We start from the raw sequence: 57,671 nt of genomic DNA on the forward strand, positions 1-57,671 counted from the left end.
TAAAGTTGCCTTACATCTGGATAATTGCCCTGAATTTTTCTTTTGCTGGTTTGGTTTAGCGAAAATCGGCGCAATTATGGTGCCCATCAATGCACGCTTTAAATATCTTGAAAGCGCGTGGATTATGCAGAATTGCCAGCCTCGTATGGTGGTAACTTGCACGCCGTTTGTCGACATTTATCAGCGTGTTTTAGCCGATGAGAGCACTCGCCTCGAACATATTTTTTTAATTGCAGATACGCCCGTTCCACAACAAGACGGTATTTCGGACTTTTTATCGGAACATGCACATCAACCAACTGAACTCACACAAATTAGAGAACTTAGTGTGAGCGATACAGCGGAAATCTTGTTTACATCAGGGACAACCTCAAAACCAAAAGGGGTGATTATCACCCACTATAATTTGCGTTTTGCGGGCTATTACTCTTCATGGCAAAACGCATTGCGCGCCGATGATGTGTACTTAACCGTGATGCCTGCCTTTCACATTGATTGCCAGTGTACGGCAGCGATGGCGGCTTTCTCCGTAGGGGCAACATTTGTTTTAATCGAAAAATACAGCGCGCGACGTTTTTGGCAGCAGGTTGTGAAGCACCGCGCTACTGTGATAGAGCTGATCCCAATGATGATCCGGACGTTGTTAAGCCAGCCGCTGGCGGATAACGAAAAAGATCATTGCCTGCGAGAAGCCATGTTCTATCTCAATTTAAGTGATGAAGAAAAAGAGCAGTTTATGGCTCGTTTTGGTGTAAAACGCTTTTTGACCTCTTATGGTATGACGGAAACGATTGTGGGGGTAATTGGTGACAGACCCGGTGATATACGCCGCTGGCCGTCAATTGGTCGCCCTGGTTTTTGTTATCAAGCGCAAATTCGAGATAAAAACAATCAGCCGGTTAAAACTGGGGTGATAGGTGAACTGTGCTTGAAAGGCGAACGCGGTAAAACGCTTTTCAAAGAGTATTACAACAATCCCGAAGCGACAGCGAAAACCTTTGATGACACAGGCTGGATGCACACTGGGGATTTTGCCTACCAAGATGAGGACGGCTTTTTCTATTTTGTCGATAGAAGCTGCAACATGATCAAACGCGGCGGTGAGAATGTCTCTTGTAGTGAAATCGAAAATATTATTGCCTCACATCCTGCGATTGTGGATGTGGCAGTGATTGGCGTAGCGGATGATATCCGCGACGAAGCGATTAAAGCGTTTATCGTGTTGGAGGAAGGTGAAACCTTAACACAGGAAGAGTTTTTTGCTTTTTGTGAAAAACAAATGGCGAAGTTCAAAGTACCGACATGTGTTGAAGTGCGTAAAGATTTACCGCGCAATTGTTCAGGGAAAGTGCTGAAAAAACATCTGCAATAACCGGATTATTCTACTAATTCTAAGGGCACCTTTGTTTTATCACGTAAAACACAGTGCCACCCGATGATGACTAAAGGATTGCACTATGAGCGAATCATTAAAAATTACCCGCAATGGCTCCATTTTAGAAATCGTACTCGATAGACCTAAAGCGAATGCGATAGATGCAAAAACCAGTTTCAAAATGGGCGAAGTATTTCTTAACTTTCGGGATGATCCATCTTTGAGAGTTGCCATCATTACAGGAGCAGGGGAGCGCTTCTTTTCTGCGGGGTGGGATTTAAAATCCGCGGCGGAAGGTGAAGCTCCCGATGCGGATTTTGGGCCCGGTGGCTTTGCTGGGTTAACCGAAATTTTTAATCTCAATAAACCCGTTATTGCGGCAGTGAACGGTTATGCGTTTGGTGGCGGTTTTGAACTCGCATTGGCAGCAGATATGATTATTTGCTCTGAAAATGCCAGTTTTGCATTGCCAGAAGCTCAACTTGGCATTGTTCCCGATAGCGGCGGTGTTTTACGTTTACCAAAAATTCTCCCTGCACCAATTGTGAATGAAATGGTAATGACAGGTAGACGAATGGATGCGCAGGAAGCATTACGTTGGGGAATTGCGAATGATGTGGTGCCGAGTGAAAAGCTGATGGATAGAGCCCGTGAGTTGGCGGAACAAATTACCCAAAGCGCACCATTGGCCGTGGCGGCACTCAAAGAGATTTTCCGTGCAACAGGGGAACTCACTGTTGAAGAGGGGTATAAACTTATGCGTAGTGGTGTGCTGGCAAACTACCCTGCGGTTTTACACTCCGAAGATGCATTAGAAGGTCCACTGGCGTTTGCCGAAAAACGTTCACCCAGTTGGAAAGGGCGCTAGTCGCGAGGTGAATTTTGAGTTTTTACGCTTTTGAAGGGGTGATCCCAGTTGTTCACCCTACCGCATATGTACATCCAACCGCGGTAGTGATCGGTGATGTTATTATCGGTGAAGGAGTGTTTGTTGGGCCTAACGCCTCTTTACGTGGGGACTATGGTCGTTTGATCATAGAAAAAGGCGCGAATATTCAGGATTGCTGCATTATGCATGGCTATAGTGATATAGAAACTATTGTCCATGAATGTGGACACATAGGGCACGGTGCTATCTTACACGGATGCATTATTGGTCGTGATGCTTTAGTCGGCATGAATAGTGTGATCATGGATGGTGCTATCATTGGTGAAGAAAGTATTGTTGCGGCGATGAGCTTTGTTAAAGCTGGCTTTCAAGGCGAACCACGGCAAATGTTGGTGGGGAGCCCTGCAAGGCTTCTTCGTCAAGTCAGGGATGAAGAATTACATTGGAAGCAATTAAATACAAAAGAGTATCAAGACCTTGCAGCACGTTATCTTGTTGGATTGCAAGAGACACAACCTTTGACCGAAATTGAAATTAATCGGCCTAAGCTGTTTGGTACCACAGATGTGAAGCCAAAAGGGCAATAGGTCATCAAAGAAAATAAAAAACGCAGATCTAAAAACCTGCGTTTTTTTATTTATAACATAAATGCATTAACGGCGTTGTGCTTTGGATAACATCCATTGCCATTTTTGCTCTCTATTTAGCTCGCTCGGTGGCATTGAGGTCGCTTTAACAGGGGCATCAAGGGTTACTTTTTCCGATTGGTGGTTTCTTAAACGAGCGTAAAGTTGGTTATCAATTTTATTGACTTTAATTAAGCGTTGGCATTGGCATCCGCGTCCCGATAATTTATTAGGGATCATTTTAACTTCACACTGGATCTCAGCCACATCCGATAGAATATAAGAAACAATATTGACAGCATTAGGATGCGGAATATCAAAATTATTGGATATTTCTCTGGCGGTTGTCCAACGACCTTGCTTCATTACCCAATGTGCAATGGATAAATACAATGGTTCGTTAGTATATTTTCCACACATAAGCGCTCCCAAATCTAATTATTAAAATTGAATAAATAAAGAGAAACTATATGTAAATTGTAGTTGGAATAATTCAATTTTCTTTAGTTAAAAGAAAATAAGCAATTATTAAAGCCTGGTTAAAATTGTTAAAATAATATAATCGTTATTAATTTGTTTATTATTAATTAAAATATTTAAGCATTTTATAAAACGAATATAAGTCAGAGCTTAAATTGCGCAGTCATACAGTGACAAAGTTCATAATAATAGATTTAAATATAATTTGCATGTATTTATTTTGAAAATTTACATTCAAAATAATAATTTTCCTTATATTCTATTAAGGAGTAAAGAGATAAACAGAGTTGTTTATAAGCTGATTATATTTGGTTTTTTTATTGAAACGGATGTTCTTAAATTAAGAAAAACATGTAAAAATGTTAAGTAAAAACGCTATTTTTATAACACCATAATCTAATTGTAATACTCAAATCAGGCGTATTTAAAAAAATGAGAGTGATTACGTAACGCAATGACTCTCATTAGATAACAAATTATTTGTTCAGATAGCTTGTGATTGAGTTTACAATCCCTTTTGCATCTAACCCAAGGTCAGCAATCAACTCTTCTTGGCTACCTTGGGGGATAAATTCATCAGGTAAACCGAGGTTTAAAATAGGAATGATTTTCTTCTCATGCATGAGAAACTCATTTACACCACTTCCTGCTCCCCCCATAACGGCATTTTCTTCAAGGGTCACTAGCACATCATGGTGATTTGCCATTTCAAGGATTAACGCCTCATCCAACGGTTTTACAAAGCGCATATCAACAACGGTTGCATTTAGCTGCTCAGCCGCTTCAAGGGCGTGGCTGAGTAAAGTACCGAAGCACAGGATTGCCACTTTTTCCCCTTGGCGACGGATCACACCTTTACCAATGGGTAATGGTGCCAAAGGTTGTAATACTGCGCCTATTCCTGTACCACGAGGGTAGCGAATGGCGCTTGGGCCATCATTGTAATGGTAGCCAGTATGTAGCATTTGACGGCATTCATTTTCATCACTTGGTGCCATAATAACCATGGTTGGAATACAGCGTAAGAATGAAATATCAAATGAACCTTGGTGGGTTTGCCCATCAGCACCCACTATCCCTGCGCGATCAATAGCAAACATCACGGGGAGCTTTTGGATCGCGATATCATGAATAACCTGATCATAACCACGCTGTAAAAACGTTGAGTAAATAGCCACAATCGGTTTATAACCGCCAATCGCTAAACCTGCTGCAAAGGTGACAGCATGCTGTTCAGCAATTGCCACGTCAAAGTATTGGTCGGGAAACTCTTTTGAAAAACGCACCATCCCAGAGCCTTCGCGCATCGCAGGGGTGATAGCCATTAACTTGCCATCATTTTTTGCTTCTTCGCATAACCAGTCACCAAAAATTTTGGAGAATGTTGGGCCCGTTTCTTTGCTCTTTGGTAGTGTAAAAGTGCTTGGGTCAAATTTAGGGACTGCGTGCCAGCTAATGGGATCTTTTTCCGCAGGTTCATAACCACGACCTTTTTTGGTCATAACGTGCAGGAATTGCGGTCCCTTTAAGTCGCGCATATTTTTCAACGTTTGGGTGAGTGCCACAACATCGTGCCCATCAACAGGTCCAATATAGTTGAAGCCAAGTTCTTCAAACATGGTGCCAGGAACCACCATGCCCTTGATGTGTTCTTCGGTTTTTTTCAGTAATTCTTTAATGGGTGGCATGTTAGAGAATACTTTTTTGCCACCTTCACGTAATGTGGTGTATAGCTTGCCAGAAAGTAAGTGAGCTAAGTGGTTATTTAGCGCCCCAACATTTTCTGAAATCGACATCTCATTATCGTTGAGGATCACTAACATATCGGGTGCTGCATCTCCCGCGTGGTTCATGGCTTCAAATGCCATCCCCGCAGTGATTGCCCCATCACCAATGACACAAACGGTTTTACGATTTCTTTTCTCTTTTTCTGCCGCAATAGCCATACCTAAACCGGCACTGATGGAGGTAGAAGAATGGCCAACGCTTAAAATGTCATATTCACTCTCATCGCGCCAAGGGAATGGATGCAATCCATTTTTTTGGCGAATAGTATCAATTCGGTCACGGCGACCAGTTAAAATTTTGTGGGGATACGCTTGGTGACCGACATCCCACACTAAATTATCGAACGGTGTTTTATAGACATAATGCAAGGCAACAGTTAATTCAACTGCGCCGAGACCAGAGGCAAAGTGACCGCTAGAACGACTCACGCTACTCAGCAGAAATTGTCTGAGTTCATCACAAAGCTTAGGCAAGCTTTCTTTGGGCAGCAGACGAAGCTCATCGGGCGTTTCTGCCAATGCTAGCGTTGGATATTTAGCGATATCAATACTCATTAGGTGCTCACTTATAATTAATCAAAAATACCCGGCATATTTCAAGTTGTAGGAAGGGGCTGTATTTTCTTACGCTAGCGATATACAAAGAGATATTTCTTGCGATTTGTTCTAATGCCGCCTACTCGTTACATGAAATATTTAGGGTAAAGCCCGTTTCACAGCTTAAACTACATCGGGTAATCAATGCCGTAATTATCAGTCTTATTAATACTGAAAGGCAAAGCATATTGTCAGCTTTTACGCTCAATAATAAAATTAGCTAAAGCACTTAGCATATCTATATTATACCCGTGGGATTGGATCGTCTCTAAAGCGTCTATCGCAGCATGATATAGCTCACGCGCTTTTTGTTGTGCAGCCTCAAGGCCAAGTAGAGATGGATAAGTGCTTTTTTCGTGTTCTGCATCTGCGCCTTGGCGTTTGCCCGTGATAGCACTGTCCCCAATGACGTCTAGGATATCGTCTTGAACTTGAAAGGCAAGCCCAATAGATTCGGCGTATTTATCCAATGCTGGCAATAACTGATGCCCTTTATTACCCGCAGCATATGCTCCAAGGCGGATCGCCGCACGAATGAGCGCCCCGGTTTTGTGTTGATGAATACGTTCTAATGAAGCGAGGTCAACACACTTACCTTCTGCATCTAAATCAAGAGCTTGCCCACCACACATACCAGCGAGACCACTGGCGTAGGCCAATTCGGCTATCATCGCAATACGGTCTTTATCAGAAACCCCTGGCATTTTCGCTGAAGCAAGTAACTGAAATGCGAGGGTTTGTAAGGCGTCACCAGCTAAAATAGCATTTCCTTCACCATACTTAATATGGCAAGTGGGTTGACCGCGACGTAAATCATCATCATCCATGGCCGGTAAATCGTCATGGATCAGTGAATAGGCATGGATACATTCCACTGCGGATGCAGGAGCATCAAGGCTTTCTTCACTAACACCTAGCATAGAACCAACAGCATAGGTTAAAAAGGGACGTAAACGTTTTCCACCTAATAATGCACCGTAACGCATGGCATTGGCTAACGGAAGATCCGCAAAGGGCAGCGCATTAAGCGTGTCTAATAGGTATTGGTTAACTCTGTTGTAGGCGTGTTTTTGTTGCAGCGCGAAGCTATCTGGAAGTTGTTCAGACATAATTTATTCAGTATCAGGTGAAAAATCAGCAAGGGGGGTATTTTCATCATCACTAAGCAAGATTTGTACACGCTGCTCGGCTTGTTGCAGCACTTTTTGACCTTGTTTGGCGATTTGAACACCACGTTCGAATTCATTGAGTGCATCTTCTAATGGGAGATCGCCGGATTCGAGACGAGCGACAATCTGCTCCAGCTCTTTAAGTGAATTTTCGAAACTAACGGTTGGAACTTGCTGAGATTTTTCTTTAGCCATGTTGTTTAGCCACTAATGTTAAATCAATATATTCGGGGTATTTTAAATATTTAGCAGACTAGCGCAGTCTTGCTACGGTTACAATTTATTATTGGTGTTTTTAGATTCAGTCCGCAAGATAGTGTTATAATACGCTTCTTTATTGACAATTGGTAACGTGTATATGCGTCATTGTTAGATATATTCGTTTGCCCCAACACTCATGAACATGCAGCTATTATGAAGTTTATCATTAAGTTATTCCCAGAAATTACCATTAAAAGCCAAACTGTTAGGCTACGTTTCATTAAAATTTTGACCAGCAATATTCGTAACGTGCTTAAGCCGCTTGGCGAAGAAATTTCGGTTGTCCGTAATTGGGATAACATAGAAGTGCGTGTGAAAGGGGAGACGAAGCATGATGAAATTTGTGACATGCTGGGTCGTATTCCTGGTATTCACCACATTCTTGAAGTGGAAGAAAAACCGTTTACCAGTTTGCACCATATTTTTGAAATGACGCTCGAAGCTTATGGTGCGTCATTGGAAAACAAAACGTTCTGTGTACGCGTAAAACGTCGCGGAAAACATGAGTTTTCATCTATTGAAGCCGAGCGCTATATCGGCGGTGGATTAAATCAACATATTGCTTCTGCAAAAGTTAAGCTTAAAGATCCTGATACCACCGTACATTTAGAAATTGAAGATGACAAACTGATCTTAGTTAAACGGCGCATTGAAGGGATTGGTGGTTTTCCTATTGGTACGCAAGAAGATGTTTTATCCTTAATTTCAGGTGGTTTTGACTCGGGTGTTTCCAGCTATATGCTAATGCGTCGTGGCTGTCGTGTGCATTATTGCTTTTTCAATTTAGGGGGTGCTGCCCATGAAATAGGTGTGAAGCAAGTTGCACACTATTTATGGAACCGTTTTGGTAGCTCCCATAAAGTTCGCTTTATTGCCGTTAATTTTGAGCCAGTGGTCGCTGAAATCTTAGAAAAAGTCGACGATGGTCAAATGGGCGTTGTATTAAAACGTATGATGGTACGTGCGGCATCTAAAGTCGCCGAGCGTTATGGCGTGCAAGCGATTGTTACAGGGGAAGCCCTTGGGCAAGTTTCCAGCCAAACTTTAACAAACTTACGTTTGATTGATAATGCGTCTGATACCTTAATATTAAGACCGCTAATTTCTCATGATAAAGAGCATATCATTAAATTAGCTCGCCAAATTGGTACTGAAGACTTCGCGAAAACCATGCCTGAATATTGTGGTGTGATTTCAAAAAGCCCAACAGTGAAAGCTGTCAAAGCACGTATCGAAGAGGAAGAGGCTAACTTTGATTTCAGTATCTTAGAGTCGGTGGTTGAGCAAGCACAAAACATTGATATTCGCCAAATCGCCCAAGAAAGCCTTGAGAAAGTGCCTGAGATTGAAATGGTCAGTGAGCTTTCAATAGAAAACCAAGTCATTGTGGATATTCGCTCTATTGATGAGTTCGAAGATAAGCCTTTAAAAGTTGAAGGTATGGAAATTAAACATATTCCATTTTATAAACTCAGTACACAGTTTGGTGACTTACCAAAAGATAAAACCTACTTATTATATTGTGACCGTGGGGTAATGAGTCGCTTACAAGCGCTATATCTAAAAGAACAAGGTTATGACAATATTAAGGTTTACCGCCCATAAACAAAAGTAGGGTACTTGTACCACAAACCCACAAAAGAAATGGGGGAGAGACCTCCCCCACAAAGCGATTTATCCATGATAAGGTCGTTTGGACCAAGGTATTTTCACGGCTGATGTTGAAAAGCGTACAACCTTTCACGTATCCCCTCTGAAAAACACCGTGCCGTTAAACACAGGGTAACTAACCTCATCAGGGTAAATTGGCATTTCTCGACCCCTTTTCTAAAAAGGATACAGAATCAAATTGTGAGAGTTTGAGACTGCCTCGGCTTAAGATTAACATCTAAAATCGGGGCTTTTGTCATTTGGGCTCTGGCAAAGGCTTGAAGCAAAATGATCCAAGCTCCCGCCGCTGTTAATAGCAAAAAATGGGGAAACAAAGGTTTTTTGTTGTTATTTATTGGTTATAACCCATTGTTATTCAGTGAGTTGATGTTTTTATTGTATCCTTTTTTGTTGGTTATGCTTTTTGAGTTAATCCTCTAAATAATCGTTGATCCCATTCGGTAAAACTAACTGCGCAGCGACACGACTGGCGATCTCCCGACCGACTAATAATTCAATTAGCTTTAATGCAAAATCGAAGGATGTAGCAGGCCCTTGGCTGGTTAACAAATTGACTCGCTCATCAAAATAAACTCGGCGATCAACCCATTTACTCGCAGGAATTTTATCTTTCATCGACGGATAGCAGGTCATATTACCAAGAGGAAATAGTTGGTGGTGCTCTAATACAATGGCAGGCGCAGCACAGATTGCCGCGACAATTTTACCGTCCAGATGCATACGGCGAACTTTTTCGACAACCAGAGGGCTATCACGAAACGTTTCTGCCCCTGTGACGCCACCAGGTAATACAATCGCGTCAAAAGGCTCATCAGCCACTTTAATCAATGGGACATCTGCGGTTATTTTTAGCCCTCTCGAGGCTATAATTTGCAATGAGCCGTCATCAGTTACGCTGGCTAAAGTGACATCAATACCTGCTCTAACCAGTAAATCGGCGGTAGTTGCGGTCTCAATTTCTTCACTACCATGTGCGATGCAAATTAGAACGGAAGTCGTCATACTGTTGCTCTCTATTTTTGACTAAATGATAAAGCCGATCATTTTCAGGTGTACTGATCCCATGAGCTCTGGCTTGCTTGATTAAAAAGCCTGTAATGTAATCAATCTCTGTGCGGCGATGATTGCGGATATCTTGCAACATAGAGGAGTAATTATTGGCCGTACTTTCGATTATGCCATTAATATACTCCGTCAGTTCTATTTTATCGGTGTGTAACCCTTCCGCAGCCATAACTTGGCAGATTTCATCAATAATGCGCGAAACTTGCTCTGAATGGTCGGCAAGTTCACCATTTTGACAATCATGTTCTACCGTGAGTGGGTTGATGGCGCAATTAGCGACCAATTTTCGCCAACAGGTGGTTAAAATGTGGTTGTGCCAAGCAACGTCAGGAAGTGCTTCATGTAGGATATCAGCAATAAAATAGTAGGATTGCGCGAGAGAATTCACTGCACCAATATGTGTCATCCCGTGAGCAACATGAAAAACTTGGTTATTTTCTTGCCAAGCCGCATGGGTCGTGACACCCGCTAAAATTGGGTGACGTAAAGGTGCCAATTCTTCTATTGTCCCCATTCCATTATGGAGTAGCAAAATCGGTGTTTTTTCAGCAATATTGCTGAGTAAAGGTAATAATGCATCGGAAACTTGCCACGCTTTTAAGCAGACAATGACCAGTTCACTGGTTTGTAGGTGATTCATATTGTTGCAGGGAATAAGTTCTCGAAAGGTGCGACCATCAGGCTCATTCACATCGACAAATAAATCAGGCTGAGCGACACGCAGCCAGCCTTGAGTTTCATGGCCTTGTGAGGTGAGTGCAGCAAGCCAAAGCTTACCGATAGCACCACAACCAATCAGGGTTATTTTCATAGTGTCCCTCTGAAATATGTGCTCTAACACCTTGTCATCTCAGACATTGGTGGTTTGGTCAGTATATACCTTAGCGCGAGTTAATTATAGCGCAGGGAATGGGCACTGCCCCGATAACTTGATGTGAAGTGACGAAAAACGTTATCATGGATATAACAAAAAATATCCGTAGAGGTCTGAACAATGCCATCATTTGATATTGTGTCTGAAGTTGAAATGAATGAAGTGCGTAACGCGGTTGAGAACGCACAGCGTGAACTGACGAGCCGTTGGGACTTTAAAAACGTTGAAGCCAGTTTTGAGCTCAATGATAAAAGTGAGTCAGTAAAAATAACGAGTGAATCTGATTTCCAAGTGCTTCAATTAGTCGATATTTTAAGGGAAAAAATGGCCAAGCGTGGTATTGATGGCGCAGTGCTTAATGTCCCCAATGATATCGTTCATAGTGGGAAAACTTACAGTGTCGAAGTGACTTTTAAGCAGGGTATTGATGCTGCAACCGCCAAGAAAATCGTTAAGCTGATCAAAGACAGCAAACTCAAAGTTCAGGCACAAGTTCAGGGTGATCAAGTGCGTGTGACAGGTAAAGCACGTGACGATTTACAATCGGTTATCGCGTTAGTTCGCGGTGGTAATTTAGGCCAGCCTTTCCAATTTAATAACTTTCGCGATTAATTAATAGACTGAGAAAGAAGTTTGTTAGCATAGCATGCAAAACCTCAGTGGTTATCAGACTTTTTATCAGTTGCGCCGTAAAACCCCGTCCTTCTGAAATGCCCCCTAAAGGAGTCCAACTTTTAGGGGGCAGTCCACTCATGGGCGGGGAGGATGTCAAAGGTCTCAAAGTAACTCGTTAGGCATCACGTTCAAACGTCCAGGTTGTTTCAATCACAAGTGGAGAGTCTACGCTAACAAACTGTGGCGTTAGGTTAATTGCATTCGGTGCCTGAGTAAGAGGGTTCACACAAGTTGCATCTGGCTGTTTGTCAAACACAACGAGGCTTTGCGCCGTTGATGTCATTGTCATACTGAGTTTATTTACAGCATCTGCTGCTGTCTCTATTGGTAATGCACGTAAAGTAAGCGCCTTTTTTACGGATACTCAACCGCCAAACTCATTTAAGAGTTTACTGAATGAAGAAAATATTGAATTGATTATTGCGAATAAAAATGGCAATGGTCAGTAATATTTATGATTGTTATAACTCTATAAAGTTATAGGTTAAATTAATCGGTCGAAAGTTTAACATCAATCTAGATTCTTCTTTGCGTTGAAAAGGTCGTGAATGTCTTGTTTATAATGCCCAATATGATCAAGTTTTATCAGATTTGGGCATATTTACCTATGGGATATTACGGATCATGGCTTCAAGTTGTTCTCGGTTAATCACTTTCCGATCCACTTTAACGTAAGCACTTAATTCTTCGTCAACAACTAACGCTTCCATCACCCCGTTTTGCGCACGCAGCATTTGTTCTAAAGCGCGCATATTTTGCATGTGTGCAGGTAACTCGATGCGGATGCTGCTGACATATGGCGGTTGTTTCATGGTTAAGCTAACGACAAACCACAGAATTGTCAGGATCAAGCCCCCAATAAAAACGGTATTTGCCCCTTCAAAGTTATATAACCATCCACCGACAATTCCTCCTAGTGCAACACCAAGAAATTGACTAGTGGAATACACCCCCATCGCCGTCCCTTTGTAGCCTGCGGGGGCCTCTTTGCTGATTAACGATGGCAAAATAGCTTCCATTATATTGAAGCCAATAAAAAAGAGCTGTAGCCCAAGGATGATGACCCACAATTGATTACCTGATAACCATAACGTGATCTCTGCGATAGCTAACAGTGCGATGCAAAATAGGAAGACCTGCTTCATTTTGCGGTATTTTTCGGCATAAATAATAAAAGGCAAAACAGCGACAAAGGAAATTAACATAGTCACTAAATAGGCTTTCCAGTGATCTTGCGCGAGAAAACCGGCTTTTGTCATGATAAGGGGTAAGGCAACAAAGCTCGACATCAGCAAAGTATGCAAGCATAAGATACCGATATTTAATTTGAGTAATTGAGGCTGAGTTAAAACGGTTTTTAAATTGCTTTGTACAAAAGCGGACTCACGGTTTAATACGTGAGTGTTGGCGTTTGGCACAACCAAAATAGTTAATGCAATAGCACCTGCCGCAAGTAGAGCTATCCCCCAAAATAAACCATTTAGACCAATAAGATGAGTAATAATTGGGCCTAAAACGAGCGCAATCGCAAAAGTTAATCCAAAGCTGATCCCAAGAAATGCCATCGCCTTAGTACGGTTTTGTTCACGCGTTAAATCGGATAGCAATGCCATCACCGCAGCTGATATTGCCCCAGCCCCTTGCAGTGCTCGACCAATAATAATTCCCCAAATGGAGTCACTGAGCGCGGCAACGATACTACCGATAATAAAAATGATTAAACCGATAACAATGAGAGGCTTACGACCGATTTTGTCAGACATCAGACCAAAAGGAACTTGAAAAAGCGCTTGGCTAAGCCCATAAATGCCAATGGCAACACCCACTAAAAATTCATTTGCGCCCTGTAAGTGCATTCCGTAGCTGGTTAAAATAGGTAAAACCATAAACATTCCAAGCATTCGCAAGGAGAATACAGAACCTAGCCCCCAAGTGGATCTGAGCTCTGAGGATGTCATTTTATTATCATTCATCTTTATTCTTCATATTTCGAGCTGTAGCGGTGTTGGCTACACTTACTAACCCTAATCACATGCTCCATTAGTCTCACTTGCCGCCTTGCTACAACTCGAACTATTTTGAATAAATCCGTTATATGTTGCAGCAAAACTATTTTGCATCTTTATGGGTAGAGTTTTACTTTTAATATTTAAATTCAATAGGTTGTGCTTTTCAATGATGCATTTTATATCTAGCTTATAGATAGTAAGCGGCTATTTAACCATAAAATAGATTCATAAGGATAGGTAGAAAAAACAAAAGTGAGTTATAAAAGCAACCAAAGATAAAATAAAAACGGCGGGAAAGCCCGCCGTATAGACATTGTTATCATCAGTAAACAGAAACGCTATCTGACGAGCGCTATAACAGTATCGCTTGAAACTGTTGGGTCAACTGACATCATTACACTCAATGACGTAATTGCGACGATTGAGAAAATGAACAGTTTTCTTGCCCAAACTCGGTCGTCGTTTTCAGTTTTAAAACCTGAAATCGCCATACCCAGCCACCACAAACTAACTGCTGCGCCCACGACCAAATACTTATAGCCTGCGTATCCGCTGATAGCCAACATTAACGTTGCAACCATAAACGCAAGGATGTACAGGAAAATATGTGTCTTAGCGACAGAGATCCCTTTAATCACCGGCAACACAGGAATGTTGGCGGCTTTGTAATCCTTAAAGCGAAAAATGGCAATGGCATACGAGTGAGGCATCTGCCACAAACTGAAAATCAATAGCAGGATCAGCGCCCCGGTATCGAATTCGTTGGTGACAGCACAGTAGCCGATAACCGGTGGCGCTGCGCCAGATAGGCTGCCAATTAGCGTGCCATAGACTGACTTACGTTTCATATACAGGCTATAAACACCCACATAAACAATGAAACCGATAACTGCAAGTAGCATTGCCAAGGCATTGGCTGCTACGAGTAGCAGCACCATACCAGCAATACCTAATGCAGCGGCGTAAATCAGGCTAACTTTCGGGTCAATCAGCCCTTTCACTAAAGGGCGATTCTTAGTTCTTTCCATGATACGGTCGATATCACGGTCGATGTAGTTGTTAAAAACACAACCAGAAGCCACGACCAGTGATACACCCAGCAAAGTCGCAACGAACAGCGGGTAATCAATTGACCCTTTTGAAGCCAAAAGAAAACCGCCGATCACAGAAATCAAGTTTCCGAATATAATTCCTGGTTTGGTCACTTGCAGGTATTGCTTAAACATATCGGCAACTCTTTAGTCGAGCATCATATTGATGTTCAGGTTGTACATAATCCACAGCGAGCCGACAACGACGATGCCGACAATAAGCATAGTGAACAGGAATGCAACCAAGTTCCAACGCTCATCAGATGAGGTATTCATATGTAAGAAACATACTAAGTGAACCAAGATTTGCACGACTGCCATGCCAACAACAGTCCAAAGAATGGTTGAAGTTGACGCTGTGCCTTCCATCACCATCCAAAACGGAATAACCGTAAGGATGACTGACAGAATAAAGCCAATCAGGTATGTCTTAACGCTACCGTGGCTTGCTCCAGTGTGAGCATCTTTTGCATGACTCATTTAAATAGCCCCCAGAAGATAAACAACGGTAAATACACAGATCCAAACTACGTCTAAGAAGTGCCAGAACAGGCTCAGGCAGCTTAAACGTGTTTTATTCACGTCAGTCAGACCACGACGAGAGACTTGGATCATCATGATAACAATCCAAATTAGACCCGCCGTTACGTGCAGACCGTGCGTTGCAACCAGTGTAAAGAAGCCAGATAAGAAACCACTACGGTCAGGACCAAAGCCTTCAGCAATCAATTCGTGGAATTCATAAACTTCCATGATAACGAAGCCAAGACCTAACAGGAATGTCGCGAACAGCCATAAGTTAACTGCACCGATTTTCCCTTTATGCATCGCAATCATTGCGAAGCCGTAAGTAATACTACTTACTAACAGTAAGAAGGTTTCGCCTAATACGAACTTCAGACTGAAGATATCTTTACCAGCAGGACCGCCAGCAGTTCCATCGGCCAAAACAACATAGGTTGCAAACAAACAAGCAAACAGGATCAAGTCGCTCATGATATAGAGCCAGAAACCGAATACCTTTGTGCCACCTGCATCGTGGTGCCCATGCTCTGCATGGGCGATATTTGGGTTAGTCATTGTATTAGTTGACATCGTTCACACCTGCCTTACGTAATTCTTCAAAGTGCTTATTCTCGATTTGTTCGATTTCAGCCACAGGTACGTAGTAATCAACATCTTCGTCGAAGCTTTTTGCAATCCAAGTTACGATCATTCCACCGAAACCAATGATTGCCATCCACCAGATGTGCCAGATCATTGCGAAACCTAAAACCAAGCTAAATGCGGCGATAATAAAGCCAGCGCCGGTATTTTTCGGCATATGAATCTCTTCATATGAAGCAGGTTTTTTATGAGCAAGACCTTTTTCTTTCAGATCCCACCATGCATCACGAGTTTGAACGTGTGGTTCAATCGCAAAGTTATAGAATGGTGGTGGTGAAGAAGTTGCCCACTCAAGTGTACGACCACCCCATGGATCCCCAGTTAAATCACGGTTTTCATGACGGTCACGAATACTCACAATGATTTGGATAACTTGGCATGCAATACCGATAGCGATTAACGCAGCACCGCCGGCAGCAACCACTAACATTGTGTGGTAAGTAGGGTCAATATTCTGGCTTAAACGACGAGTCATACCCATAAAGCCCAGAATGTATAATGGCATGAAGGCTAAGAAGAAACCGATGATCCAGAACCAGAATGCACGGACACCCCATTTCTCATTTAGCGTAAAGCCATAAGCTTTCGGGAACCAGTAAGTCATACCCGCGAAACACCCGAATACCACACCACCAATGATAACGTTATGGAAGTGAGCAATCAGGAATAAGCTGTTGTGCAGAACAAAGTTCGCACCCGGTACGGCTAACAGAACACCAGTCATACCACCGACAGAGAAAGTGATGATGAAGCCGACAGTCCACAACATCGGTGTTTTAAACTCGATGCGACCTTGGTACATAGTAAACAGCCAGTTGAAGATCTTAACCCCTGTTGGGATTGCAATAATCATAGTGGCGATACCGAAGAAAGCATTCACGTTCGCGCCTGAACCCATCGTAAAGAAGTGGTGCAGCCATACGATGAAGGACATGACGGTGATAACGATTGTCGCCCAAACTAATGAGGTATAACCGAATAAACGTTTTTTCGAGAAAGTCGCTGCCACTTCAGAGAAGACACCGAACACTGGCAGAACAAGGATATACACCTCTGGGTGACCCCATGCCCAAATCAGGTTGATGTACATCATCATGTTGCCACCCATATCGTTAGTGAAGAAATGGGTACCTAAATAACGATCTAACGTCAGAAGTGTCAGAGTCACAGTTAAGATAGGGAAAGCAGCAACAATCAATACGTTAGTACATAACGCAGCCCAGCTGAATACAGGCATTTTCATCATCGACATACCCGGCGTACGCATACGGATAATAGTAGCGATGAAGTTAACCCCTGTTAATAACGTACCAATACCGGATATCTGGAGACTCCAGAGCCAATAATCGACCCCGACTCCCGGATTATATTCCAAGCCCGATAGTGGCGGATATGCTAACCAACCTGTTTGCGCGAATTCACCGACCCCTAAAGAGATGTTGATTAAGACAACACCAACGACAAAGAACCAGAAGCTCAATGAGTTAAGGAATGGGAAGGCAACATCGCGTGCACCAATTTGCAGAGGTACAACGAGGTTCATCAGACCAACAACAAACGGAGTTGCCATGAAGAAAATCATGATAACGCCATGAGCAGTAAAGATTTGGTCATAGTGATGAGGGTTTAAGAAGCCCTCTTGGCCAGCAGAAGCAAGTACTTGCTGACCACGCATCATGATTGCATCTGCGAAGCCACGGAATAACATGACCATCGCAACAATGATGTACATGACACCAATTTTTTTATGGTCAACCGAGGTTAACCACTCTTTCCACAGCCATTTCCATTTACCGAAATAGGTGATAGCACCGAGCAAAGCTAGTCCACCAAGGACAATAGCAATCAGTGTGACAACAATGATCGGCTCATGGAGTGGAATTGCATCTAGTGTTAATTTTCCGAACATGCCCTTATTCCTCAGCGCCTGCTGCATGAGCGTTATGGCTCATATGCATAGAATGACCTGTAGATGCTTCTTGGGTATCTACAGGAGCGTGACCTTTATGGTGCTCATGACCAAACTTCAGAACGATATCGTTGTAAAGGTTAGGTTTCACGCTAGAGAAGTAGGTAACAGGAACGTTCATGCTTGGCTTAGCGACTTCGTCAAATGCCTGCATGGTATCCATTGTTTTAGGAGACGCTTTTACCTTTTGTACCCACTCATCAAAGCCTTGGCGGTCAGGGGTCGCAATCGCATTGAACTTCATATCAGAGAAGCCATGGCCACTGTAGCTTGCAGAGAAGCCTTTGTATGTACCTGGTTCATTCGCGATTAAGTGAAGTTTAGTTTGCATACCCGCCATCGCGTAGATTTGGCCACCCAAAGATGGAATGAAGAACGAGTTCATCACCGAATCAGACGTGATTTTGAAGTTAACTGGCACCCCGGTAGGGAATGCGATTTCGTTAACTGTCGCAATGCCTTGCTCTGGATAGATAAAGATCCATTTCCAGTCAGCCGAAATAACTTCGATAGTGACAGGTTCCTGATCACTGACTAATGGCTGATAGGGATCCAGCTCATGTGTCGTCTTCCAAGTAATAGCACCCAGAATGATGATAATGATGATAGGAACAGTCCAGCAGACTAACTCAATTTTATTTGAGTGAGCCCAGTTTGGACGGTAAGTAGCAGACGTGTTGGATTCACGATATTTTCTGGCAAAGATAATCGCCATAAAAATAACAGGAATAACAACAAGTAGCATTAAGCCAATTGCAATAAGAATTAGCTCTTTTTGTTTTACGCCGACGGCGCCTTTTGGATCCATCAACACCATATCGCAACCGCCTAATAATAAGGCTGCTACAACCAGTGAGATTGCTCCGATACTTTTTTTGTAGTTCATAAGTCTCATCCACGACCCCAAATGACAAGATTCTAATTGTCGTTTCATCAGTGCGGGCATTTTACGGTAAGGTTATGCGAGTGTAAATGATTGTAAGGCAAAGAAGCAGAATTGTTAGCTCTTTATGTTAATATGATCACATGTAAAGAGGTTATAAACAAAAAGTTAAAATTGATACTGATTATAAGTATATATTGATAAAACTCCTTTAATACTAGATTATCTTAGTAATTTTTCAAAGAAAAATATATACAAAATAAGTGGAAAAAAGACAAAACTGATATGATTGGTAAGTAATGTGGTAGGTGAAACTACGTTTTTTCTACCGATAAAGCCATTTGAGTGGCTTTACCGGTAAAATTGTTAAGAAAAATTATTATTAATTTGATTTAAAAAGAAAATTAATAAATTGCTCAACAATTTTTAATCATGCATTAGAAGGTATACTTTAATGTATAAATGATTGCGTCTTGATAAAAAGTATCGCCTAATTTATTGTCAGCATAGCGATATTGTACCCCCGCAGCGAAATGAGGTGTTGCATTCCACCAAAAAGCCAAAGCGCCATTAATACCATCTCGCTTACCACCGTTGTAACGTTTATTACGTGCAAACTCCATTTCATGCCAGTTAGTGATCATGAAGTTTTCTTCAAATGCGCTGAAATTGTAACCTGCAACCCATCCTGCAACATAACCATTGTTGCCAGAATAGAATGTTTGGTCAGTGTAGTTTAAAGCAACAAAAGGCTTAAACCACAGATCACCAAAGGCAGTGTTATAACCGATACCATATAATGTATTTACATCATGGAAATTACCGCCATATTTTGTTCCTGGCAATGACCAAGTACCGTAAACATGACCGTACAGATTAAAACCAGTATCACCTAAATAAAAACGACCCGTCGTTTTGATGGTATAGCGTTTATTTCGTCCAGAATCGGTATGTTGTGTATGGAGCGGGTTTTCTATATCAAAGAAACCGTATAGTTCACCCCAATTAAAATTAGCCCCACCTTCTAATTCAACATAGGCAAAATCTTTCTTACGAGTTGTTTTCTCCGTTTTGGTCTCAGTGCGATGTGACCAATCTAAATAGTTAATATTGATATCAGCAAAACCATTTTGATAGCCTAAAAGATCATCAGAATATGCCGTACCTGCCACAGAAGCTAAGGCGGCAATACAAAGGAGTTTTTTCATAATAGATTATTTTCGTTAATTAATTAATGGAATTGAGTAGTGCACTATTCGTTAACGTGTTATCTAACCAGTCTTTAACTCGTGATATATTAGACTTTAAAATTGCAATTAAGAAATATTTTTCATTGAATGAGTGATCGCAATCACGATCAAAAAGAAGTTTGAGGGGGTTGTATGTTAAGAGATGATTTTATTCAAATGATCAGATTCCCTAAAGTAATAAGTTAACCTTAGGGAATCAATTAAATAGAAAAGTTAAAAAGGAACGTTTGTTATTGTTTGACGGTTTGACGAACAGCGAGGAAATCTAAACTACCACCGATAATTAAGCTGATGGCGCCAATGCTGATCCCTGTATTAAACAAAATATTTAGATAACTTGGGATAGCTAGCCAGAATTCAATTTGCGTGGTGAATAAGTATATTTTCATACCACTAAATGAAAGTGCCAATAGTGAAAATAACCAAATTGCTAGGCAAATCACTGCAGCAAGCAGCGCATAAACGGCAAAGCGGTAGCCATTTTTGTATAATTCACGGCGCTCGAACAGCCCAGTGGCTTGCGTGTAGAGCAAAGAGCTTCGACAGGCTAATAACAGCAAGATCCCAGGAGCTGCAACACCAATAGAGATTAAGTAAAACATTGGCCAGCCATAATGACTAACAAAAATGCTGGCAACGGGGCCAATATATACTCGTCCAACTGCTGAAAGCGCAGAAAGCAGGGCAAATTGAGTGGCAGATAGTGACTTATTACATAGTGTCATTAAGAGTGCGACAAACGCGGCAGTACCCATTCCAGAAAAAATATTTTCCAGAAAAATAATAGAGCCCATGGTAATAATATGTGGTGGTGTTACGGCAAGAAACCAGTAACCAATATTGGAAACGCCTTGTAAAATGCCAAATGTTAGCAGCGCTTTAAATAGACTCATGTTTTTCATGAGATAACCACCAAACAGCGCCCCAATAATAGTTGCCGCCATACCGACGGTTTTGTTGACTGTGCCGACTTCGCTAAGACTAAAGCCCAGAGCATTAAGTAAAAAGTTGGTATTGAGCGCCATAACAAAGGCATCACCCAATTTATAAAACACTAATAATAATAGGACGAGCCATGCGTTGTTGCGGCTAAAAAACTCAGCTAAGGGTTCATAGATAGCTTGTTTTAATGAGGCGGGTGGGGTGCTGTTTTCTTCAGGCTCTTTAGCAAGTAAAGTGGCGATAACGCCGATGATCATTAACCCTGCCATAAGAAGATAAAGCTGTTTCCATGTCAGGAACTTATCGGCAAGCCAAAGCGCTAAGCCACCAGAGACTAACATACTGATCCGGTAACCCATCACTGAGGTTGCCGCCCCTATTCCTCGCTCTTTTGCACTTAATAAGTCAGTTTTATAGGCATCAAATACAATATCTTGAGATGCAGAGCAAAATGCGACGGTGACGGCTAATGCGGCGAGATACCATAAATGTTCAGAAGGGCTCATAAACCCCATTGCCGCAATACTGATAATCAGAAGAATTTGCGTGGTTAAAAGCCATCCTCTACGACGCCCTAGGAAAGGGGGCGTGTAGCGATCCATCATGGGTGACCATAAAAACTTCAAAACATAAGCTTGGCCGACCAAGGAAAAGAAACCGATTGTTTTGATATCAACGTTTTCAACTGTTAGCCAAGCCTGTAAAGTCCCAGCAGTCAACGCTAAAGGTAACCCTGAAACGAAGCCTAAAAGGATTAAGGTAATATTATTCGGTAGTGTGAAACGAGGCATTATTCCCTCTAAGCCTAAGGTGATTTTACTGCAACATAGCGCCGCAAAAGGATTGGCTGCATAACGCTATCCAAGTATTAACTTGGATAGCTTAATACGAAATGATGGTATTCGCTCGCTTAATAGCGTGAATTTTGTCTGATAAAATCGGTGATTTCTTGGTCGGACGCCATGTCAGCAATTAAATCGGATAATGCACTGTTAATTGCAGCCTGAATTTTTTCATTATTCGCTGCTAACAATTCTTGTGTATTGAAATTGCGGGTGAATGAACGCGTTTTTGTTGAGCCATTTGGCGCAGTTGCAGTAATACTCACACTAGAATTAACAGTAATGTTATGGCGTAAACTGCCTTCAGCTACTTTCGTGTCTAATTTGTTCAATTGCACAACAAGATTAACGTTGGCGGGAGACGTGACCATAAAGCCGCGTGCTGCCATCTGTTTTTCTACAGCTTCTTGCATTAAATAGCGGGGATCACGAGATGGATTTAATACTACGAGTTTACCATTGCGATTGACTTCTGCGAGTGATTTGTTCGCGCGGTTATCTACGCTACTAACACTAATTGAGGTTGCATTCAGTGTTGGATTTTTGGCTGGCAAAGCAATTTTTGGCTCAAGTGAGAGTGTGTTGCTGCTAGTTGCACAACCGGCAAGTAAAAACAACGCAAAAAGTGGAAAACACAGTTTTCTTAACATAATTTTTTCCAGTTCATCTTTCCTAATTGAAAATGTTTCGTTATGGTGCGGGTAGCCGCCACACGATAAAAAATCCAGTGGCTAAATTATCCTGAACTATTAGACAACAATTTTTGAAAAAATTCGCACTAACGTGTCGATATCATAACATTGCTAAGTCATTATCGGATATTCCTATAATAAAGAAGATAGCAATAATCGAGACGTGCAATATAGTTTACTGAACTTATCAATACTAGGGGCTGTTTTTTATCTTTTTGAGTTGTAAAAATCAGCAGCAAAGATAAACCGCCCCTAGAGCGATTCGCTAATTTAAGGAGTATTTTATGGTCACTAATGCATCGAAAAGTATGCAGTCTCGTGTGAGCCAAAAATTGCAAGATGCTTTTGAACCTGATCACTTGGATGTCATTAATGAAAGCTATCAACACAATGTGTTACCGGGTTCAGAAAGTCATTTCAAAGTCATTTTAGTCACTGACAGATTTGAAAATAAACGAATGCTTGCTCGTCACCGTGAAATTTATGCTATTTTAGCGGATGAATTAGCGGGGGGCATTCATGCGCTGGCACTGCATACCTATACACCGAAAGAGTGGAATGAGCTGGCGGATACAACCTTAAAATCACCCGCTTGTCGTGGCGTTGGTGGTGCTAACCGCTAATTTATACCGCCAATTGACCTTTATTGGTGATTATTGGCATTATCTGTCGAGCTCAAAACGAGCTTGCTGGATATTTTTTCTTCAATTTAGCGGAAGAAATACAAATTTTAGTCAGAAAAGTCACAAATAAAGAGGAAAAATCGCTTCTTTTCTCAGCTTTTCTCGACTCAGGGCGTTGGCATCGGTATAATGCTGCGTCTAATTTTCAGTAAGGTTTCGGGACGCTTCTGATATCAGGGATTGACCGTTGCGAAAGTAACGCCCCCGGTTCTGGAAGGGAGAACGCCATTAATTGTTTGATGGCATAACTCTGGAGTAGACCGATCACTAAGATTTATTTTGAGGTAAGAAGATGCAAGTTTCTGTTGAAACGACTCAAGGCCTTGGGCGTCGTGTAACAATCACCGTTCCTGCCACTGATATTGAAAAAGCAGTAAATAGCGAGCTGGTTAGCGTTGCTAAGAAAGTACGTGTTGATGGTTTCCGTAAAGGGAAAGTACCAATGAACATCGTTAAACAACGTTATGGTGCGTCTGTAATGCAAGACGTTCTGGGCGATGTGATGCAACGTAACTTCATCAATGCAATCATTGAAAACAAAATCAACCCAGCTGGCGCACCTAGCTATAAGCCAGAGCAACTGGAAGAGGGTAAAGATTTCGTTTACGCGGTTGAGTTTGAAGTTTACCCAGAAATCGAATTAACCGGTTTGGACACTATCGAAGTTGAAAAACCTGTGGTTTCGGTGAAAGACGAAGACCTGGAAAACATGTTAGAAACTCTGCGTAAACAACAAGCTGAGTGGAAAGAAGTTGACGCGGCAGCAGCAGCTGATTCACGCATCACTATCAACTTCACAGGGTCTATCGACGGTGAAGAGTTTGAAGGTGGTAAAGCAGAAGATTTCGCATTAGTGATGGGCGAAGGCCGTATGATCCCAGGCTTTGAAGAAGGCGTTGTTGGTCATAAAGCGGGTGAAGAATTCGATATCGAAGTTAACTTCCCGGAAGATTACCACGCGGAAAACCTGAAAGGTAAAGCGGCGAAATTCGCTATCGTTCTGAAGAAAGTAGAACAACGTGAACTGCCAGAATTCACTGAAGAATTTATCAAGCGTTTCGGTATCGCTGATGGTACTTTAGACGGTCTGCGTGCTGAAGTGCGTAAAAACATGGAACGTGAGCTGAAAAATGCAGTTCGTAACCGTGTTAAAGCACAAGTTCTTGATGGTCTGATCAAAGCGAACGACATCGAAGTTCCAACGGCGGTTGTTGATGGTGAAATCGATGTTCTGCGTCGTCAAGCGGCACAGCGTTTTGGTGGCAACGAACAGCAAGCGATGGAATTACCACGTGAACTGTTTGAAGAACAAGCAAAACGTCGTGTTGTTATCGGCCTGCTGTTAGGTGAAGTGATCAACAAAAACGAACTGAAAGCGGACGAAGATCGCGTTAAAGCGCTGATCGAAGAAATGGCATCTGCGTATGAAGATCCTGCTGAAGTTATCGAATACTACAGTAAAAATGAAGAGTTGATGAACAGCGTCCGTAACTTAGCGTTAGAAGAACAAGCTGTTGAAACTATTCTGGCTGTTGCTAAAGTGACTGAAAAAGAAACTAATTTCACCGAGCTAATGAACCAAGTTCAAGCTGGTTAATTTATTTCTTGCTGTACAAAATAAAAAACCCGTGGTGTTTTACTGCGGGTTTTTTTGCAATTAACGCTTTTAAATAATGGTTTTATGTATGAATTAAGATGGGAGACCTTGAAATTCACATTTAAACCCTAATGATATCTGTAGATTTCAACTAGCATGTATTGAGTTTTGCTTGTAATTTGAACTAGTTTAGAAAGCAAGCATCATAGAGAAACGAATTTAGTCAAAAGAGTTATTTCGTCACCTTTGAAAATCAGTTATGGTTTTCTCATGGGATATACCGTGTAAGTAAACAGACTTGTGTTAAACTTATTCAAAGAGCGCTTCGTTGACTTTAGCACAATTTGTTGCATTTTCTTCTTATTTCATCAGTAATCAGTCCAAAATAGGCTAAAATAGAGGAATAAGAGGGGCGCGAAATTGTGTAAATGCAGGTCTTTTTAAATAGGTTATTTTGTAGCATACCCTTTGCTCAATATGCTAGTTAGCAGATAGCAATTTAGGCGCAAGCACCAGAAAGTTTTTAATAGGAGATTTCGATGTCATATTTTGGCGGTCAGGAACAGTTAGCATCCCAAATGGCTCTTGTGCCAATGGTCATTGAGCAAACCTCTCGAGGTGAGCGCTCATATGATATTTATTCACGTTTATTAAAAGAGCGTATTATCTTCCTGACGGGTCAAGTGGAAGACCACATGGCGAATTTAATTGTCGCTCAAATGTTATTCCTCGAAGCGGAAAACCCTGAAAAAGATATCCAATTGTACATTAATTCACCTGGTGGTGTGATTACGGCGGGTATGTCTATCTATGATACCATGCAATTTATTAAGCCTGACGTTAGCACTATTTGTATGGGGCAAGCCTGTTCTATGGGGGCTTTTTTATTGGCAGCGGGTACGAAAGGTAAACGCTTCTGCTTACCAAATTCCCGTGTCATGATCCACCAACCTTTAGGTGGATATCAAGGTCAAGCGACGGATATTGAAATCCATGCGCAAGAAATTTTAAAAGTGAAAACACGCATGAATGAACTCATGGCTCACCATACTGGCAAGTCCATTGAAGAAATTAGCCGTGACACTGAGCGCGACCGTTTCTTGTCTGCAAATGAAGCACAAGAGTACGGTTTAGTCGACCAAATTTATAGTAGCCGTTAGTGGGTTAACTTTTGGTATAATTAATTCATACCATAAATTATTTTAAGAAAACCGTTGGTTTGTTTTTGGTGTTAATCAAACAAAACAAAGCAATATGAATAATAGTGAGGTCAACTGATGACAGAAAAACGCAAAGAGGGGACAGGTAAACTGCTTTACTGTTCTTTCTGCGGAAAAAGTCAGCACGAAGTACGTAAGCTGATTGCCGGTCCGTCAGTCTATATCTGTGATGAATGCGTAGACTTATGTCTCGATATCATCCGTGAAGAAATTAAAGAACTTGCGCCACATCGTGAGCGCAGTGAACTGCCTACACCACACGAAATTAGGCAACATCTTGATGATTATGTCATTGGCCAAGAAAAAGCGAAGAAAGTCTTGGCAGTGGCCGTTTATAACCATTACAAGCGGTTGCGTAATGGCGACAAAACCAATGATGGTGTTGAATTAGGTAAAAGTAATATCCTGTTAATCGGGCCTACTGGTAGTGGTAAAACCCTACTGGCTGAGACCTTAGCACGCTATTTGGATGTGCCATTTACCATGGCGGATGCCACTACGCTCACCGAAGCCGGTTACGTAGGGGAAGACGTTGAAAATATCATCCAAAAATTACTGCAAAAATGTGATTATGATGTAGAAAAAGCGCAGCGCGGTATCGTGTATATCGATGAAATTGATAAAATTTCACGTAAGTCCGATAACCCATCTATTACTCGTGACGTTTCGGGTGAAGGTGTGCAGCAAGCACTTTTGAAGCTTATCGAAGGTACGGTTGCAGCGGTTCCCCCACAAGGTGGACGTAAGCATCCACAGCAAGAATTTTTACAGGTTGATACCTCGAAAATTCTGTTTATTTGTGGCGGTGCATTTGCAGGCTTAGATAAAGTAATCGGTCAGCGTTTAAATACCCGCTCAGGTATCGGTTTTGCTGCTGAAGTGAAAGGCGAGTCAGACAAAGCAACTGAAGGTGAGTTATTAACTCAAGCTGAGCCAGAAGATCTAATTAAGTTCGGGTTAATTCCAGAATTTATTGGTCGTTTGCCCGTCGTTGCTACGTTAACTGAGTTGAGCGAAGAAGCGCTGATCCAAATTTTACAAGAGCCAAAAAACGCATTAACTAAACAATACCAAGCGCTGTTTAGTCTCGAAGGTACTGAACTTGAGTTCCGGGAAGAAGCGTTAAAGGCGATTGCCAAAAAAGCAATGGCACGTAAAACGGGGGCGCGTGGTTTACGTTCAATTGTTGAAGCTGCGTTATTAAATACTATGTATGATCTCCCTTCAATGACGGATGTGGAAAAAGTTGTCGTTGATGAAAATGTGATTAATGAACAATCAGAGCCTTTATTGATCTACAGCAAGCCAGATGCTCAAGCTTCAGGCGATAACTAATCTTCAAGAACGCGTTCAATAAATAATCAAACGAAATGAGGGATATCCCTCATTTTGTTTTTTATGTTCAACTAACCATTGAATGCTAAAATCTTGTCCCCATATAGTTTATATTCTGAGGTGTGGTTTCCTTATTTTGAGAAAAATTTCAAGAGAGACTGAAACCCTTAAACTAGCGTGAGCTAAACTAAGAGAGAGCTTTATGAATCCAGAGCGTTCCGAACGCATTGAAATACCAGTATTGCCTCTGCGTGATGTAGTGGTATACCCACATATGGTGATCCCACTGTTTGTTGGACGTGAAAAATCCATTCACAGTCTGGAAGCAGCGATGGATCATGACAAGCAAGTAATGCTGGTTGCGCAAAAAGAAGCCTCGACTGATGAGCCAGGGGTAAATGATTTATTTGCTGTTGGTACGGTTGCGTCGGTTATTCAGATGCTGAAACTACCCGATGGTACTGTAAAAGTCTTAGTTGAAGGTTTAAGACGTGCGCGTATTACTAGCCTGACTGACAATGGCGAGTTTTTCCTCGCACAAGCTGAATATTTAGTTGCAGAACAAGACAAGCACGCTGAAGGTGCCGTTTATGACGAAACTACAGCGGGGGCTCCATCATCACTCCTTGATGAGAAAGAAAATGAAGTGCTATATCGCACAATTGTGAGCCAGTTTGAAAGCTATATTAAGCTCAATAAAAAAATTCCACCGGAAGTGCTGACTGCATTGCACTCCATAGAGCAAGACCAGCTCGATAAACTTGCTGATACCATTGCATCACATATGCCGCTGAAATTAGCGGATAAACAGCGCGTTCTTGAAATGGCAAATATTGCTGAGCGTGTTGAGTTCCTGATGGCGATGATGGAAGCAGAAACTGAACTGCTGCAAGTCGAAAAACGCATCCGTAATCGTGTTAAAAAACAGATGGAAAAAAGCCAGCGTGAATACTATTTGAATGAGCAAATGAAAGCCATTCAGAAAGAGCTGGGTGAAATGGATGATGCGCCAGATGAATATGAATCGCTGAAACGTAAAATCGAAGAAGCGAAAATGCCTAAAGAGGCACAAGAAAAAGCAGAAGCAGAGTTGCAGAAGCTGAAAATGATGTCTCCGATGTCGGCAGAAGCCACAGTTGTCCGTAGCTATATCGACTGGATGGTACAAGTACCATGGCGTGCGCGTAGCAAAGTCAAAAAAGATTTAGTGAAAGCACAAGAAGTGTTAGATACCGACCATTATGGTCTTGAGCGTGTAAAAGACCGTATTCTTGAGTATCTAGCCGTGCAAAGTCGGGTAAGCAAAATTAAAGGGCCAATTCTGTGTTTAGTCGGGCCTCCAGGGGTTGGTAAAACGTCACTGGGTCAATCTATTGCAAAGGCAACAGGTCGTCAATATACCCGAATGGCGTTAGGTGGCGTGCGTGACGAAGCGGAAATCCGTGGTCACCGTCGTACCTATATTGGGTCAATGCCGGGCAAACTTATTCAGAAAATGGCAAAGGTTGGCGTGAAAAACCCGCTATTCCTGCTCGATGAGATAGACAAAATGTCTTCGGATATGCGTGGTGACCCTGCATCAGCGTTATTAGAAGTGCTTGACCCAGAACAAAACATCGCGTTTAACGACCACTATTTAGAAGTGGATTACGACTTGTCTGATGTTATGTTTGTTGCTACGTCAAACTCGATGAATATCCCTGCGCCATTATTAGATCGTATGGAGGTCATCCGTTTATCAGGCTATACCGAAGACGAAAAACTGAATATTGCTAAAAAACACTTATTATCGAAACAAATTGAACGTAATGCCTTGAAAAAAGGTGAGTTAACTATCGATGATAGCGCATTAATGAGCATTATTCGCTACTACACTCGTGAAGCGGGTGTACGTGGCTTAGAGCGTGAAATTTCGAAATTGTGCCGTAAAGCCGTTAAGGCGTTGTTACTGGATAAGAAACTCAAGCACATCGAAATCAATGCAGATAACTTAAAAGATTATCTCGGCGTTCGTCGTTTTGACTACGGCCAAGCAGATACAGAAAACCGTGTAGGCCAAGTGACGGGCTTAGCATGGACTGAAGTTGGTGGAGATTTATTGACCATCGAAACTGCGTGTGTACCGGGTAAAGGTAAGCTTACTTACACGGGGTCTTTAGGCGAAGTGATGCAAGAGTCAATCCAAACGGCATTAACCGTGGTGAGAGCGCGTGCTGAAAAACTGGGTATTAACAGCGATTTTTATGAAAAACGCGATATCCACGTTCACGTACCGGAAGGTGCTACACCGAAAGATGGCCCAAGTGCAGGTATTGCGATGTCAACAGCGCTGGTTTCTTGCTTAACGGGTAATCCAGTTCGTGCAGACGTGGCAATGACAGGTGAAATCACATTAAGAGGGTTGGTTTTCCCAATTGGTGGATTAAAGGAAAAATTATTAGCGGCGCATCGCGGCGGAATAAAAACCGTTTTAATCCCTAAAGAAAACGAACGTGATTTAGAAGAAATTCCTCAAAATGTGATCGCTGATTTAGAAATTCACCCAGTGAAAACCATTGAAGAAGTACTCTCTTTAGCTTTAGTTAATCCGCCTTTTGGGGCTGAGATTGTTAAAAAGAAAGCCAAAAGAGTGAGCTGAATCAAGAAGTTTGTATAAAACTAAGGCTGACACCTAATTTAGGGCTTGTCAGCCTTTTTTTTCATCGCTAATTTAGCGATGATTCTGATAATTGTTTGTATGCAATCTGTTCTCTTGCCATTGGTAATCAGGATTGATATAACGGCTGAATCATTAATTAACTGTACGAATAAAAGCTAGCTGCTATAGTTAATTTGGTGATTTATAGTCCAACTAATATGGGGATGATAAGAGTGAATAAAGCTCAACTGATTGATCAAATCGCTTCTGATGCGAATATTTCTAAAGCTGCTGCAGGTCGTGTTGTTGACGCGTTCGTTGCTACTGTAACAAGTTCTTTAAGTAAAGGAGACGATGTTGCTCTAGTTGGCTTTGGTAATTTTACTGTTCGTGAGCGTGCAGCACGTACAGGCCGTAACCCACAAACGGGTAAAGAGATTAAAATTGCTGCGGCGAAAGTTCCAGCTTTCCGTCCAGGTAAGGGTCTTAAAGACGCTGTTAATAGCTAATTAAGTATTTTAGTTTGTCTTTCTTGCATTTTTGCGAAAACTCAAACTGACGGAATGTCTTTAATCAGCTAATATATGAGCGCGCCATGGAAATGGTGCGCTTTTTTTTCTTTCTGGGTTAAGATTAGCGTATTATCAGGAAATTGAATTCAACAAAGCGGAGTTAAGCCTTTTTATGATGGAAAATCTACGCACGAAGGCGAACAGTCCTTTTATTAAAATTTTGCTAGCGGTCATTATGCTGTCATTCGTGCTGACAGGCGTTATGATGGGCGGCTTAGGTGGTAATAGTGCCAACAAAGCAGCAGAAGTTAATGGACAGCCAATTAGTAGGGAGCAGTTACAGCAGGCTTTTCAGCAGGAACGCCAATCATTGCAAGAATACTTGGGCGATAAATTCTCTGAAGTTGCAAGCAATGAAGAAAGCATGAATTTGCTGCGTCGCCAAGCGCTTGATAACTTGATTAACAACGAATTGATTAATCAATATGCTAATGAATTAAATCTCTCAGCGAGCGATAAACAGATTGAACAAGCTATTTTTGCTATGCCAATCTTTCAAACTGATGGCCGCTTTGATGGCGATAAATATCGTGAAATCTTAAGCCGCTACAACATTAATGCGGATAGTTTTGCGGCACAGATCCGCCAAGATTTAACACGTGCTCAGTTAGGGAAATCCTTTACGGGTACGGACTTTGCGTTACCATCAGAAGTCAAAGCTTACGCCGAGTTGTTTATGCAAGAGCGCGCAATTCGTACCGCAACCTTATCTTTAGCTGATGTTCAAGCAAAACAGACTGTGTCGGAAGAAGAGCTGAAAGCGTATTACGATGCCAACCAAAATAGCTTTATTTCACCGGAAAAAGTGCAAGTTAGCTATGTTGAAATGGATGCGGCATCCATGCCAGAAGCCACAGTTTCTGATGAAGAAGTGAAAACCTTTTACGAGCAAAACCTGAAAAACTACACTCAGGCAGAGCAAAAACAGTACAGTATGATCCAAGTGGCTTCTGAAAAAGAAGCAAACGACATCATTAATGAAATCAAAGCAGGTGCTGACTTTGCAACGCTAGCGACTGAAAAATCGACGGATAAATTCAGTGCAGGTAATAAAGGTCTAATTGGTTGGATGGAAGCGGCTTCAACGCCGAGTGAAATCATCACGGCTAACTTAACTGAAAAAGGTCAACTTTCAGCGCCAGTTAAAGCACAGGGTAACTATGTTATTTTTCGTTTAGATGACATTAAACCTGAATCAACAAAACCGTTTGAACAAGTGTCTGAAAGCATTAAACAGAGTTTGCTTCAAGATAAAAATATCAAGCAGTTCTATGACTTACAACAGAAAGTCAGTGAAGCAGCAACGAGTGATATGGAATCACTGGTTTCAGTTGAGTCAGTTTCAGGTTTAAAATCAGTCACAACGGATTGGTTTGACCGTAATAATCCGCCAGCAGCACTGAACTTCCCTAAAGTTATCAATGAAATCTTTAGTGACCGTTTAGTTGATAAAAATGGGTCTAAAGGGATTAACTCTGACGTGATTAACGTTGAGGGGGATCGTGCATTTGTTGTTCGTGTAACGGAATATAAACCTGAAAGCACTGAACCATTTGAAACAGTTAAACCCGAGATTGAAAAGTTAGTTAAACGCCAAAAAGCAGACGCAGAGCTAAAAGCAACAGCAGATAAGCTACTTGCTGAGCTAAAAGCAGGCAAAGGCGAAGCAGCACTCAATGCAGCGGGTATTAAATTTGCGGATGTACAAACAGTTTCTCGCTTAATGCCACAAACTGCGACGATCAATGCAGCAATGGAAATGGCTCAGCCTGTTGATGGAAAGCCAACATATTCTATTGCCCGTGATGAGTCTGATAACTATGTGGTTATTCAGTTGGATAAAGTCACTTTAGGTCAGCCAACTGAAGATGAACTGAAGCAGTTATCTCGCGAATACCAAGGTGTAATGAGCTCAGCCGTGAATGAAGCGCTGATGCTTAACTTACGTGAAAACGCTAAAATTGAAGTCATGAACCTTGAGTAATTGCGAGCAGCTTCGTAATTTAAGTTGCAAATATGTTATCGAAAGGCCACCGCTGGGTGGCCTTTCGCATTTTTATTTTTCGTTAAATGTTTCGATGATTTTTCTCTGGCACTGTAGTGTTTCTACATACAAAGGAGAAATTTTATGTCATGGAAATCAATTGGTAAACGCGTTCTAGCCACAATGGTATGTTTATCGCTAGTGGGGGGATTTTCCCCTTTAATATGGGCGAAAAAAAATACAGCAGAAAAGCCGACGACTATCAATCAATCTACCGCGTCCACGGAAAACTCAAAAGTTATCGATCATAATCAATCAGATAAAATCAATATTAATCAAGCTTCTGCTGAAGAATTGGCTCAAAAACTCAATGGGATTGGTAAACAAAAAGCAAAAGCAATTGTTGAGTATCGGGAAAAATATGGTGCGTTTAATTCCATTGAAAATATTTTGGAAGTGCAGGGAATAGGTCCCGCGTTTTTAGAAAAAAATAAACATAAACTCATGCTTTAATGTCAGGGCTCCTCATTTAACACATTGGGGAGCCGCTATTACTGCGGTTGTTTATTGAGCGAATTTACGACTTTAGAGTAAATAATTTGAGAGCTAAGTCTTATTCGTGATATTTATTCAGCATATTTTCCGTACATTTGTTATTTTTATGTTATCAAGAAGCAAACTGGTCGGAGTAGTTATGGCAACAAAGATTAAAGTTCATGGTTATCATATTGACGTATTTCAGCACGTGAATAATGCTCGCTACTTGGAGTTCTACGAAGCAGACCGCTGGGAGTGGATGAATAAACGTAATTTTATTAGCTGGGCGATACAAAGTAATTTAACCATGGCCGCAGTAAATATCAATGTTAACTATATTCAAGGGGTATTACTGGGAGATGAGCTAACTGTTGTAACACGTATGGATAAAATTGGTTCTAAGAGCGCCGTATGTTATCAACAAATTATCCGTAATAAAGCAGGGCAAGCAGAAGTAGTATCTGATGCTTATGTCACATTCGTATTCATTGATAATCTCACCAATAAAGCGATTGTGATTGATGAAGAACTGCGTGAAAAACTGGAGTCATTTAATTCGGTGGTTGATGATTTTATCCGTTAGCTAAATCGAGCCTACCTTATTTTGATTATTAGGTAGGCAAATATTGTGGTGATATTAGTTAGCTTGTCGCTGTTTTAGTGAATGCATAATGGCCTCTTTTTGGCTTAGGTATTCGTTTAACCCTTTGCTTCTTAAATGGCAAGCCGCGCATTCGCCGCAGCCATCTCCTTGAATGCCATTATAGCAAGTCAGTGTTTGTTCTCTGATGGTATTTAAGTGACCATAACTGTCAGCAAGTGCCCATGTTTGGGCTTTGTTGAGCCACATAAGGGGCGTTTCAAAACGAATAGTTTTGGCTATGCCAAGGTTGATGGCGTGATTAAGTGCTTTAATAAACTCATCTCGGCAATCAGGGTAACCGGAGAAATCGGTTTCGCATACGCCAGTGATCACGGCTTCTGCTTGGACTTGGTAGGCATATATTGCAGCTAAAGTGAGAAATAGGATATTACGCCCAGGTACAAAGGTACTCGGCAAGCCGCTTGCTTCGCTTTCTTCGAAATCAGGGACCGGGATGTTGTCCCGCGTTAAACTACTCACAGCTAACTCATTGAGTAATGTGACATCTAAAATTTTATGAGCTGCCGCACCTAGTGATGTACTTAATTTTTTTGCAACTTCAATTTCTTGACGATGCCGTTGTCCATAATCGAAAGTGACACAATGCACTTCATCATAATTTGCTAAGGCTTGGATCAAGCAAGTTGTTGAGTCTTGTCCGCCACTAAAGACGACAACAGCGCGTTTCATAGTCACTCCTTGGTGAAAATTCAGGTCATTCAAGAAAATACAGTTTTAGCTTCCTATGTTAGCGAGGTGATAACACGATTAACAGTCCTATCTTTATAAATTTGATCCAGTTAGTGTGCTATTTTGCTTATTATTTTTTTATTTGTATAAAATTATTCTATAATAAAGCGAATTGGTGACATTATTATTGTTTTTAAATGATGATTTTTTGCATAATAGCGTTTTCAACATAAAAATATAACAAAAAGCATTTACACCTAAGCCAAGAGAGCCTTCATGTTAGATAAAATAGACAAAAAGCTGCTTTGTTTATTGCAAAATGATAGTAGCTTATCACTGAACACACTCGCTGAAGCAGTCAATTTAACCTCTACACCTTGTTGGAAGCGGCTGAAACGTCTCGAAGATGAAGGGTATATTCGCGGGCGAGTCACGCTACTTGATGGCGAAAAGCTTGGGTTAGGGCTTACCGTTATTGTGACAATAAAAACACAGCACCATAATAGTGAATGGTATGAGCAGTTTGTGTCCTTTGTCAGTCAATTGCCTGAAGTACTCATGTTTTACCGTATGGCGGGGGAATATGATTATCTGATGCAAGTCGAAGTGCATGATATGAAATCTTATGATCTTTTCTATAAAAAACTGGTTAATGGGGTTCATGGTTTAATTGATGTCACTTCAAGTTTTGCGATGGAAAAAATCAAATATACAACGGAACTACCGATCCCTGACTAGTCCATTGCTAGAGACGGCAATCTAAGGCAGCCAAAAGCATACAAATTCATTAACATTATTTAAGGCAGTAATACGTGCGATTATTTTCACAACTCAAGTGGTATTTTTTAAGTGAATGGCGGCGCTATCTCGGCGCTGTTTGCTTTTTAATTGTTATTGCTATCCTACAACTTATTCCGCCGCGCATTGTTGGAGTGGTCGTTGATGGGATCAGTAAAGAAACCATGCCGAGAAGCCAACTGATCCACTATGTTCTGCTGATGTTATTCATCGCGTTAATTGTTTATGGTTTGCGATATATTTGGCGAATTTGGTTGTTTGGCGCTTCTTACAAATTAGCGGTTCAATTACGGCAAAAATTTTACCGTCAGTTAAGCCTACAAAACCAAGCCTTTTACCTAAAATACCGCACAGGGGATCTTATCGCACGTACAACAAATGATGTGGATCGCGTGGTGTTTGCTGCGGGGGAAGGGGTCTTAACCTTGGTGGATTCCCTTGTTATGGGCTGTGCCGTTTTAATTATGATGAGCGTTGAAATTAGTTGGCAGCTCACCTTATTGGCGTTGATCCCGATGCCGATTATGGCAATTGTTATCAAACGCTACGGGGATCAACTTCACCATCGTTTTAAGCATGCACAAGGCGCATTCTCATCATTAAATAACCATGCACAAGAAAGTTTAACCAGTATTCGCATGATCAAAGCATTTGGTCTTGAAGATCACCAATCTAACCAATTTGAGCAAGTCGCGACAGAAGCTGGCCGACGCAATATGCATGTCGCCAAAATTGATGCGCGTTTTGATCCAACAATATTTATGGCAATAGGCATGGCTAACTTATTTGCCATCGCAGGGGGCAGTTGGATGGTTCTAGATGGAACGCTCTCGTTAGGTGAGTTGACCAGTTTTGTGATGTATTTAGGGCTAATGATTTGGCCGATGTTAGCACTGGCTTGGATGTTTAACATTGTTGAGCGCGGCAGTGCCGCTTATAGTCGAATTGTCAGTTTGTTAGATGAACCGCTGGTGATTAAAGATGGCTCCCATTCATTGTCCCCCGAAAAAGGGGAACTGCATGTGAACATTGTCGCTTTTAACTACCCGGAAACGACTCGGCTCTCGTTGCACGATGTGCAATTCAACTTAAAGCCAGGGCAATTTTTAGGCCTGTGTGGGCCGACGGGATCAGGTAAGTCCACGTTGCTAACCTTGCTACAGCGTCAGTTTGATATCACGGAAGGAAGTATAAGCTATCAAGGCTTACCATTATCTGACATTAGATTAGATGAATGGCGAGCAAGGCTGTCGATTGTCAACCAATCACCTTTCTTATTCTCTGATACGGTGGCAGGAAACATCGCTCTTGGCAGGCCTAATGCCACACAAGCAGAAATTGAAGAGGCGGCGCGCATTGCGTGTGTGCATGAGGATATTTTGCGTTTGCCAGAAGGTTACGAAACGCAAGTTGGTGAGCGAGGCGTCATGCTTTCCGGCGGGCAAAAGCAACGCATTTCTATTGCACGGGCAATTTTACAAAATGCAGAAATATTGGTGTTGGATGACTCCCTTTCTGCGGTGGATGGGCAAACAGAATTTACTATCTTGCAGAACTTAAGCCAGTGGCGACAAGGGAGAACGTTAATTATTAGTGCACACCGTTTGTCTGCTTTAGTAGAAGCTGACAACATTTTAGTGTTATCCCAAGGAACAATAGCAGCGCAAGGTCAGCATGGGGCTCTGATAAGCCAATCAGGCTGGTATAAAGATATGTACCATTATCAACAAATAGAAGCGGCTTTGGATGGTGAACTATGAGCCAGAAAAAACCACTTTGGCCTGCACTGAAACGGCTTTTATCCTACGGAAAAGTCTATCGTGGCACGATGGGGATTGCCATTGGCATGTTATGGCTAGCAGCGATTGCGGAAGTTAGCGGACCTCTGCTTATTAGCTACTTTATTGATAATATGGTCGCTAAAAAACAGATTATTATGCCATTGACCCTGTACATGGTTATTGGCTTTATACTATTGCAGATAATTGCTGCGTTACTCCATTATTATCAAGTCATTCTATTTAACAAAGCCGCGGTTGGCGTGGTGCAAAACTTGCGAACCGATGTGATGAATGCTGCGCTCAGGCAGCCATTAAGTGCATTTGATAAACAGCCAGTTGGGCAGCTAATCTCTCGAGTCACTAATGATACTGAGGTAATCAAAGACTTGTTTGTCATGGTTGTTCCGACGGTATTTCGTAGTTTAGCGCTGATTTGTGCCATGTTAGTGGCCATGTTTTCTCTTGAATGGCGAATGGCGTCAGTTGCGGTAATGATTTTTCCTGCTGTATTTGTTGTGATGATCGTTTATCAACGTTTAAGCACCCCCATTGTTCGTCGTGTCCGCGCGTATCTTGCAGATATTAATAACGGCTTTAATGAAGTTATTAATGGTATGACGGTGATCCAACAATTTTTGCAGCAAGCTCGGTTTGGCGTAAAAATGCAGGATGTAAGCCAAGATCATTATCGTGCAAGAATGAAGGCCTTAAAACTGGATGGTTTGTTGTTACGCCCATTACTCAGTTTATTTTCAGCGTCTATTTTATGTGGTTTGTTGTTCCTTTTTGGTGTTGAAGGTACAACAACAATTGGAGTAGGGGTGTTATATGCCTTTATCAATTATTTAGGTCGATTAAATGAGCCGTTGATTGAGTTAACCTCTCAGCAATCTATGTTGCAGCAAGCTGTGGTATCGGGTGAGCGCGTTTTTGAGTTAATGGATAGTCCACAGCAAGGGTATGGTGACAATATTGCACCGTTACAAGGAGGTTCAATTACCATCAATCACCTTTCTTTCGCCTACCATGACGACAAACTGGTCTTGAATGATATTAACTTGCATGTGCCTAATAATCATTTTGTTGCACTAGTGGGGCATACAGGCAGCGGTAAAAGTACGATTGCTAACTTGATCATGGGCTATTACCCGTGGGTAAAAGGCGAAATATTACTGGATGGTCGTGATTTACACTCGTTGTCCCACCAAGTGCTGCGTAACGGTATTGCTATGGTACAACAAGATCCGGTTGTATTGGCTGCTTCATTTTTTGATAACGTAGCGTTAGGGCGTGATGTAAGCCAAGAAAAGGTATGGGAAGTGCTCGAAACCGTCCAACTTGCAGGATTGGTTCGTCAGCTTCCTGAAGGCTTAGATACTGTGCTTGGTGAGCAAGGTAACACACTGTCGGTTGGGCAGCGGCAGTTATTGGCGATGGCGAGGGTACTGGTGGTTACGCCGAAGATCCTTATTTTGGATGAAGCCACTGCAAATATTGATTCAGGTACTGAACAGGCGATTCAAAAGGCGCTACGTGTTATTCGTGAAAACACGACGCTGGTCGTGATTGCTCATCGTTTATCAACGATTGTTGATGCTGATGAGGTGATTGTGCTGCATCGTGGTGCAATTGTTGAGAAAGGAACTCACTCGCATCTTTTACAACAAAAAGGGCGTTATTACCAAATGTACCAGTTACAACAGGTTGGTGAATCCCTAAATGCCCGCTGTGATGCTGAGATCGAGGCTATTCCTAGTTAATAATTCTGCACTATTATAATGCATTCCCTAAAACCACTCATTTGAGTGGTTTTTTATTTGGTTGTTTCTTATTGAATTTTAACGATAAATAATTTTGGCACAGGATTTGCTCCTATGTGAATGCGGCTTACAACTGGTGAGCGTGTTATTGGTATGACTTATAGGAGTGAGAATGAAATACATCATCGTAATCATTAAGCCATTTAAGTTAGATGAGGTTCGTGAGGCGCTGTCTGAAATTGGTATTCAAGGGATGACCATTACAGAGGTGCGCGGTTTTGGACGGCAAAAAGGGCACGCTGAATTATACCGAGGAGCAGAGTATACCGTTGATTTTTTACCTAAAGTGAGAATGGAAATTGCTGTTCCTGATGAGTTAGTTGAGTTAGTCATTGAAACTGTAGAGAAGAAAGCGCATACCGGCCAGGTTGGTGATGGGAAAATATTTATTTTGCCATTAGAACAAGCAGTACGCATTCGTACTGGCGAAAAACAAGACGAAGCACTCTAGGAGAACGACGATGCGTAAATGGTTTCAATATATATTGATAGCAGTGGGTGGTTTTCCAATGACAGTTTTGGCGTCACAAGGGGGATTAGATAAAGCAGATAATGCTTTTATGATGATAGCCACCGCATTGGTGATTTTCATGATTGTACCCGGTATTGCTTTGTTTTATGGCGGATTATTAAGAAGTAAAAACGTACTTTCGCTTATGGCTCAGACAACAGTGATTTTGGCACTGGTTTCTGTTATTTGGATTATTTATGGATACAGTTTAGCGTTCAGTGAAGGGAATGGATTTTTGGGGGGTTTTAGCCTTGTAATGTTAAAGGGGATCACAGTAGAAAGTTTATCCGCCACGATCCCTCAGTTTGTCCATGTAGCCTTCCAAGGGGCATTTGCCTGCTTAACAGTGGCATTAGTCGTCGGCGCTTTAGGCGAACGGATTAAATTTTCCGCTGTTTTAATTTTTACTGTGATTTGGACCACTTTTGCTTATTTGCCAATGGCGCATATGGTGTGGGGGGGCGGTATTCTTTCGCAAGATGGTGCATTGGATTTTGCCGGGGGAACTGTTGTCCATATTAATGCCGCAGTCGCGGGTTTAGTTGGTGCTTACTTACTTGGTCATCGAACAGGGTTAGGAAAAGAGGCGATTAAGCCACATAACTTGCCGATGGTATTTATGGGGACATCTATTTTGTTTATCGGTTGGTTTGGCTTCAATGCAGGTTCTGCGGGAAGCGCTGATGGCATAGCCGCTTTAGCTTTTGTTAATACTGTTGCAGCTGCATCTGGAGCGATTTTGTCATGGACACTGGCAGAATGGATGTTTAGGGATAAACCGTCTTTATTAGGTGCCTGCTCAGGTTGTTTGGCTGGGTTAGTTGGTGTGACTCCTGCGGCAGGAACCGTGGGGGTAGGTGGTGCACTCATCATTGGCTTGCTTTCAGGGATAGCCGGTTTGTGGGGGGTTGTGGTGCTAAAACGTAAGCTAAAAGTTGACGATGTCTGTGATGTTTTTGGCGTCCATGGGGTTTGCGGTATTCTAGGCTGCTTACTGACAGGGATATTCACATCAAGTGCATTGGGTGGCAGCGGCTTTGCTGAAGGCATTACTATGTTAAAACAACTTGGTATCCAAGCTTTTAGTATCTTAGTTTGTGTTATATGGACGGCGGTGGTGGCGTTTATTGCCTTTATGGTTGCAGCGAAAACAACTGGGCTAAGGATAGGAGTTGAGAAAGAAAGAGAAGGTCTGGATATCACTTCACACGGTGAAAGTGCTTATAATTAAGGCTATCTCGTTTGGTTATTTAATGAATTCAGGATAAAACTGTGTTCTATTCAAATTGATAATGGCAGTATAAATGATACTGCCATTACTTTTTTAGTAAAAAGTGAGTAATCACTGACTTTTCAATAGCGGTTTCTTAACGTGGTTTTCTCAGTCGTATAACGCCCTCTTGCACCGCGGTTGCAACAAGCTCACCTTGAGGGTTATAGATTTGTCCTTTGACAAAACCTCTTCCTCCTGATGCGGATGGACTTTCGACGGCATAAAGTAACCAATCATCAATTTTAAAAGGTCGATGGAACCACATTGAATGATCAATGGTAGCGACCTGCAAATCTCTTTCCATAAAACCACGCCCGTGGGGCTGCAAAGCGGCGGGTAGGAAATTATAGTCGGAAGCATAACCTAATAAATAATGATGTAGCGAAGGAATATTAGGCAATTGTCCCTTAGCTTTAAACCAGATATAACGGAATGGTTCTTGAGGTGGTGCATCGAACGGGCTGTAGAATTCTACGGGTCTAAATTCAAAAGGGTTAGGCCTTAACGCGTATTTTTTGACTGTTTCTGGCAATTTATCTGCCAATGCTTGCACAATATCATCTTGAGAAATTAATTGAGAAGGTGGTGGAACGTCAGGCATCAAGTTTTGATGTGAGTATCCTTCTTCTTGGGTTTGAAATGAAGCCGTCATAAAGAAAATGGGTTTGCCATTTTGAATGGCACTGACGCGGCGTGCACTAAAACTGCCACCATCGCGCAGAATTTCCACATCGTACACAATGGGTCGAGAGCTATCTCCGGGGCGCAAAAAATAACTGTGAAAAGAGTTAATAAAGCGATCTTCAGGGAGCGTTTGTTCGGCGGCATACATGGCTTGTCCAACAACTTGGCCACCAAAAACTTGTGGCAAACCGAGGTCTTCGCTTTGCCCTCTGAAAATGCCTTCTTCAATTTTCTCAAGTTCAATGAGGCTAATTAAGTTCTGTAATTCTGGACTCATAATGACCTTAGTGCAGTTAAAAATAATGAAATATCGGTATTTTCCCATTAATTTACCAAAATAGGTAGGCAGATTGTGTATGAGTAAATCTACGTTTACCGATAGTTACAATTTGAAATATTATTTTATTATTTTATTCAAATTGGTTATACTTTTTTCAATTCCCGCATCAAAAAAGCATTTTTAATTTAATGATTTTTTAAAATATTTTAATAAACATAGTGTTATAGGTAATGACTATGATGTTTTTACGTTACTTTGTTAGCTTAATATTTGTTTTTTCTTTACTCGGTTGTGAAGGGAATAACACAAAGCCGAGTGAAAAAGCACTTAATGTTAAAGCTAGCCATAACAACCAAGCTGTCGATACAGGAAAAATTGAAGGACGAGTTGTTATTGTGCAGAATTCCGGTTTACCCGCAGACGCAGTTGTTACTGTGACGCTCGCTGATACCTCTATTGTGGATTTACCAGCGCTTATTTTATCTCAGAAATATTATGACTCACTCAATAATCGTCCGACAATACCCTTTGAGTTAACCTATCATAAGAATGAGGTAAGACCTGAAGGTAAATTGACGGTGAATGCAACAGTTAACGCGGATGGAAAATTGCTGTATATCACTGACTCTGTGGTTGAAGTGATTAATAATGGTGTAACCAAAAATGTTGAATTATTAATGGTTCCCGCAAATTAGTATGATTATAGCAATGATCTGATTTTTTGATGACAGGCTATAACTTACCTATTTTGTGTAATAAATCAGCACTTAGCCGTCGTATTCTTGCTATTTAAGCGACTATCGAGCATAATGCCCCTGCTTCGAAAGAAGTATTCAATGGGGGCTCTGTTGGTTCTCCCGCAACGCTAACTTGTTAACTTGGTCAGGTCCGGAAGGAAGCAGCCATAGCAGGGGTCGTGTGTGCCGGGATGTCGCTGGCAGGGCTCCCACCCAATTTACCATTCTCGTTTTATTCTTTAGTCTTATTTAAATACATTAACCCCATTTCGATAACTAATAAAATTATCTTATCTTATTTTACATTTAAATTTTATATAAATGTAAAGTTAGGTTTTATTTTTAAAATAATTTCTAATATGCAAATAGCATGCAGTTAAAAATATGGCATTAATTGTTAAAATGATAGGTATCTTAAGGCTGAATGAGAAAATAAATGACGAGAAAGGTTATCAGCATTAAAAATAATGCCAATAATTTTGTGTAACCTATAATGAGTTCAGCCGATAAATGGGTTACCGGCTATAACCATTTACTATCTGAGCGTGTTTCTAAGATATTATCTAACAAATTTCCAAACAGAAGCTGGGATTTTATCGTAGAGCTTATTCATCGTTAGTTCAGCAAGACGATGGTCTGCTGCTGAATAAAATAACTCCAGTTCATCGTCAGATAACTCATACTTGTTTTTTTCAATGACTCGCTCAAGTGTTTCAATTGTTGTGCATTTTCTTAAACGCATCAGATAATCAGATTTGGTCATAACGCCCTTTCTTTTATGATAAATAACTCGGTAATATACAATGTTATAGTTAGGCTAAAGATAAATAATATCTTTAGGTTTTGCTGGTCAGACATTTTAGATCATCATCCAGCACGGCGACAAGATTTTGATTCATTGTTTCCCAATCATTAATTTCACTCAATGTGATGACTGGGCTACCAAATAAATCATAAGTCTCATCGAGATACTCTTCGATTAATGAGATAACAAGGTTTTCTTTCGGATATTTGATTTTAAATCGCCAAAAAAATGCAGCGATGTGTTCTATAAGTTCATTTAGAGCAGTACTTTGCTCAGAACTTAAGTCATTTATCCAATGTGTATTTGTTTTTTGTAAACTTAAAATAGCGTCTCGATTCAGACTATTACATAAGTATTTAAGTTCTGCTATATCATGTCTTTTGGGTGAGTATTCATCCATAATCACCTCCGCAGGCGAATCTGACTTTTGCTATGTATCTTTTTATATCAATAATACTGCCACAATAACTAATTAAAAGCACTTATGTTTAATGTAACAACATGGTTGTTAATATATTGAAAAATATAAAATTATTATAAAAACATTAATTTTTGATGGTTTATACTATTAACATAAGTGATATTCAAACACAGACTCGCGCTGAGAACTGCTTTGGTTTCGAAGTAATAATATCATTATTATTACATAAGTCACCCTATATTAACCACTTTTTTCTACTTTTATCGGGTTTTGAGACAGTGCTTTTACGGTATGTTCTGACTAAACGCAACTTTATAGTTTATTTAAATCAGTTAGGGAGTGAGTCCATTTTAATACAACCAGAGAGAAATGTTTACACAACGCACCTTATAAAAAGTATTACTCCATTTAGAGTATTTAAATAATTTTATTCAACTCATTAGGTGGGATATTTAAATAGTTAAAAACCTTCACAAAAAGAAGCAAAGGTTTTTAAATTAGGTAACATCTTAGAGATAAAGATTTAGGGTGACTCCCGGTTTGAGATCAGCCATTTTTACACCAGCGTTCCAAGTCATTAAATCATTAAGCTTGATCCCATGACGTTTAGCGATACTGTAATAAGAATCGCCTTTGCGAACTTTATATATTGTACTTTTACGGCTATTTGCGACAGGAGCGGCACCTGAAACTTTCAGCGTTTGTCCTGGTTTAATCACGCTGGCAGTTTTAAGACCATTGAGTTGTTGAATGTTTTTCGCTGTCGTATTGAATTTTTTAGCAATACTGGCGATAGATTCACCTTTACGAACTTTATATGTGGTCACTTTGCCACGATTTTGGCGAGCGGTTGAAATTGCCGTGGGTTGTGCGGCTTTAATTTGTTGATTTTGTATCGCAGCAAGGCGGATCGTTTCTAAAACCTCTTGGTCTGTTAACGATGTTTTGAATTGTTCCGCCTTTGCAGTGGGCAGCATAATGTAGTGCGGTCCAGTGGGGGATGTGATGCCGCGAGTGTAACCTGAATTGTAGGTTTTAACTGATTCAACCGTTAGCCCTGCTAATTCAGCAGCTTGAGATAGAGTGATTTGTTGACCAACATCCACTTGTGTCAGTGCTCGGTTTTTATTACTTTTAGGTAAACGAACTTGATACTGTTCCGGGTTTTTTAATACCTTGCTAAGAGCTAAAATTTTAGGAACATATTGTTTGGTTTCGTTTGGTAATGATAAAGACCAAAAATCGGTTGGGAGGCCTGCAGCCTCATTCTTTTTAATCGCATTTTGCACACAACCTTCACCGCAGTTATAAGCAGCTAATGTCAGCTCCCAATCATGACCAAACATCACATTCAGGTTCTCAAGTAAATCAAATGCAGCATTAGTGGATGAAAGCACATCTCTGCGCTCATCAACCCATTGTGTTTGCTTTAGCCCATATGAGCGTGCGGTAATAGGCACAATTTGCCATAAGCCAGCGGCTTGAGCTGGGGAGGTGGCTTTGGGATTAAACGAACTTTCAATAATCGGGATTAAGGCCAATTCCATTGGTAGGTTACGTTCATTAATTTCGTCTACGATGAGGTACATATAAGGCTCAGCCCTTAATGCCACATCGTAGATGAAACTTTGTTTGCTCATATAGCTGTTGGCTATTTCCCTAATTTGTGGGTTATCAGGGATATCCATTTTTAATTCATCACTAATATAGCCCCATAAGTCATAATCAACTTTAGGTTGTTGTCGACTAGCCGCTTGGTTATGCGAAGCAACGGTTTCAATAGTGTGATTTACTGGGGGGGTATTCTGCTTAACTTTTTTCGGGGCAGTTTGGCATCCAGCCAGCAGAACAATGGCGATAAGCGTCGCGATTTTCTTCATTTTTTCTATTGTTCTTCATTTTAATGTTTAAAAGTCGAACAATAATACTTATCCCGCCCCGAGATGACAATTAATAAACATCAATATTGATCTTTTAATTGACGTAAGAGGGTAAAAACAGCCCTCAAAGGTGGGTTTTTCATGTTAATTTGTAGCTTATTCTGCAATTGTTGATTATCGCATTGAAGAAAAATATTTATTTCTTTCTCTGTTTTCAATGTGGTAGGCACTGTAGGTTGATGTTTGTCACGCATTTGCGTTATTTTTTGTAAATATCGTGCAATTGCTTCATTTTCAGGCCAGATATGATGTGCAAACTTTAGATTCGATAAGGTATATTCGTGGGCACAGCAAATGAGCGTATCATCGGGAAGTGCTGCGATTTTCTGAATCGATTGATACATTTGTGCTGGAGTGCCTTCGAAAATACGACCACAGCCTGCGGAAAATAAAGTATCACCACAGAATAAATAGGGGGCTTGATAGAAGCCGATATGCTCGGTGGTATGCCCAGATAAGGACATAACATGGAAGTTAAACTGATTGATAACGATGTTATCACCTTCTTCAACGAATTTAGTTGCACCTTTATTGAGTGTTTCTTTTGAACCGAATACCGGTAACGTTGTAAATTTGCTTAAAATTTCTTCCACACCACCGGTATGGTCATTATGGTGGTGAGTTAATAAGATTGCGACCGGGATTAAGTGCTTCTGAGCAATTTTTTCGAGCACAGGCTCTGCCTCAGCAGGGTCAACAATGATACACTGGCGCTGGTTATCCGCTAAAATCCAAATATAGTTATCATTTAAAGCGGGAACTCGAATTAACTCCATAATGACCTCGAAAACTGTTTAATAGGGGAATTTCATGAAGCCTGCGCGTATTGATAAAAAAATTCAAATGCCCGTTAGTTGGTCTGATATTCCTTTTGGTGAACAATACCGGCAAGCGCTGGAAAACCAACTTCGTCCTTGGTGGCCGAAAATGTTTGGCTTTCATTTCCTTAAATTAGGTCATTTAAGTGCTGAAATCCAGACCGAAGAATGTCTAATCGCCCACCAATTTAACGTGGGAGAAAATGATCCTCGCTTTAACCTTGTTGCGCAACCGGATGCTTTACCCTTTACTGCAAAGTCGATTGATGCTTGTTTAATGTCACATTGTTTAGCATATAGCCATGATCCGCATTGGTTATTGCGCGAGGTTGACCGCGTATTAATGGATGATGGCTGGCTGGTGATTTCTGGGTTTAATCCATTTAGCCTCGCTGGATTAGCAAAATTGGTTCCTGTCTTACGCAAAAAGCAGCCTTATTGTAGTCGCTTTTTCCCATCAGTTAGGGTATTTGATTGGCTCAGTTTATTGAACTATGAAGTCTTATATCATCGAAATTGCCATGTTATTCCTTGGATGAACGCACAGCGACGAGTGAATAAAAATTGCGGTGGGGTTGGGGTGCTGAGTGTTATTGTGGCGCGAAAACGGACGTACCCGCTCACGCCAACACCATTAAAATTCAAACAACCAAAAGTCAAAATAGGCACTGCATTAGGCGCGGCAAAAGAGTTAAGCGAACGCACGAAAAAACCAAGTGCTTAATCTTTTGCTGGTTGATAGCCTGTGTCCTCTTTTGTTGGGGAAGCGGCCGCTGCACGTGCTAATTCATCACATTTTTCATTCTCAGGATGACCCGCATGGCCTTTAACCCATCGCCAGTCTATCGTATGACGCTGGATTGCCTCATCAAGGCGTTTCCATAAATCCACATTAATAACTGGGGATTTATCGGCTTTTCGCCATTGTTTGCGTTTCCAGCCATGGATCCATTGTGTGATCCCTTGGCGGACATATTGGCTGTCTGTGGTTAAAATAATATCACAGGGCCGGGTAAGAGATTCAAGGGCAACAATGGCAGCAAGTAGCTCCATGCGATTATTGGTGGTCATAAAATAGCCTTCGCTGAGCGTTTTTTCATGTTGCTTATAACGAAGGACAACACCGTATCCACCGGGTCCTGGATTACCCAAACAGGAACCATCAGTGAAAATTTCTACCTGCTTTGTCATTTCTGGTACACTCTAGATTATTCATTCACCTCTAGTTTGACACAAAATACCATTATGAGCACGGCGATAACCCGACAAATTGTCCTCGATACTGAAACCACAGGTATGAACAAGCTTGGTGTTCATTATGAAGGCCATAATATTATTGAAATTGGTGCGGTTGAAGTGATCAACCGGCGTCTAACGGGGCGTAATTTCCATGTGTACATCAAACCTGACCGTTTAGTTGACCCAGAAGCCTTTGAAGTTCATGGTATCAGTGATGAATTTTTGCAGGATAAACCTGTCTTTGCGGATATTGCTGATGAGTTCCTTGAATTTATTCGTGGTGCAGAGTTAATCATTCACAATGCGCCCTTTGATATCGGCTTTATGGATTATGAATTCCGTAAACTCAACAGGGGGATCCCGCCAACGGCTGAATTTTGTACTATCACGGATAGCTTAGTGTTAGCGCGGAATTTATTTCCGGGGAAACGGAACAACTTAGATGCTTTATGTGATCGCTATTTAATCGATAACTCTAAGCGTACGCTGCACGGCGCTTTACTCGATGCTGAAATCTTGTCGGATGTGTATCTTGCGATGACCGGTGGGCAAACATCGTTATCATTCTCGATGGATGCCGAGTCAGCAAATAATGAACAAGCGTATGAAATTCAACGTATTGAGCGCCCATCAAGTGGTCTAATAGTGTTATATGCTTCAGATGAAGAGCTGGCAGCTCATGAAGCCCGCCTTGATATTGTTGACAAGAAAGGTGGAAAGCCGTGTCTTTGGCGACAATCTGCTGAAGAAGAGAATTTGCATTAGTGTTGATTGATTTAGAATAAAGCCAATAAAGGCCACTTTGCTTACTCTACCACTTTGGGCTAAAAACTGCTCAACCGCGCGATTTTTCAAGAAAAAGTATTGACTGCGTTATCAAGTGTTCGTAATATGCATGGCGTTCCCAGCAGGGAACATCCGGAGCGGTAGTTCAGTTGGTTAGAATACCTGCCTGTCACGCAGGGGGTCGCGGGTTCGAGTCCCGTCCGTTCCGCCAAACATTGAAAGCCCTGAGCATTTGCTCGGGGCTTTTTTTTATCTTCATTTTTCATGGTTGTCCGCGCTTTATATCAATTTCTTTGCATTAATTCATGTCGTAACGAATTTGTGTTATACACACAGAATGTGTTTATTATTTTTTTATATGACGATTTCGCAACGCATACTGCTAGTAAGGATTGTATTTTTGATTTCGAACAGTAACTCATTTTATTTCATTATTAATATAATGAAGGGAATTGGATGGTTTTTTATGCGTTATTGTGGCGATTGAAAATGTGTTTTTTTTATATCATTTAGGAACTATTTCAGTTGTAAATGTTATTTTAGCTGTTGTTCTTATTTCTATAATGCTTAAAAAAATCGAAAAACAAAGAGTACATTTTTCTTTATGAACCATAAAGCTAGCGTACTCGACCAATATACTGAGTATTGAATCTTTTTCAGCTTAAAAAGCTTAATACTCGTATTCTGTGTTAAATGCCCCTCCAAATAATACATTTCATTCCAATTTGTAACAAAATGAAAACGTGCATTAAATTGGGTGTCTTTAAAATATATTTCAAAAAATAAGTAATTATATCTATAACTTACTTTGCGTATATAATAAACATTATTGTTACATTCAAAATTAATTTATTAATCACATAGTTACTTATCAAATTAATACTCTGATTACGTGTTTTTTGTTGTCTTTTATCATTAAAATGTTACAAAAAAAATATTTAAATAGGTTTTGGTTATCAAACTTATGTGGTTTGATAGCTTTAAACATTTTTACACGATTTTATATCCATTTATATTATTAAGAACAAATTAGTTACCAATAATTAATTTTTGAATTATTTTTTAAGTAATATAAATAAATTAATAATTTTTTTAACAGTATCATTAGTTTTATTTCACCGTTGGGAAAGTTTTGGAAATGCTTATGGAATCAAATAAGTTAAGCTATTATGCTGGTTTTTTCTTACGAAAATCTAGGCTAGAAAAAAATCTTACTGGTAAGCAATTAGCATCATTAATGCATGTAAGCCAGCAACAAATTTCTCGTTATGAAACAGGGAAAACACCGTTAACGCTTGATCAATTACACCAACTATTATCTTTACTAGATAAAAGCTGGGTGGAGTTTGCTGTTTTTATTCAAAATGAAAAAGAGAATGAGAATAGGTTAATGTTACACAGTGAGAAAGAGGAAAAAGATAGCTACTCTTTGAGTAGATACTTAATGGATTTTATTTCTAGTAAATAATAATTATATTGACCTTATTTTAAAAATAGTGGTCAGATTATATTTTATAAAAAACACATGTAAGTGTTTTTTATACTATGTAATTTTTTGTTTTATTTTGAATATTAATTAGAGAGAACAACATGTTTAATAAAAAAATGGTATCTGTATTATTATCTGGGGTTATTGCTGCTTCTTTTGCTACTGTTGCAAATGCGGATACGCGCACAGCTCAAGCAACGGCAACATGGCAAGCGACTGCAATTAAAGACACAACAAGTATGTTAGTTGTTACGCCATTAAAAAGCCTGACATTTAACTATGCAGAAGGCCAAAAAAGCTTTAACCAGCAAAATGGTGCTTTTGATGTTGCTATCCAAGGACAATCAGGTGCGACCGATTTTAAATTAACATCAAAAATTATCGCTAATACATTAGCAAGAACGACTGATGATTCAACATTGGAAGTAGGTGTTAAATGGAATGGCACAGATTTAGATACTGCAACGGACACAACATTAATCAGCGTCGCGGATGGTATTACTTCTGGTTTAGATAATTTAGCTGCGGATGGTGTTTTCAATAGTTCCGACCGTGCAACAGATCGCGGTGAATTCACGTTTGTTATTGCTAAAGCCAAAATGGCGGGTACTGCTGCTGAGTTTAAAGACCTCGCTGATGGTGTTTGGGATGGCGATGTGAAAGTTCAGTTTACTGCAAACTGGGAAGGCAATTTCGTTACTCCATAAGTGATTCTATTAATTAAATAACAAATCTTATATTACGATAAAGATAATATAAGGTATTTATCTTTATCGTTTTTTATTTGAGTTTTTATTATGAAAAAAACTACACTTGTCATCACATTATTATTAATGTTGCCACTAAAAAATAGTTTTGCTGTTAATGTAGGTAATATAACAGAAATTATTTCATCAAGTGAAGAAACATTAGCTAAAGAAGTTGAAAATACAGTTGATGCCGCAAGGTTAGTTAACCTAAGTATTGAGAAGATAGACTCCCCTTTAGAGGGTGGAAAAGTCATTCCGATTAACGATCCTAATGAAATATTGTCAACACCAGCGAATATTATTCTTCCGGGTAAAGCAAGGGATATATTTAAAATTATTTACCAAGGGCCGAAAGATAATCAGGAACGTTATTACAGATTAAATTGGACTGACGACCCTATTAGTGAAAGTGGTATGACGAAAAGTACCAAGTCTGCATCGGCAACAACATCGGCAACAATCAGTACGATTTTAGTTGTCGCACCAAGGATTGAGAATTTCAAATATAAATATGAGAAAAATAAAGTTGCTAATTTAGGGAATAGTTCTTTTCGTGTTGTTGCATCGGGGCCTTGTTTAACTGAAAAAATAAAATTTGGCACAGAGGGTATTTGCCGTGAGCGTTATTACCTAATGCCAAATTTAGCAGTTAACCTTCAGCTAGTTGATATAAACAATAAAAAAACAAGTATTGGTATTTGGCACAAAGGGGAGTTTATTGTTGTCAAATAATTAGGATTGGGTCTTAATTATGCGTAAAAGTGTTATTGCGTTATCAATAATAAGCTTTATTTTTTCGAGTGTTATTTCTGCTAAAGATATTAAAAGAATTAAAATAGGTGGTTATATTATTCCACCTGCTTTTGTTATGGCCTTGGAAGAAGGGATGTCAGTACCTGTTTTCATACGCCTAAAAACAGATAAAGAAGAGAATCAAAGTGAAAATAAAATTGCGGATGCAATTATTATTATAGAGCAAGGGAAGATTAAACTTGCCAATATACATTTTATTGATTCAAATCATGGGCCAAAGATACAGCCATTATTGATTGAAAACTTAGAAAGTAAAAAGGATGCATTTTTTAATGAACTCAATAATATTGAAGTGAATAAAGATGCCGTTCTACAACTGAATATTGCCTCGTTTAATTTATCTCTTGATGTTGATAAAGAAGCGCTGGCGCCTAATGAAAAAGTAAGGCAGTTTTCGCTTGGTTACTCTTCTGTTGATGCTTTTTCAACAGTTGCAAACTATGACTTTGGGGTTTTTGAAAGTCAGGTGAAGAAAGGGAATAATACATCAAGCAGTTATTTCAATTTAGATACGTTATTTGCTGTTGCTGAGCACCATATAAATGTTAATGCCTCGGCATACAGTATCGGAAAGTCGAATTCTAATATTGAGCTTTATCGTGCAATGTATGAACGTGATTTTAGTGGATTACGTTTTGCATTTGGCCTAATGAGTACCTGGAATTTACAGTCTATTGCAAGTCTGACAACGCTAAACCGCAGTAAGATATATGCGGCATCAATTGGTAATAATGCCTCAAGTACTGTGGTTAATAAAAAGTATTCGTTGACGCCTATTTATGTTTTTTTAAATAGTCCCGGAGAGGTTCGCATCTACCGTGACGAAAAATTGTTAAATATCCAAAACTTTCCGATGGGAAGTTATGAGGTGGATACCAGTATTCTGCCATTTGGTATTTATGATGTGACAATTGAGACAGTGGTTGATGGCAATATTGTGACTTCTCAACGTCAAACAATTAATAAGTCCTTTAGCTCAAGTGGTGCTAATTTTGACAAATTCAGTTGGGAACTTTATGGCGGATATGTCGATTTTGATAAAAAGCGTTATGTGAGAGGAAAACAAGCAGAACGCCAACCACTGGAAAAAAGTTATTTATTAGGGGCGTCTTTTGCAAAAAATTTCCCCGTGCTATCTGGCTTGAATGTTCAAATGTCGAACTACGGTTATGACAATTATTTAATTAATGAAAGTAGTGTAAACCTTTCATTAAATCAATACGTTTCAATTTCTTGGCAAGGCATGGTTGAGAATCATGGCAGCTTTAGGAATATTGCTACAGTATCAACCAGCGTACCAGATGGTTATGGCTCGGTATGGGCTTCGAAAGAAAAGGCGGTCATAAAAGGCGATCTGCCAGTTTATGATTCAAATAGCTATTCTTATGGTGCGACGTTGAACCTTGATAAGGTCGTTGACCGTGCGGGGTCATTTACCATTAGCAGCACGACGGATAAACGGATTGGTAGTGATTCAATAAACTATGAATATGCGAATACGTTATTTTCAGGGCGCTATGGCACTATTGGCTTAAGAACGGGTGTACAACGTTACCATTATGATGACCAAAAAAGTATGAATGAAAAATTTATTAGTCTCGATTTTTCATTACCGTTATCAACATGGTTAAGTACAGGGGTATCTTCGAGTAATGGCAATATAAAAGCCAATATTTATGCGAATAAAAGATTTGAGGATTCTATAATTACTGATATTGGTGGTTCGGTTTCTAAATTAGTACGCGATAAAAATAATGGTGAGTCAGATGTTTCATTGATGGGTTATGCCTCCTATGAAACGAAATATAACACTGGAATGCTCACGGTGAATCGACCTGATAGTCAAAGGTTGAATGGAAACTTTACGTCACGTGGTTCTTTGGCCTATAGCGACGGCACGATTATGCCGAGTGGGCAACAAGGAAAATCGGGCGTCATTATTAATTCGGATATTTATGGTGCAGGAAGTATGACGGCGCGCGTTAATGGGCAAAGTTATCCAATTAGTGGAAAAAATACATTTATTCCTTTATCGCCTTATTCAGATTATGACATTCAATTAATGAACGATGCGAAGTCTAAAGACAGTTTTGACATTGTGTCTGGGCGAAATAAATCCGTTACCTTATATCCTGGGAATATTGCCATATATAAACCCGAAGTCAGGCAGTTAGTGACGGTATTTGGTCGTTTAAAATCGCCAAATGGTGAATTTATTAAATATGCGTCTATTCGTAACCATATTGGCCGAACAAAAACGGATCACAATGGCGAATTTTCCATGGATGTTGATGTGCGATATCCCGTTATTTCTCTTTTACAAGAAGATGAGCAAACGATTTGCGAAGCTGATTTAAATTTAGAAGGTGCTCGAGGCGCGTTATGGTTAGGGGATGTGACTTGTGACCCGCAGCGCACTGTCGCATTAAGGTAATGAGAATTTTATGATGATAAAACCAATTTCTTTTTTATTTCTTAGTCTTAGCAGTATTTTGCTCAGTGTTTTATTCAGTTCAACAGCGGGGGCTGTTGCGCTAAGCAATTCCTATGTTTTTGTCGAAAATGGAATTGATGAAGAATATTTTATCACACCAAAATCTGTAGACCCCAGATTTACCGGTGCCAATAAATTTTCTCGATATTCTGCAAGTTCACAGCAGAGTTTGGGTTATATGGGATATACCAATAGCCCTGGTATTGCGGCGAATCGTAATGTTGATATTTGGCTGGAAAATTCCCCCATAGACAGCCCATTTATCGGTAATCGCTGTATGAGAACCTATTGTAAACTTGATACTGGTTATTGGCCAGCGGCATACATTGGTAAAGATGGGGCGTATAAAATTGTACAAGGCAACACGTTGGGAGAAGCGAATTACGCTCGCGGAATATTTAACGAGTCAGTTTATCAATATTTCCAAAAAGTACCTGTTGGGACAGTCGAAACGTATAGCTATCGTGCGTGCATGACCAACTTGGATTACGACCCCGCGAAAGGGGAAACTTGTCAAAGTGTTGGTGGGCAAATTATTGCATCCCACGAGTTTACGGTGACTAAGTCAGGCCATATTAAGCTCAGTTCTACCGGGGCAATGCAAGAGGTTTACATTGATAGCAATGGAAACCCAAGCTTAGGGCCGGGTGAGCAATTTTGCCGAATTGGCATTGTTGCTAATGTGAATGGCTTGATTTGCCAAGTTGTAAAGCACGAGACATCAGGGGATGTTTTTGCCAATGTGCTATTGAGCTTAAAAGTTAACTCAACCCTGATCCCATTTACTGTCGCAGGTGCATCAATAAAAATTGGTCCTGATGATGGCTCGAATATTTGGCGTAATTATAATTCAACTTACGCCGCTAATACGTATTTTAAAAGTTCGAATCAGTATGTTTCTATCTTTTTTTCCAATACGTTCTTTAAGCAGTTGGTAACAAATAATGTGGATTTTACCAATAGCCAAGACTTTTTTACGTTTTCATTTACTAACCCAGCCGCAGCACCACAGTCAGGATACTATGAATTTACACCGTCAAACCAGTTAGTGATAAAGCCTCGGGATTACAGCATCAGTATTGTGCCAGCGGATTATATTCCAAACCCATCCAAAACAGGGAAAATTGGCCCAGAAGAGCCGCCTATTGAGTTTAATTATTTCGTCACGACGAGTGGCCCGCGCCAAGCAGACTCCATCACTGCAAGAGTGGAAGGTCCAACAGTGAATGTCAGTGGGCAAAACTTTTGCTTGTTCAGTTCTGATGATGACAAATTTCGAGTTCCATTCTCTGCGTATCTGTCATTTAAGAATACATCAGGGGTTGAGGAATCCTACCGTTCAAGTTGTGATGGTACGGAAATATCGATGAATAATGCACTATGGACTGAAACACCATGGGACATTCCAAATCAAGATTTGGGGTCATTTTATCGAACCTATTTAGATTTGCGTTTCCCGATGAATGACTCTAATTCGTTGTTTACGTTGGATGGCATTGATTGGTTAGGGACGGTATCTGCCAGTGGAAAGGTCGTGGTAAAAGCGATTTGGACGGGGCCAGATGTACATCTATAAATGTGATTTGATGAGGGCATTGAAAAATAAAATGAGAAAAATAAGCATTAAGCGGCTTTTGAGTTACTTATTGTGTGCCATGTCTTTTTCATTTTTGGGTAAGGCGCATGCTTTATATTTGAGCTCGGATATTTCAGCGTTAGAACCCAATAAAAGCTTTTTTTCAAAGCCATATATCAATGATACGAAAAAAGTGAACTTATATACATTCAGTGCTTATCAGATTGATAAACCTGATGAAAAAGAACAAGGAAAGCCTATCGAAGAGGGGGAGATCATTTTTACCCCCTTGAAGAAGATTTTATTACCCGGCGAGCAAGAGTATTTTAAAATTTTCTATCGTGGCCAAGAAGATAACCAAGAACGTTATTATAAAATTGTCATTAGTGAAACGGCACTTGATGTCGAAAATGATGTTGCACAAAATCAACAATCGCTATTTTATCCAACGGTCAGTTTAGAAACTTACTTTGTCGTTAGGCCGAAAAATATTAATTTTCAATATGATATGAATACCAATGCGGGTGTCTTAACGAATACAGGCAATACTTTTTTCCGGGTATTAGTGCATGAAAGTTGTGAGGTGAAAGATGAAGAGCAACCACTGGTTCTTTACCTTTTACCGCAACAAACATTTCGCAATGAGGTATTAAAGAAAAAAAGCCGTAAATACATTGTCATATTTGATAAATATCATTCTATAGGCAACTGCGATTCGTCTGTTTAATAATTTCATATTATATGATAAGCCAGTAATGCCGATTGTTACTGGTTTTTTTTCAATTTATGTTACTTGTATCTACCCTTATGATTAGAAGGATTGAGTGTTTTTACGCAATACCAAACAAAAATACTCGGTCATATTGAGGCATTTTTTGCTCAAAACTTTGTCAATTATCACTAATGTGGCAGCTAAATAGGCTAGATGCATAAATCACCTTGATCCCAGACACTGAACTCAGGTTTAATAAGGTTAGTCATTTGCGCAAAAATGTAAGCCTTAAGGGATATTTTGCGCAATGGAATGGATTCAGCTTTGCAGCAGTTCAATTTATTAGCGATCGGCTGCCATGAACATAGCAAATATTGCGGTATGGGTAGAATTGGGTTACTTTCAATCGCGCTATTCGTAAAATACTCAGTTTCTTGTTGATGTATTGTGGTTCCTTAAAGTAGGCAATATACGGCGATATATCGGTAAATTGATGCTTTTATGTACCTGCGAAATTAAAGTAGCACTATCCGTATTGCGTTGTAAAAATTGGTTTAAGTACGTTTTTATCCTACCTGGAGTATACTGATGACGACTCGTAAAACCCTTGCTAATGCTATCCGCTTTCTAAGTATGGATGCGGTTCAAAAAGCAAAATCAGGGCATCCTGGCGCGCCAATGGGCATGGCTGATATTGCTGAAGTACTGTGGCGTGACCATATGAATCATAACCCAGCAAACCCACACTGGGCAGATCGTGACCGTTTTGTGCTGTCAAATGGTCATGGCTCAATGTTGATTTATAGCTTGCTGCACCTCACTGGTTATGACTTATCTATCGAAGAGTTAAAAAACTTCCGCCAATTACACTCTAAAACACCGGGCCACCCAGAATATGGCTATACTCCAGGTGTTGAAACAACAACGGGTCCTTTAGGTCAAGGTATTGCAAATGCAGTCGGTTTTGCTATTGCAGAACGCACATTAGCCGCGCAATTCAACCGCCCTGGTCATGACGTTGTTGACCATCACACATATGTCTTCATGGGTGATGGTTGTATGATGGAAGGTATCTCCCACGAAGCGTGTTCTTTAGCGGGTACACTGAAATTAAATAAACTGATCGCATTTTATGATGACAACGGCATCTCTATTGATGGTGAAGTTGAAGGTTGGTTTACTGATGATACTGCTGCACGTTTTGAGTCTTATGGTTGGCATGTTATTCGTGATATCGATGGTCACGATGCATCGCAAATCAACGCGGCAATAAATGAAGCGAAAAAAGCAGACAAGCCAACGCTGATTATGTGTAAAACCATTATTGGTTTTGGTTCACCAAACAAAGCGGGTTCTGAATCTGTTCACGGTGCACCATTAGGTGATGCTGAAATTGCTGCGACACGTGAAGCGCTGGGTTGGAAATTTGCTCCTTTTGAAATTCCACAAGATATTTATGACGCTTGGGATGCCCGTAAAGCAGGTGAAGCGAAACAAAAAGCGTGGGATGAGAAATTTGCAGCTTATGCAGCGCAATTCCCTGAGTTAGCTGCTGAATTTACCCGTCGTATGCAGGGTGAATTACCTGCAAACTTTGATGCAGAAGCGAAAAAATTCGTTGAAACGCTGCAACAAAACCCAGCCAATATCGCCAGTCGTAAAGCATCACAAAACGCATTGGAAGCTTTTGGTAAAGTGTTACCTGAGTTTATGGGCGGCTCCGCAGACTTAG

Annotated in this window: 51 protein-coding genes, 1 tRNA gene, 1 other RNA gene and 1 pseudogene (2 of these 54 cut by a window edge); 31 read left to right on the forward strand and 23 right to left on the reverse strand. The window is 40.6% G+C overall.

Annotation, left to right across the window (positions count from 1 at the left end; all coding sequences use genetic code 11):
* The 3 genes from caiC to caiE all read left to right on the forward strand — a co-directional run.
* On the forward strand, nt 1–1,372 hold the 3' portion of the coding sequence (gene caiC / locus AB6N04_RS00235) for a crotonobetaine/carnitine-CoA ligase (protein ID WP_369309963.1). It extends 188 nt beyond the left edge of the window; 1,372 of the gene's 1,560 nt are visible here — the last part of the coding sequence; the start codon falls outside the window, past its left edge; the stop codon is at nt 1,370–1,372.
* Between the two features lie 85 nt (nt 1,373–1,457).
* Nucleotides 1,458–2,243, forward strand: a complete 786-nt coding sequence (gene caiD, locus AB6N04_RS00240) for a crotonobetainyl-CoA hydratase (protein WP_369309964.1) — start codon at nt 1,458–1,460, stop codon at nt 2,241–2,243.
* Nucleotides 2,244–2,257: 14 nt separating this feature from the next.
* Entirely contained in the window at nt 2,258–2,851 is a 594-nt protein-coding gene (gene caiE, locus AB6N04_RS00245; RefSeq protein WP_369309965.1) for a carnitine operon protein CaiE, read from the forward strand.
* A gap of 66 nt (nt 2,852–2,917) precedes the next feature.
* On the opposite strand, the gene caiF is transcribed toward caiE, so the two are convergent.
* The 4 genes from caiF to xseB all read right to left on the reverse strand — a co-directional run bounded on the left by caiF (nt 2,918) and on the right by xseB (nt 7,118).
* Nucleotides 2,918–3,310, reverse strand: coding sequence for a carnitine metabolism transcriptional regulator CaiF (gene caiF / locus AB6N04_RS00250; protein WP_369309966.1), 393 nt, complete (start codon nt 3,308–3,310; stop codon nt 2,918–2,920).
* A gap of 536 nt (nt 3,311–3,846) precedes the next feature.
* Nucleotides 3,847–5,712 (reverse strand): 1-deoxy-D-xylulose-5-phosphate synthase, encoded by a 1,866-nt coding sequence (gene dxs, locus AB6N04_RS00255; protein ID WP_369309967.1) that lies wholly within the window; start codon nt 5,710–5,712, stop codon nt 3,847–3,849.
* A gap of 233 nt (nt 5,713–5,945) precedes the next feature.
* A complete protein-coding gene (gene ispA, locus AB6N04_RS00260) occupies nt 5,946–6,863 on the reverse strand; it encodes a (2E,6E)-farnesyl diphosphate synthase (protein WP_369309968.1) in 918 nt (305 codons plus the stop codon).
* Between the two features lie 3 nt (nt 6,864–6,866).
* Complete coding sequence (xseB, locus tag AB6N04_RS00265; protein WP_369309969.1) at nt 6,867–7,118, reverse strand: exodeoxyribonuclease VII small subunit; 252 nt, start codon at nt 7,116–7,118, stop codon at nt 6,867–6,869.
* A gap of 219 nt (nt 7,119–7,337) precedes the next feature.
* Here xseB and thiI point away from each other — a divergent pair, with 219 nt between their 5' ends.
* Nucleotides 7,338–8,789 carry a tRNA uracil 4-sulfurtransferase ThiI gene (gene thiI, locus AB6N04_RS00270; RefSeq protein ID WP_369309970.1) on the forward strand — a complete coding sequence of 484 codons (1,452 nt, stop codon included), beginning with the start codon at nt 7,338–7,340 and terminating at the stop codon, nt 8,787–8,789.
* Between the two features lie 474 nt (nt 8,790–9,263).
* On the opposite strand, the gene yajL is transcribed toward thiI, so the two are convergent.
* The gene (gene yajL, locus AB6N04_RS00275) at nt 9,264–9,857 is read right to left on the reverse strand and encodes a protein deglycase YajL (RefSeq protein ID WP_369309971.1); all 594 of its coding nucleotides are present in this window, start codon (nt 9,855–9,857) and stop codon (nt 9,264–9,266) included.
* Entirely contained in the window at nt 9,820–10,731 is a 912-nt protein-coding gene (gene panE / locus AB6N04_RS00280; protein ID WP_369309972.1) for a 2-dehydropantoate 2-reductase, read from the reverse strand. Before panE ends, yajL begins: the two co-directional genes overlap by 38 nt.
* Nucleotides 10,732–10,914: 183 nt before the next feature.
* Here panE and AB6N04_RS00285 point away from each other — a divergent pair, with 183 nt between their 5' ends.
* Nucleotides 10,915–11,406, forward strand: coding sequence for a YajQ family cyclic di-GMP-binding protein (locus AB6N04_RS00285; protein WP_369309973.1), 492 nt, complete (start codon nt 10,915–10,917; stop codon nt 11,404–11,406).
* A 178-nt stretch (nt 11,407–11,584) separates the two neighbouring features.
* On the opposite strand, the pseudogene AB6N04_RS00290 reads toward AB6N04_RS00285, so the two are convergent.
* The 10 genes and pseudogenes from AB6N04_RS00290 to AB6N04_RS00335 form a co-directional block, all read right to left on the reverse strand.
* Nucleotides 11,585–11,767, reverse strand: a pseudogene (locus AB6N04_RS00290) (aldose 1-epimerase); the annotation flags it as partial.
* A gap of 307 nt (nt 11,768–12,074) precedes the next feature.
* Nucleotides 12,075–13,442, reverse strand: coding sequence for an MFS transporter (locus tag AB6N04_RS00295; protein ID WP_369309974.1), 1,368 nt, complete (start codon nt 13,440–13,442; stop codon nt 12,075–12,077).
* A gap of 374 nt (nt 13,443–13,816) precedes the next feature.
* Entirely contained in the window at nt 13,817–14,704 is an 888-nt protein-coding gene (gene cyoE / locus AB6N04_RS00300; protein WP_369309975.1) for a heme o synthase, read from the reverse strand.
* A 12-nt stretch (nt 14,705–14,716) separates the two neighbouring features.
* A complete protein-coding gene (locus AB6N04_RS00305) occupies nt 14,717–15,049 on the reverse strand; it encodes a cytochrome o ubiquinol oxidase subunit IV (RefSeq protein ID WP_042846921.1) in 333 nt (110 codons plus the stop codon).
* Nucleotides 15,050–15,664, reverse strand: coding sequence for a cytochrome o ubiquinol oxidase subunit III (locus tag AB6N04_RS00310; RefSeq protein ID WP_369309976.1), 615 nt, complete (start codon nt 15,662–15,664; stop codon nt 15,050–15,052).
* Nucleotides 15,654–17,645: a cytochrome o ubiquinol oxidase subunit I gene (gene cyoB / locus AB6N04_RS00315; protein WP_369309977.1), complete on the reverse strand. Its 1,992-nt coding sequence runs from the start codon at nt 17,643–17,645 to the stop codon at nt 15,654–15,656. Before cyoB ends, AB6N04_RS00310 begins: the two co-directional genes overlap by 11 nt.
* A 4-nt stretch (nt 17,646–17,649) precedes the next feature.
* Nucleotides 17,650–18,600 (reverse strand): cytochrome o ubiquinol oxidase subunit II, encoded by a 951-nt coding sequence (gene cyoA / locus AB6N04_RS00320; protein ID WP_369309978.1) that lies wholly within the window; start codon nt 18,598–18,600, stop codon nt 17,650–17,652.
* Nucleotides 18,601–19,025: 425 nt separating this feature from the next.
* Nucleotides 19,026–19,796 carry an outer membrane protein OmpK gene (locus AB6N04_RS00325; RefSeq protein ID WP_369309979.1) on the reverse strand — a complete coding sequence of 257 codons (771 nt, stop codon included), beginning with the start codon at nt 19,794–19,796 and terminating at the stop codon, nt 19,026–19,028.
* Nucleotides 19,797–20,068: 272 nt separating this feature from the next.
* Nucleotides 20,069–21,571, reverse strand: a complete 1,503-nt coding sequence (ampG, locus tag AB6N04_RS00330; protein ID WP_369309980.1) for a muropeptide MFS transporter AmpG — start codon at nt 21,569–21,571, stop codon at nt 20,069–20,071.
* Nucleotides 21,572–21,690: 119 nt separating this feature from the next.
* Complete coding sequence (locus AB6N04_RS00335) at nt 21,691–22,272, reverse strand: YajG family lipoprotein (RefSeq protein ID WP_369309981.1); 582 nt, start codon at nt 22,270–22,272, stop codon at nt 21,691–21,693.
* 326 nt (nt 22,273–22,598) lie between these two features.
* Here AB6N04_RS00335 and bolA point away from each other — a divergent pair, with 326 nt between their 5' ends.
* From bolA to AB6N04_RS00380, 9 genes are all read left to right on the forward strand, one after another.
* Nucleotides 22,599–22,937, forward strand: coding sequence for a transcriptional regulator BolA (gene bolA / locus AB6N04_RS00340; RefSeq protein WP_369309982.1), 339 nt, complete (start codon nt 22,599–22,601; stop codon nt 22,935–22,937).
* Between the two features lie 352 nt (nt 22,938–23,289).
* Nucleotides 23,290–24,594: a trigger factor gene (tig, locus tag AB6N04_RS00345; protein ID WP_369309983.1), complete on the forward strand. Its 1,305-nt coding sequence runs from the start codon at nt 23,290–23,292 to the stop codon at nt 24,592–24,594.
* A gap of 539 nt (nt 24,595–25,133) precedes the next feature.
* On the forward strand, nt 25,134–25,754 hold the full coding sequence (clpP, locus tag AB6N04_RS00350) for an ATP-dependent Clp endopeptidase proteolytic subunit ClpP (protein ID WP_369309984.1): 621 nt from the start codon (nt 25,134–25,136) through the stop codon (nt 25,752–25,754).
* Between the two features lie 117 nt (nt 25,755–25,871).
* Entirely contained in the window at nt 25,872–27,149 is a 1,278-nt protein-coding gene (gene clpX / locus AB6N04_RS00355; RefSeq protein WP_369309985.1) for an ATP-dependent protease ATP-binding subunit ClpX, read from the forward strand.
* A gap of 202 nt (nt 27,150–27,351) precedes the next feature.
* Nucleotides 27,352–29,787, forward strand: a complete 2,436-nt coding sequence (lon, locus tag AB6N04_RS00360) for an endopeptidase La (protein WP_369309986.1) — start codon at nt 27,352–27,354, stop codon at nt 29,785–29,787.
* Nucleotides 29,788–30,020: 233 nt separating this feature from the next.
* Nucleotides 30,021–30,296 (forward strand): nucleoid-associated protein HU-beta, encoded by a 276-nt coding sequence (gene hupB, locus AB6N04_RS00365; protein WP_206084605.1) that lies wholly within the window; start codon nt 30,021–30,023, stop codon nt 30,294–30,296.
* Nucleotides 30,297–30,471: 175 nt separating this feature from the next.
* Complete coding sequence (gene ppiD / locus AB6N04_RS00370) at nt 30,472–32,343, forward strand: peptidylprolyl isomerase (RefSeq protein ID WP_369309987.1); 1,872 nt, start codon at nt 30,472–30,474, stop codon at nt 32,341–32,343.
* 144 nt (nt 32,344–32,487) lie between these two features.
* Nucleotides 32,488–32,856, forward strand: a complete 369-nt coding sequence (locus AB6N04_RS00375) for a ComEA family DNA-binding protein (RefSeq protein ID WP_369309988.1) — start codon at nt 32,488–32,490, stop codon at nt 32,854–32,856.
* Between the two features lie 181 nt (nt 32,857–33,037).
* Nucleotides 33,038–33,463: an acyl-CoA thioesterase gene (locus AB6N04_RS00380; RefSeq protein ID WP_369309989.1), complete on the forward strand. Its 426-nt coding sequence runs from the start codon at nt 33,038–33,040 to the stop codon at nt 33,461–33,463.
* A gap of 54 nt (nt 33,464–33,517) precedes the next feature.
* On the opposite strand, the gene queC is transcribed toward AB6N04_RS00380, so the two are convergent.
* Nucleotides 33,518–34,213 carry a 7-cyano-7-deazaguanine synthase QueC gene (gene queC, locus AB6N04_RS00385; protein WP_369309990.1) on the reverse strand — a complete coding sequence of 232 codons (696 nt, stop codon included), beginning with the start codon at nt 34,211–34,213 and terminating at the stop codon, nt 33,518–33,520.
* 276 nt (nt 34,214–34,489) lie between these two features.
* On the opposite strand from queC, the gene AB6N04_RS00390 reads away from it, so the two are divergent.
* The 5 genes from AB6N04_RS00390 (at nt 34,490) to amtB (ending at nt 40,354) form a co-directional block, all read left to right on the forward strand.
* Nucleotides 34,490–34,951 carry an Lrp/AsnC family transcriptional regulator gene (locus tag AB6N04_RS00390; protein ID WP_369309991.1) on the forward strand — a complete coding sequence of 154 codons (462 nt, stop codon included), beginning with the start codon at nt 34,490–34,492 and terminating at the stop codon, nt 34,949–34,951.
* Nucleotides 34,952–35,025: 74 nt separating this feature from the next.
* Nucleotides 35,026–36,771 carry a SmdA family multidrug ABC transporter permease/ATP-binding protein gene (locus tag AB6N04_RS00395; RefSeq protein ID WP_369309992.1) on the forward strand — a complete coding sequence of 582 codons (1,746 nt, stop codon included), beginning with the start codon at nt 35,026–35,028 and terminating at the stop codon, nt 36,769–36,771.
* Nucleotides 36,768–38,552, forward strand: coding sequence for a SmdB family multidrug efflux ABC transporter permease/ATP-binding protein (locus tag AB6N04_RS00400; protein ID WP_369309993.1), 1,785 nt, complete (start codon nt 36,768–36,770; stop codon nt 38,550–38,552). Before AB6N04_RS00395 ends, AB6N04_RS00400 begins: the two co-directional genes overlap by 4 nt.
* Nucleotides 38,553–38,724: 172 nt before the next feature.
* Nucleotides 38,725–39,063: a P-II family nitrogen regulator gene (locus tag AB6N04_RS00405; RefSeq protein ID WP_353242905.1), complete on the forward strand. Its 339-nt coding sequence runs from the start codon at nt 38,725–38,727 to the stop codon at nt 39,061–39,063.
* A 10-nt stretch (nt 39,064–39,073) separates the two neighbouring features.
* On the forward strand, nt 39,074–40,354 hold the full coding sequence (gene amtB, locus AB6N04_RS00410) for an ammonium transporter AmtB (RefSeq protein ID WP_369309994.1): 1,281 nt from the start codon (nt 39,074–39,076) through the stop codon (nt 40,352–40,354).
* A gap of 136 nt (nt 40,355–40,490) precedes the next feature.
* Here amtB and tesB read toward each other — a convergent pair whose 3' ends face one another.
* A complete protein-coding gene (gene tesB, locus AB6N04_RS00415) occupies nt 40,491–41,357 on the reverse strand; it encodes an acyl-CoA thioesterase II (RefSeq protein ID WP_369309995.1) in 867 nt (288 codons plus the stop codon).
* A gap of 239 nt (nt 41,358–41,596) precedes the next feature.
* On the opposite strand from tesB, the gene AB6N04_RS00420 reads away from it, so the two are divergent.
* Together AB6N04_RS00420 and ffs are read left to right on the forward strand one after the other, a co-directional pair.
* Entirely contained in the window at nt 41,597–42,055 is a 459-nt protein-coding gene (locus AB6N04_RS00420; protein WP_369309996.1) for a YbaY family lipoprotein, read from the forward strand.
* Between the two features lie 151 nt (nt 42,056–42,206).
* An RNA gene (gene ffs, locus AB6N04_RS00425) (signal recognition particle sRNA small type) lies at nt 42,207–42,303 on the forward strand.
* A gap of 353 nt (nt 42,304–42,656) precedes the next feature.
* On the opposite strand, the gene AB6N04_RS00430 is transcribed toward ffs, so the two are convergent.
* The 4 genes from AB6N04_RS00430 to gloB form a co-directional block, all read right to left on the reverse strand.
* Nucleotides 42,657–42,860 carry an HHA domain-containing protein gene (locus tag AB6N04_RS00430; RefSeq protein WP_004905417.1) on the reverse strand — a complete coding sequence of 68 codons (204 nt, stop codon included), beginning with the start codon at nt 42,858–42,860 and terminating at the stop codon, nt 42,657–42,659.
* Between the two features lie 73 nt (nt 42,861–42,933).
* The gene (gene tomB / locus AB6N04_RS00435) at nt 42,934–43,302 is read right to left on the reverse strand and encodes an Hha toxicity modulator TomB (RefSeq protein ID WP_369309997.1); all 369 of its coding nucleotides are present in this window, start codon (nt 43,300–43,302) and stop codon (nt 42,934–42,936) included.
* Between the two features lie 530 nt (nt 43,303–43,832).
* Nucleotides 43,833–45,203: a murein transglycosylase D gene (gene mltD / locus AB6N04_RS00440; RefSeq protein ID WP_369309998.1), complete on the reverse strand. Its 1,371-nt coding sequence runs from the start codon at nt 45,201–45,203 to the stop codon at nt 43,833–43,835.
* An 80-nt stretch (nt 45,204–45,283) separates the two neighbouring features.
* Nucleotides 45,284–46,039: a hydroxyacylglutathione hydrolase gene (gene gloB, locus AB6N04_RS00445; RefSeq protein WP_369309999.1), complete on the reverse strand. Its 756-nt coding sequence runs from the start codon at nt 46,037–46,039 to the stop codon at nt 45,284–45,286.
* Nucleotides 46,040–46,073: 34 nt separating this feature from the next.
* Here gloB and AB6N04_RS00450 point away from each other — a divergent pair, with 34 nt between their 5' ends.
* Nucleotides 46,074–46,805 carry a class I SAM-dependent methyltransferase gene (locus AB6N04_RS00450; RefSeq protein ID WP_369310000.1) on the forward strand — a complete coding sequence of 244 codons (732 nt, stop codon included), beginning with the start codon at nt 46,074–46,076 and terminating at the stop codon, nt 46,803–46,805.
* Here AB6N04_RS00450 and rnhA read toward each other — a convergent pair.
* Nucleotides 46,802–47,272, reverse strand: a complete 471-nt coding sequence (gene rnhA, locus AB6N04_RS00455; protein WP_369310001.1) for a ribonuclease HI — start codon at nt 47,270–47,272, stop codon at nt 46,802–46,804. The two genes, AB6N04_RS00450 and rnhA, sit on opposite strands and share 4 nt — an antisense overlap.
* Nucleotides 47,273–47,326: 54 nt before the next feature.
* Between rnhA and dnaQ the strand changes: the two genes are divergently transcribed.
* From dnaQ to tkt, 9 genes are all read left to right on the forward strand, one after another.
* Nucleotides 47,327–48,085: a DNA polymerase III subunit epsilon gene (gene dnaQ / locus AB6N04_RS00460; RefSeq protein WP_369310002.1), complete on the forward strand. Its 759-nt coding sequence runs from the start codon at nt 47,327–47,329 to the stop codon at nt 48,083–48,085.
* 155 nt (nt 48,086–48,240) lie between these two features.
* Nucleotides 48,241–48,317 (forward strand) — tRNA-Asp (locus AB6N04_RS00465).
* Between the two features lie 933 nt (nt 48,318–49,250).
* Nucleotides 49,251–49,574: a helix-turn-helix domain-containing protein gene (locus AB6N04_RS00470; RefSeq protein ID WP_369310003.1), complete on the forward strand. Its 324-nt coding sequence runs from the start codon at nt 49,251–49,253 to the stop codon at nt 49,572–49,574.
* A gap of 122 nt (nt 49,575–49,696) precedes the next feature.
* Nucleotides 49,697–50,302 (forward strand): common pilus major fimbrillin subunit EcpA, encoded by a 606-nt coding sequence (locus tag AB6N04_RS00475; protein ID WP_369310004.1) that lies wholly within the window; start codon nt 49,697–49,699, stop codon nt 50,300–50,302.
* 90 nt (nt 50,303–50,392) lie between these two features.
* Nucleotides 50,393–51,076, forward strand: a complete 684-nt coding sequence (locus AB6N04_RS00480; RefSeq protein ID WP_369310005.1) for a hypothetical protein — start codon at nt 50,393–50,395, stop codon at nt 51,074–51,076.
* Nucleotides 51,077–51,095: 19 nt separating this feature from the next.
* Complete coding sequence (locus AB6N04_RS00485; protein ID WP_369310006.1) at nt 51,096–53,591, forward strand: CS1-pili formation C-terminal domain-containing protein; 2,496 nt, start codon at nt 51,096–51,098, stop codon at nt 53,589–53,591.
* Nucleotides 53,592–53,601: 10 nt separating this feature from the next.
* On the forward strand, nt 53,602–55,227 hold the full coding sequence (locus AB6N04_RS00490) for a fimbrial protein (protein WP_369310007.1): 1,626 nt from the start codon (nt 53,602–53,604) through the stop codon (nt 55,225–55,227).
* Between the two features lie 118 nt (nt 55,228–55,345).
* The gene (locus tag AB6N04_RS00495; RefSeq protein ID WP_369310008.1) at nt 55,346–55,954 is read left to right on the forward strand and encodes a fimbrial protein; all 609 of its coding nucleotides are present in this window, start codon (nt 55,346–55,348) and stop codon (nt 55,952–55,954) included.
* A gap of 573 nt (nt 55,955–56,527) precedes the next feature.
* Nucleotides 56,528–57,671: the 5' portion of a transketolase gene (gene tkt, locus AB6N04_RS00500; protein WP_369310009.1), read on the forward strand. The gene runs 848 nt beyond the window's last position; only the first 1,144 of its 1,992 coding nucleotides appear in the window; the start codon lies at nt 56,528–56,530; its stop codon lies beyond the right edge, outside the window.

The organism is Providencia rettgeri (assembly GCF_041075285.1).
In the GTDB taxonomy this organism is placed as follows: domain Bacteria; phylum Pseudomonadota; class Gammaproteobacteria; order Enterobacterales; family Enterobacteriaceae; genus Providencia; species Providencia rettgeri_G.

Bases quoted from the DNA above. Each gene is read 5' to 3' on its own strand.
- caiD (WP_369309964.1), top strand. From the start codon at position 1,458: ATGAGCGAATCATTAAAAATTACCCGCAATGGCTCCATTTTAGAAATC.
- caiF (WP_369309966.1), bottom strand. From the start codon at position 3,310: ATGTGTGGAAAATATACTAACGAACCATTGTATTTATCCATTGCACAT.
- dxs (WP_369309967.1), bottom strand. From the start codon at position 5,712: ATGAGTATTGATATCGCTAAATATCCAACGCTAGCATTGGCAGAAACG.
- ispA (WP_369309968.1), bottom strand. From the start codon at position 6,863: ATGTCTGAACAACTTCCAGATAGCTTCGCGCTGCAACAAAAACACGCC.
- xseB (WP_369309969.1), bottom strand. From the start codon at position 7,118: ATGGCTAAAGAAAAATCTCAGCAAGTTCCAACCGTTAGTTTCGAAAAT.
- thiI (WP_369309970.1), top strand. From the start codon at position 7,338: ATGAAGTTTATCATTAAGTTATTCCCAGAAATTACCATTAAAAGCCAA.
- yajL (WP_369309971.1), bottom strand. From the start codon at position 9,857: ATGACGACTTCCGTTCTAATTTGCATCGCACATGGTAGTGAAGAAATT.
- panE (WP_369309972.1), bottom strand. From the start codon at position 10,731: ATGAAAATAACCCTGATTGGTTGTGGTGCTATCGGTAAGCTTTGGCTT.
- AB6N04_RS00285 (WP_369309973.1), top strand. From the start codon at position 10,915: ATGCCATCATTTGATATTGTGTCTGAAGTTGAAATGAATGAAGTGCGT.
- AB6N04_RS00295 (WP_369309974.1), bottom strand. From the start codon at position 13,442: ATGAATGATAATAAAATGACATCCTCAGAGCTCAGATCCACTTGGGGG.
- cyoE (WP_369309975.1), bottom strand. From the start codon at position 14,704: ATGTTTAAGCAATACCTGCAAGTGACCAAACCAGGAATTATATTCGGA.
- AB6N04_RS00305 (WP_042846921.1), bottom strand. From the start codon at position 15,049: ATGAGTCATGCAAAAGATGCTCACACTGGAGCAAGCCACGGTAGCGTT.
- AB6N04_RS00310 (WP_369309976.1), bottom strand. From the start codon at position 15,664: ATGTCAACTAATACAATGACTAACCCAAATATCGCCCATGCAGAGCAT.
- cyoB (WP_369309977.1), bottom strand. From the start codon at position 17,645: ATGTTCGGAAAATTAACACTAGATGCAATTCCACTCCATGAGCCGATC.
- cyoA (WP_369309978.1), bottom strand. From the start codon at position 18,600: ATGAGACTTATGAACTACAAAAAAAGTATCGGAGCAATCTCACTGGTT.
- AB6N04_RS00325 (WP_369309979.1), bottom strand. From the start codon at position 19,796: ATGAAAAAACTCCTTTGTATTGCCGCCTTAGCTTCTGTGGCAGGTACG.
- ampG (WP_369309980.1), bottom strand. From the start codon at position 21,571: ATGCCTCGTTTCACACTACCGAATAATATTACCTTAATCCTTTTAGGC.
- AB6N04_RS00335 (WP_369309981.1), bottom strand. From the start codon at position 22,272: ATGTTAAGAAAACTGTGTTTTCCACTTTTTGCGTTGTTTTTACTTGCC.
- bolA (WP_369309982.1), top strand. From the start codon at position 22,599: ATGGTCACTAATGCATCGAAAAGTATGCAGTCTCGTGTGAGCCAAAAA.
- tig (WP_369309983.1), top strand. From the start codon at position 23,290: ATGCAAGTTTCTGTTGAAACGACTCAAGGCCTTGGGCGTCGTGTAACA.
- clpP (WP_369309984.1), top strand. From the start codon at position 25,134: ATGTCATATTTTGGCGGTCAGGAACAGTTAGCATCCCAAATGGCTCTT.
- clpX (WP_369309985.1), top strand. From the start codon at position 25,872: ATGACAGAAAAACGCAAAGAGGGGACAGGTAAACTGCTTTACTGTTCT.
- lon (WP_369309986.1), top strand. From the start codon at position 27,352: ATGAATCCAGAGCGTTCCGAACGCATTGAAATACCAGTATTGCCTCTG.
- ppiD (WP_369309987.1), top strand. From the start codon at position 30,472: ATGATGGAAAATCTACGCACGAAGGCGAACAGTCCTTTTATTAAAATT.
- AB6N04_RS00375 (WP_369309988.1), top strand. From the start codon at position 32,488: ATGTCATGGAAATCAATTGGTAAACGCGTTCTAGCCACAATGGTATGT.
- AB6N04_RS00380 (WP_369309989.1), top strand. From the start codon at position 33,038: ATGGCAACAAAGATTAAAGTTCATGGTTATCATATTGACGTATTTCAG.
- queC (WP_369309990.1), bottom strand. From the start codon at position 34,213: ATGAAACGCGCTGTTGTCGTCTTTAGTGGCGGACAAGACTCAACAACT.
- AB6N04_RS00390 (WP_369309991.1), top strand. From the start codon at position 34,490: ATGTTAGATAAAATAGACAAAAAGCTGCTTTGTTTATTGCAAAATGAT.
- AB6N04_RS00400 (WP_369309993.1), top strand. From the start codon at position 36,768: ATGAGCCAGAAAAAACCACTTTGGCCTGCACTGAAACGGCTTTTATCC.
- AB6N04_RS00405 (WP_353242905.1), top strand. From the start codon at position 38,725: ATGAAATACATCATCGTAATCATTAAGCCATTTAAGTTAGATGAGGTT.
- amtB (WP_369309994.1), top strand. From the start codon at position 39,074: ATGCGTAAATGGTTTCAATATATATTGATAGCAGTGGGTGGTTTTCCA.
- tesB (WP_369309995.1), bottom strand. From the start codon at position 41,357: ATGAGTCCAGAATTACAGAACTTAATTAGCCTCATTGAACTTGAGAAA.
- AB6N04_RS00420 (WP_369309996.1), top strand. From the start codon at position 41,597: ATGATGTTTTTACGTTACTTTGTTAGCTTAATATTTGTTTTTTCTTTA.
- AB6N04_RS00430 (WP_004905417.1), bottom strand. From the start codon at position 42,860: ATGACCAAATCTGATTATCTGATGCGTTTAAGAAAATGCACAACAATT.
- tomB (WP_369309997.1), bottom strand. From the start codon at position 43,302: ATGGATGAATACTCACCCAAAAGACATGATATAGCAGAACTTAAATAC.
- mltD (WP_369309998.1), bottom strand. From the start codon at position 45,203: ATGAAGAAAATCGCGACGCTTATCGCCATTGTTCTGCTGGCTGGATGC.
- gloB (WP_369309999.1), bottom strand. From the start codon at position 46,039: ATGGAGTTAATTCGAGTTCCCGCTTTAAATGATAACTATATTTGGATT.
- AB6N04_RS00450 (WP_369310000.1), top strand. From the start codon at position 46,074: ATGAAGCCTGCGCGTATTGATAAAAAAATTCAAATGCCCGTTAGTTGG.
- rnhA (WP_369310001.1), bottom strand. From the start codon at position 47,272: ATGACAAAGCAGGTAGAAATTTTCACTGATGGTTCCTGTTTGGGTAAT.
- dnaQ (WP_369310002.1), top strand. From the start codon at position 47,327: ATGAGCACGGCGATAACCCGACAAATTGTCCTCGATACTGAAACCACA.
- AB6N04_RS00470 (WP_369310003.1), top strand. From the start codon at position 49,251: ATGGAATCAAATAAGTTAAGCTATTATGCTGGTTTTTTCTTACGAAAA.
- AB6N04_RS00475 (WP_369310004.1), top strand. From the start codon at position 49,697: ATGTTTAATAAAAAAATGGTATCTGTATTATTATCTGGGGTTATTGCT.
- AB6N04_RS00480 (WP_369310005.1), top strand. From the start codon at position 50,393: ATGAAAAAAACTACACTTGTCATCACATTATTATTAATGTTGCCACTA.
- AB6N04_RS00485 (WP_369310006.1), top strand. From the start codon at position 51,096: ATGCGTAAAAGTGTTATTGCGTTATCAATAATAAGCTTTATTTTTTCG.
- AB6N04_RS00490 (WP_369310007.1), top strand. From the start codon at position 53,602: ATGATGATAAAACCAATTTCTTTTTTATTTCTTAGTCTTAGCAGTATT.